Below are 56473 nucleotides of genomic sequence, written 5' to 3' on the forward strand. Positions count from 1 at the left end.
GCCGACAAACCCACCAAGAATGACCGCCTCGAACTAGCCGCCTAAACTCCCACTGGTCTCATCCGCCTTGACAAGTTCCGGATCGGCGAAGAACGCGTGCAGCTTCCCCCAGCGGCACTCGCGATTCTGCGCGCTCTGGTGCGGGCGCGCGGAGCGGTCGTCTCCCGCGAAGACCTCGCGTTGGCCGGCTACTTCGACGATCACGCGATGGAGGTGTCGCTCAGCCGCCTGCGGCAGACCCTCGGCGTGCCCGGGCTGGTCGCGACCGTGGTCAAGCGCGGTTACCGGCTCAACGTGTAGCCGCCCGGCAGACAAGTGCCGGTGCGCTCCCATTCGGCCGACGAATCGAACAAACGAGTGCGTACCGGCAGTGGCACGGATATCAGTCTTAGGTGCGGTCGGGTTCGACAGCGCCGGTTTCAACAGCACCGGTTTCAACAGCGCCGGTTTCAACGGCACCGGTTTCTGTAGCGGATGCCGCGGCATCCGTTTCAGGGTCCAGATCGGCCGCGTCTTCGGGCAGTTCTTCGAGCAGCCCGGGCGGCGGCGTGATCGTGACCACACCGTTCTTGACGTCGACGCTCGGCACGATGGCCTTGACGAACGGGATCATGACGTCGCCGGTGGGCGTCTTCACGATCAGCAGATCTTGCGCGGGCATGTGCTCGAGGCGACCGATGGTACCGATGCGCACACCGTCACGCATGACGGCGAGCCCGACCAGCTGGTGGTCGTACCAGGCGTCTTCTTCTTCCGACTGCTCGGCGATGTCCGCGTCGATCCAAAGGATCGCCTTGGCGAGCGTTTCTGCCGCGCTGCGGTCGACAACATCCTTGAAAAAACCGACCGCGTGCTGGTTGTACCAGCGCAGCTCGACGAGTTCAATCGTCTTGCCGTGCCAGGCCGAACCGGTCGGAACCTGCAGGGTGAACACGGCGCCCGGGACGAAACGTCGTCCCGGGTCATCCGTGAACAGTTCAAGCTTGATTGCTCCCTTGAGGCCATGAGCCTTGGTCAGGCGCCCCACCCGCAATTGCTGGGTGCGGTCCTTCTCGCTGTCGGACACCGTCGCGTCGTTCACTGCACTAGAAATCGGTGTCGACGACGTCGACGCGTACGCGTCGACCGTCGGCCAGAGCCGCAACGAGGGTGCGCAGAGCCTTGGCGGTGCGACCGGCACGACCAATGACCCGGCCGAGATCCTCGGGGTTCACCCGAACCTCGAGCACCTCGCCTCTGGCAGAGTTCTTTTCTGCAACGTGCACGTCGTCTGGGTGATCAACGATCCCCTTGACGAGGTGTTCGAGCGCGGGAGCAAGCAACAGTTACGCCTCTTCGGTTGCTTCGGCAGCAACCTCGGGGGCCTTGGTGACCGGCTTCTCAGCCTTGGGCTTGAGAACCGGCTTCTTCTTCTCGTCAGCGACGAAAGCGACCTTCGGTTCCTTCACCTTGACGGTGCTCTTGGCGTTCTTGTCGCCCTTGAAGATGCCCCAGTCGCCCGTGAGCTTGAGGAGTGCAGCAACCTGCTCGGTCGGCTGAGCGCCGACGCTCAGCCAGTACTGCGCACGCTCGGACTTGACCTCGATAACCGAGGGCTCCTCCGTGGGGTGGTAGATGCCGATTTCTTCGATGACACGACCGTCGCGCTTGGTGCGCGCGTCGGCAACGACAATGCGGTAATACGGTGCACGGATCTTGCCCATGCGCTTCAGACGGATTTTGACAGCCACAATTCTCCAGTGTTAATTCGTTGTTTGGCGAACCTTGGGCCGTGAGCGTGGGGGCACACTCGGCATAAGCTCTATAGGATCACGTTGCACCGAGATAGAGGGTCGGGCACAACGGATCGCGACTAATCATTCTGTCAGAGATTGCTTACATTGTGATAATCGAACCTTGACGACTTTTACCGGCCCACCCAAGGAGCCCCCGTGCCACTGGAATTCGCCCGATCCGCCCGCTCCACCGTGGGCATCGAGTGGGAGGTCGCCCTCGTCGACCGCGAGACCGGGGATCTGGTCAATATCGCCGACGAGGTGCTCGACGCCCTGCGCAGCACCGACGGCTCGGCCCACCCGACGATCACCGGGGAGCTGCTGCTCAACACGGTCGAGCTCGTTTCGGGCGTGCACAACACCGTCAGAAATGCGGTGGCAGATGTCGCCGGCCAGCTCGGTGAGGTGCGCCGGGTACTTTCGGGACGCGAGGTGGACGTGATCTGCAGCGGATCGCATCCGTTTGCGCAATGGTTCGACCAGACCATCACCGACAAAGCCCGATATCACAAGCTCATCGACCGCACCCAGTGGTGGGGCCGCAACATGATGATCTGGGGAATCCACGTGCACGTCGGCATCGAGGACAAGGCCAAGGTCATTCCGATCATGAACGGTCTACTCACCTACGTGCCGCACCTGCAGGCGCTGAGCGCGTCGAGCCCGTTCTGGGCCGGCGTCGACACCGGGTATGCGAGCAACCGCTCACTCATGTTCCAGCAGCTGCCGACCGCCGGACTACCCTGGGACCTAACTGACTGGGAGGCGTGGGAGCGCTACGTCGACGACATGGCGGTGACGGGAATCATCGAGGACGTCACCGAGGTGCGCTGGGATATTCGCCCCTCGCCGCGCTGGGGCACGATCGAGATTCGAGTCTGCGACGGCGTCTCGACCACCGTAGAGCTCGGCGCGATCGCCGCGTTCATCCAGTGCCTGGTCGAGTGGATGTCCACCCGCCTCGACGCGGGCGAAGTCGTTCCGCGCATGCAGTCGTGGTTCGTGCGCGAAAACAAATGGCGGGCCGCCCGCTACGGGCTCGACGCTGAGATCATCCTCGATGCTCTCGGCACCGAGTGTCTGGTAACGGATGATGTGCGTCGCCTGATTGAGACCCTTTCCCCCGTCGCCGAGCGGCTCGGCTGCCTGCCCGAGCTACTCGGACTGCACCGCATCATCGACGAGGGCGGCAGCTATCAGCGCCAGCTCGCGGTCGCCGCCGCTCAGGGTGGCAGCCTGCCGACGGTGGTTGCGGCGCTCAGCCACGAGCTGGCCGAGGGGCTCGGAAATTAGCATGGCACAGCGTTAACGAGCCGTTCCTGGCCCCGGCGGTCCGAGTGCGGAGAAGACCTGCTCATCGTGCGGTCGACAACTCCAGTCGCGCGCGAAGTGAGCGCGCGACTGGAGTTGGTGAAGTCCTGCTCGGACGCGTGCCGAAACCGCGCAGTCACCGCGACCGACCTCCGGCTGGAAGAATCGATCAGCACGTTGCTCGCTGCCCGGGTGCAGACCATCACGATCTGTTTGTCCGAAGCGGCGACGGCGGTCGGGGACGAGAAATAGCGCGATCTCATGGAACCGGCCAGACGAGCCGCAGGCAGGGTATCTGCTCAAATGCAGGTCAGGCGTTCTTGCTGTCACGCCAGGTGAGCCAGTCGGCGGCCTTGCCGAGGTCGTAGTCGGGGCCGGAGATTCCGACGGTGAAGAGGCGGGTGCCTAGGTCGTAGAGCGCGTCCGCGTCATCCACCGTGCGTCCGCGCAGTTCGGTGGAGATCTCGATCTCGGTCATATCGCGGCCGACCTCGTCACACCAGGCGCTGAGCACGCCGAGCTTGTGCTCGAGCACCTCGGGGTTGGAAAACGAGTGCCAGATGTTGGCGTGCTGGGCGACGATGCGCAGGGTCTTCTTTTCGCCGCTGCCACCGATGAGCACGGGAATGTCGCGGGTGGGCGGCGGGTTGAGCCTGGCCCAGCGAGCTTCAATGCGGTTGAGGCTGGCATCGAGCGCATTCAGGCGGGTACCGGGAGTGCCGAACTCGTAGCCGTACTCCTGGTAGTCCCGCTCGAACCAGCCGGCGCCGGTGCCGAAGATGAAGCGTCCACCGCTGATGTGGTCGATCGTGCGCGCCATGTCGGCCTGCAGGTCGGCGTTGCGGTAGCTGTTGCAGTTGACCAGGGCACCGAATTCGATCGTCGTCGTCTGCTCGGCCCAGGCGGCGAGGATGGTCCACGACTCGAAGTGCAGGCCGTCGAGCTCACCGCTCAGCGGAAAGAAGTGGTCCCAGTTGAAGGCGATGTCGAAGCCTCGGGCCTCGACCTCGGTGAGGGTACCGCGAATTTTGGAGTACTCGGCGTGCTGCGGAGCGATCTGAACGCCGATGCGCACGTTGTGGTCCGTCGTCGAAGTCATGCGACCAGCCTAGGACTACACCCGGTTGGGACCCCAACGCCAAAATTCAGCGGGGGTTCCCAGCCGGCCGGTTTCGACGTCGCGCCGCTCTGCTCCCTCTTTGTGCGACCGGGCCCGGGGCTTCCCCGGCCTACCGCACACTGTTCACCGAGCGGATGCTACCGCCCGAGCATTTTCTGCAGCGCGGCCATTTCTTCTTCGGTGGGGCCGCCGGCCTTGCCTTTGCCAGGCTGGGCGCCGGAGCCGAGGCCGAAACCGGAGCCGGCGGCATCCGCTTTCACAGACTCACCGGCGGGCTTGACGCCCGAGGCAATCGCGGCGTTCTCGGCGGCACGCTTGGCTGGATTACCCGACTTGGAGCCCTTCTTCTTGGCCACCTGCTTGGGCTTGCCGCCGTAGCCGGCACCGGGAATCGGACCCATGCCTGGGATGTTTGGCACGCCGCCCTTGGCGACGGTCTTCATCATCTTGGCGGCCTGTTCGAAGCGCTGCACGAGCTGGTTCACCTCGGTGACGGTCATGCCCGAACCCTTGGCGATGCGCATGCGGCGCGATCCGTTGAGCAGTTTCGGGGTGGTGCGCTCAAGTTTGGTCATCGACTGGATGATGGCCTCGGTGCGCACGATCTCGCGCTCGTCGAAGTTCTCCAGCTGTGCCTTCATGGCGCCGGCGCCGGGCAGCATACTCATCATCTTCTTGATCGAACCCATGTTGCGCAGCTGCTGCATCTGGCCGAGGAAGTCGTCGAGCGTGAAGGAGTCGGTCGCGAACTTCTCGGCGACCTTGCGGGCCTCGTCTTCGTCGAACGCACCCTGCGCCTGCTCGATCAGGGTGAGGATGTCACCGAGGTCAAGGATGCGGCCGGCCATGCGGTCGGGGTGGAAGGGCTCGAAGTCGTCGAGCCCCTCACCAGTGGAGGCGAACATGATCGGGCGTCCCGTCAGCGAAGCGACCGAGAGGGCGGCGCCACCGCGGGCATCGCCGTCGAGCTTGGTCAGCACGACGCCGGTGAAGTCGACGCCGTCCTGAAAGGCCTTGGCCGTGGCGACGGCGTCCTGGCCGATCATGGCGTCGATAACGAAGAGCACCTCGTCGGGGTCGATCGCCTTACGAATGTTGGCGGCCTGCTTCATGAGCTCCGCATCGACGCCGAGGCGTCCGGCGGTGTCGACGATGACGACGTCGTGCACCTTCTGCAGGGCATACTTCACGCCGTCGCGGGCGACCTTGACCGGGTCGCCAACTCCGTTGCCGGGTTCGGGCGCATAGACGGCGACACCGGCCTGTTTGGCAACCACCTCGAGCTGGGTGACGGCGTTGGGGCGCTGTAGGTCGGCGGCAACAAGCAGCGGGGTGTGGCCGTCTTTGGCGAGCCACTTGGCGAGCTTGCCGGCGAGGGTGGTCTTACCGGCACCCTGCAGGCCCGCGAGCATGATGATGGTCGGCGGCTTCTTGGCGAATTCCAGCCTGCGCTGCTCGCCTCCGAGAATCGTGATGAGCTCGTCATTGACGATCTGCACGACCTGCTGCGCCGGGTTCAGCGCCTTACTGACCTCGTCGCCGAGGGCGCGCTGACGCACCTTGCCGGTGAAATCCTTGACGACCTCAAGAGCGACGTCGGCGTCGAGCAAGGCGCGACGAATCTCACGAACGGTGCCATCGACATCCGCTGCGCTGAGCTTGCCTTTGGTGCGGAGGTTTTTGAACGTCTCGGCAAGACGATCTGAGAGGTTTCCAAAAGTTGCCATGATGCGTTTAGTTTAACCGGTGGCCGCTGCTACTTCGAAACGGATGCTGAGGCGCGGTTGTGTCGAATTCGGGCAAGCGTTAGTTCTGCGCCGCCACGCTCGGTGCGATCAGCCGCTCGACCGCACAAACGACGTTCGCTCGACGAGCAGCGATTGCCGCCACGTCCGGAACGCCGCCGTGCGTGAGCACTGCCCCGGGCTCGTGTACCCAGGCCGAGGCAATGCCAAAAATGAGTGTCATGAGCTGAGCCGGTTGCCAGCAAGCATCGACCCGACCGGCAGTCTGCGCCAAGCGGATGCGCCGCACCTGTTCGTCCCGATAGCCGAGCATGACTTCGAGGGCCGGCAGCCAGGAGCCATCGGTTTCGAGGCGGGCCCAGTCGATCATGCGCAGGTGGTCGTGGTGCCGAATACCGTGATCGAACAGGGCTCCGGCAAAGGCGGGCACGTCGTTGTCGGTGAGCACGGCGTCGCTCGCGAACTCGCGCAGGTTAAGTTCCAGCACGTCGAGAAAGAGCTGCTGCTTGTCGGAGTAGTAGGCGTAGAGCCGCTCTTTGCTCGCCGAAGCACTCCGGGCGATCCGGTCGATGCGCGCCCCGGCCAGGCCGAAAGCGGCAAATTCCGTGCGTGCCGCCTCGAGAATGCGGGTCTGGGGGTCTGCTCCGTCGCGTGCCATACCCCGACTATAGCCAAAAATTCATATAAAACGAACTAGTTCGTTCGGTTTTGCCGATAAGATTGCAGGCATGTCGACCCCACCCCGCAGCACAGTCACGCCCGGTACCGTTCCGCCCGAATCAGCACACACGACCGAACCCAGTACCGCGTCGCCCACGTCGGCGACAGCGGCATCCGCTTCGCTGACGGGCACGCCCAACCCGCGCCGCTGGTGGCTGCTCGCCATCGTCGCGCTTGCGCAGCTCACCGTCGTGCTCGACGGCACCATCGTGAACATCGCACTCCCCCAGGCACAGCTCGCGCTCGGCATGAGCGATGGCGACCGCACCTGGGTCGTCACCCTCTACTCGCTCGTGTTCGGAGCGCTGCTGCTGCTCGGCGGACGCATCGCCGATTTCTGGGGCCGCAAGCGTTCCTTCATCGTGGGGATGGCCGGGTTCGCCATCGCCTCAGCCCTCGGCGGCGCCGCCCAGAGCACCTGGGAGTTGCTCGCCGCCCGCGGCTTGCAGGGACTGTTCGCAGCACTCCTCGCCCCGGCATCCCTCGCCTTGCTCACGGTGAACTTTCCCGGCGGCAAAGACCGGATCAAGGCCTTCGCCGTCTATGGCGCGATCGCCGGAGGCGGCGCGGCCGTCGGACTCATTCTCGGCGGCGTGCTCACCGAGTATGCGAGCTGGCGCTGGTGCCTCTACGTGAACGTGCCGATCGCCATCGTCGCGATTGCGGCCGCGATCCCGGTCGTTCGTGAGAGCAAAGCACACGGCAACACCCGATATGACGTGCCAGGGGCTATTCTCGTGGCGTTCGGTCTGGGATCCCTGGTCTTCGGCTTTGCGCAAGCCGAGAATGGCTGGGGAAGCTGGCCCGTGCTGGTCTGCCTCCCGTTCGGACTGGTGCTGCTGGCACTGTTCGTAGTTGTGGAAAACCGGTCCAATCATCCGCTGCTGCCGCTGCGCATTATGGCCAACAAGGTGCGCGGTGGAGCCTTTCTCACGGCGTTGCTTTCGGGGGCCGCATTGCTCGGCGGGCTGCTGTTTCTCACCCTGTACTTTCAGATTGTGCTCGGATACACCCCGATTCAGTCCGGTCTGGCTTCGCTGCCAATGACCGTGACGATCATGATCGGGGCTGGCATGCTGTCGAAGTTTCTGGCCAGCACCGGCGTGCGCCTTCCGATGATCGTCGGACCGATTGTCGGCGCGGTCGGGCTGCTCTGGATGACTCAGATCACGGTGGGCGGTAATTATGTACTCGAGGTATTGCCCGGACTGATTCTGCTCGGCATTGGGCTCTCGATGATCTTCGTGCCCCTGCAAAACGTGGCGCTCTCGGGAATCGCAGAACACGATGCCGGGGCGGCGAGCGCGGCGGTGACGGCGATGCAGCAGATCGGCGGATCGCTTGGAACTGCCCTGTTCACCGCGCTCTACACCGCTGCGGTGAGCTCATACCTGATCGGCAAGGTGCCCTCGCAGGCCGTGCAGTTCGGTGCTCTCGTGAGCGGATACCAGTCCACCTTCCTGTGGGCGGCGATCATTATGTTCGCGGCGGCGCCCATCGCCTTCTTCCTGGTGCGCCTGCGCAAGGAAGACCTGCTTGGCTCGAGCGCAGCGGCGCACCTCGGGTAGCCTGCGCACTCCGGGCCCAACCGAGGAAACCGGGCCCATGCCCGGTCGAATTACCTGTCCAGGGCTACCAGAACGGTGTCGCCGTGCACGTCGATCGTGACGACGAGCAGGCCGTCGGTGTCGTCGGGGCTGATGGCGTATTCGAGCACCGCGAAGTGCGCTTCGCTGCCGTTGTGATGCGGGTGAAAACCGATGCGCTGCAAGCGCAACGAACGCAGAAAGTCGATCTGCTGGTCGCCGGAATCCCAGATGATGGCATTCTCGATCGCCTCCTGGTCCATCTCCTCGAGCTGCTCCGCGATGTATTGGATGGTCACCGAGACCTCGGCCGACAGGTCGGCGACGAGGGACTCACGCACCTGAGAATCCAGGTCTTCCATCGACCCGATCATGGCCGCAGCGATATCAAGGGCCTCGGCGGTCACCGAATCTTCGTCGGGCGAGCTCAGGTCGATCTCGACGCTCTGGTCGCCGAGTTCGACGGATTCCGACCAGTAGACCTCTCCTTCGTCTTCGTCGCCGAGAATTCCGAAGAAATCGTGTTCGATGCTCATAGTGCTCCTCTAAAATTTGTCATCAGCCGACGAGTTTTTGCGCGAACACGTGCGGGGTGAAACCGGTGAGGTCATTGATACCCTCGCCCTGGCCGACCAGCTTGATCGGAATGCCGGTTTTTTCCTGCACGGCGAGCACGAAACCGCCGCGTGCTGAGCCGTCGAGTTTGGTCAGCACGAGGCCGGTCACACCGGCATGCTCGATGAAGGCTTCAGCCTGGGCAAGCCCGTTCTGGCCGGTCGTCGCATCGAGTACGAGCAGCACCTCGGCGATCGGTCCCTGCTTTTCGACGACCCGGCGAATCTTGGTGAGTTCGTCCATCAGCCCGCCCTTGGTCTGCAGCCGCCCGGCGGTGTCGATGAGCACAATCTCGATGCCCTCGTTCTTCGCCTTCTCGACGGTCTGAAAGGCGACGGATGCCGGATCCTGGCCGGTCATCTGCGGCTTCACGATCTGCGCCCCGGCTCGTTCGGCCCAGGTTGCCAACTGTTCGACGGCCCCGGCCCGAAAAGTGTCGGCCGCACCGATCACGACGCTCCGGCCGTAGGTGTGCAAAAACTTCGCGAACTTACCGATCGTCGTGGTCTTGCCGACGCCATTGACGCCGACAACGAGCACAACTGCCGGCCGTTCGGAGAGAGTCAGGGTGGAGTCGAGAACGGCGAGGCGCTCTTCGATGCCTTCGCGCAGCATCCGCTGTAAATCGGCCGGGTCGGTCGTGTTGTATTTGGCGACCTTGGCGCGCAGGTCTGCGATGACCGACTCGGTGACGTTCGGGCCGAAATCGGCCTGCAGCAGGGCGTCCTCGAGGTCGTCCCAGGTCTGCGCGTCGATGGTCTTCTTCGTGAACATTCCGCGCAGTGCGCCGGAGAGGGACCAGGGAGTGCGTTCAGCCATGTCCCTAGCCTAAGGGGGTGGCACGGCCTTGCGCGCGATGAGAAGCGAGCGTGTGCTGTGCCAGGCAAGCGGATGCCGGCGGCACCTTGCGCAGGCCTGCGCCGGCCGGTGCTTGCGCCGAGCACCCGCAACCTGTGTGACGCCGCGTGACAGTGTGTGACCGTGCGTGACCCCTCCCCGCAATATTGCGCGCGCAGCGCAGTAGCGTAAACGTCGTTGCCCTGCTGATTTCGGGGCGGCGCCGCAAACCGAGGGAGCCGATGTGCCGAACGAAACCGAGACGGTGCAGACCGTTACAACCGGGGCCGAGACCGCGCCGGCAACGATCAAGCTGCCAGCGGTCCGCCCACCGCGTCCTTCTACCCGTCCCAACGGTCAGTGGAAGATTGACGGAACCGAACCGCTCAACGGCAACGAGGTGTGGAAGCAGGTCGACAACGGCCTCGCAGTGCGTGGCCGCATCGAGCAGATCTATTCCAAGCAGGGCTTCGACTCCATTGACGGCACCGACCTGCACGGACGTTTTCGCTGGTGGGGCCTGTATACCCAGCGCAAGCCCGGCATCGACGGCGGCAAGACCGCAACCCTCGAGCCGGAAGAGCTTGAAGACCGCTACTTCATGCTGCGCGTGCGCATCGACGGCGGCCAGCTCACTACCGAACAAGCCCGCGTGATCGGTGAGGTCTCCCGTGACTTCGGTCGTGACACCGCCGACATCACCGATCGGCAGAACGTACAGCTGCACTGGATCCAGATCGAGGACATGCCCGAAATCTGGCGCCGCCTCGAAGCGGTCGGCCTTGAAACCACCCAGGCCTGCGGCGACGTGCCGCGCGTGTTCCTCGGCTCCCCCGTAGCCGGCATTGCCGCCGACGAATTGATCGACCCGACCGAGGCTATCCAGGAGATCGCACGCAAGTATCTCGGCACCGACGAATTCGCCAACCTGCCGCGCAAATTCAAGACCGCCATCACCGGCCACCCCAGCCAGGACGTCGTGCACGAGATCAATGACATCGGCCTCGTCGCCGTCGAGCATCCCGAGTTGGGCATCGGTTACGACCTGTGGGTCGGTGGCGCCCTGAGCACCACCCCCCGCCTAGCCGAACGCCTCGGAGCCTTCGTCGCAGCAGACCGGGTGTCCGAGGTCTGGCGCGGCGTCGCCTCCATCTTTCGGGACTACGGCTACCGCCGCCTGCGCGGCAAGGCACGCCTTAAATTTCTGCTCGCCGAATGGGGCACCGAGAAATTCCGTCGCATTCTCGAAGACGAATACCTCGGCTACACCCTGCCCGACGGCCCCGCTGCACCACGCCCGAAGACGCAGGGCGACCACATCGGCGTGCACAGACAGAAGGACGGCCGCTTCTACATCGGCGTGGCCCCGTTCGTCGGCCGTATCTCCGGCCAGACTCTCATCCGCCTCGCCGACCTGCTCGAAGCCCACGGCTCGAGGCGACTGCGAACGACCCCGCACCAGAAGATCGTGGTGCTCGACGTGGCCGAGGAGCACGTGGAACCACTCATCGCGGCCCTCGACGAGCTCGGGCTAGCGGCCCGGCCGAGCTTGTTCCGCCGTTCCACCGTGGCGTGCACCGGCATTGAATTCTGCAAGCTCGCCATCGTCGAAACGAAGCAGACGGCAACGGATGCCATCCTCGAACTCGAAAAACGCCTCGCCGACATCGATGCCCCGCACCCGATCACCCTGCACGTGAACGGATGCCCCAACTCCTGCGCCCGTATCCAGACCGCGGACATCGGGCTCAAGGGCCAGCTGCTGCCCGACGGCAACGGTGGCTCCACCCCCGGCTTCCAGGTACACCTCGGCGGCGGCCTCACCTCGCCCGATCGCGACGAAGCGGGCCTCGGCCGCACTGTGCGCGGCCTCAAGGTCACCGCCGACAACCTCGCCGACTATGTCGAGAGCCTCGTGCGACGCTTTCTGGCGGCCCGCACTAACGATGAAACCTTTGCCCAGTGGGCGCACCGCGCCGACGAGGAGGACCTCAAATGAGCGCCATCAATCTGAACGCGCGCACTCTTAAAAGCGGTGCCGGGGCATCCGCTGCACCTGATCTGCCGCCGCGCCGGCCTGCTGCCGAGCTGCGCGCCCTCGCCGAGCAAGGCTCAGCCGAACTGGCGGCAGCGGCCAACGGCCGTGAGGCCACCGCCGCGGAGGTCGTCGCGTGGGTCGCCCGCAACTTCGGTGCCGCCAGTGTCGCTGTCGCCTGCTCCATGGCCGACGCGGTGCTGCCCGAGATCGTTTCGCAGCAGCTACCCGGCGTCGACGTGCTCTTTCTGGATACCGGCTACCACTTCGCCGAAACCTATGAGACCCGCGACGCGGTAGCCGCCGCCCTGCCGGTGACGGTCGTGGACGTGCTGCCGCTCAGCACTGTGCCGGAACAAGACACCCTGCACGGCGCCGAGCTGTTCAATCGCGATGCCACCGCCTGCTGCGCGATGCGCAAGGTCGAGCCGTTGCAGCGTTCCCTTGGCGGTTATGAACTGTGGTTCACCGGCGTGCGCCGCGACGAAGCACCCACCCGCGCCAACACGCCGCTGGTGACCTGGGACGAACGCAACGGCCTGGTCAAGGTGAACCCGGTCGCCGCCTGGAGCTACAACGAACTGATGGACTATGCCGTCGAACACCATGTTCCGGTGAACGTGTTGCTTTCCCAGGGCTACCCCTCCATCGGCTGTGCCCCCTGCACCCAGCCCGTTGCGGCGGGCGCTGATCCCCGTTCCGGCCGTTGGGCCACCCTCGAGAAGACAGAATGCGGGCTCCACCTATGACTGCCACGCCTGCACACCGCCTCTCCGAACTCGACGTGCTCGAGAGCGAAGCAATCCACATCATTCGTGAGGTCGTCGCCGAGTTCGAACGCCCCGTGCTGATGTTCAGTGGCGGCAAGGACTCCGTCGTCGTGCTGCACCTCGCCGCGAAGGCGTTCTGGCCGGGCAAGATTCCGTTCTCGCTGCTGCACGTCGACACCGGCCACAACTTTCCGGAGGTACTCGAGTTTCGCGACAGAACCGTCGCCGCGCACGGTGTGCGCCTCACCGTCGCCAAGGTCGAAGATTACGTGGCCGACGGCCGTCTCGCTGAACGCGCTGACGGTACCCGCAACCCACTGCAGACCCTGCCGCTGCTCGACGCGATCGCGGCAGGCCGGCACGATGCTGTCTTCGGCGGCGCCCGCCGCGACGAGGACAAGGCCCGCGCCAAGGAGCGCATTCTCTCGCTGCGCGATGAATTCGGCCAGTGGGACCCGCGCAACCAGCGCCCCGAACTGTGGAACCTCTACAACGGCCGCCACACCGTCGGCCAGCACGTGCGCGCCTTCCCGATCAGCAACTGGACCGAACTCAACGTCTGGCGTTACATCGAACGCGAAAACATCGAGCTGCCCACGCTGTACTACGCCCACCAGCGTGAGGTGTACCGCCGCGACAACATGTGGCGCACGGTCAGCTCGGTCAGCCTGCCCCGCGCCGACGAAACCGTCGAAACACGCACAGTGCGCTACCGCACGGTGGGCGATATGAGCTGCACCGGCGCGGTCGACTCGACCGCGGCATCCGTTGCCGACGTTGTGCGCGAAGTCGGCGTTTCCACTATCACCGAGCGCGGCGCCACCCGCGCCGACGACCGCATCTCTGAGGCCGCTATGGAAGATCGCAAGAAAGAAGGCTACTTCTGATGCGCGCGCCCCTCGCTGCGGTCGGCGTCGCCTTGGCCGCGACACTGCTGCTGAGCGGATGCTCCAGCGCGGCCTCCGCCACCGGGCCAGCCCTGGAACTGCGCCTCGGCTACTTCGACAACCTCACCCATGCCCCGGCTCTGGTCGGCATCGAGCAGGGTTTCTTCGCCGACGCCCTCGGCGAGACGACCCTGACTGCCCAGGCTTTTGGGGCCGGTCCGGCCGCGATCGAAGCGCTCAGCGCCGGTGCGATCGATGCCGCTTATGTCGGTCCGAGCCCGGCCATGAACACCTTTGTGCAGAGCGCCGGGCAGAGCGCGGTGATTGTGGCCGGTGCCACCATCGGCGGTGCCGCCCTGGTCGTGCGCGACGGCATCGACTCCCCCGCCGATCTCGGCGGCACGACTCTCGCCTCGCCGCAGCTGGGTAACACCCAGGATGTCGCCCTGCGGTCCTGGCTCGAGGATGAGGGTTACGAGACCAGCACGACCGGTGGCGGCGACGTGACGGTCACCCCGACCGACAACGCCCGCGCGCTCACCCTGCTGCAAAGCGGGCAGATCGACGGCGCGTGGCTGCCCGAACCGTGGGTATCTCGTCTGGTGCTCGAAGCGGATGCGCACGTGCTCGTCGAAGAATCAGACCTGTGGCCGAATGGCGAATTTCCCACGACCGTGCTGCTCGTCGGCGCCGATTTCAACCGTGACCACCCGGAAACGGTGCGGGCGCTGCTGCAGGGACACACGGCATCCGTTGCCTGGCTGAACGGGCACCAGAACGAGGCGGCCGCCGTGATCAACGACAAGCTGACCGCCGACACCGGCAAGCCCCTCGCCGACGCGGTCATCGACCGCGCTTTGGGCGGCCTGCACTTCACCAATGACCCCCTGGCCGGCACTTTTGAGGTCTCGCTGCAGAAAGCGGTCGCCGCCGGCATCGCCAAAGACGGCGACCTCACTGGCCTATTTGACCTGACCCAGCTCAACGGCGTTCTCGCCGCAGCGGGAGGCGCGCCTGTTTCGGCCGCCGGACTCGGAACGGAGTAATCACATGACCCTCATCATTGAGCCCCAGGATCTCGGCACCGAAGCAGCCGTCGCTGCCCCCGAGGGAACCCTGTTCCGCTTCGCGACGGCCGGTTCGGTCGACGACGGCAAGTCCACCCTCGTTGGCCGGCTGCTGCACGACTCGAAGGCCATCCTCGCCGACCAGCTCGAAGCGGTCACCCGCACCTCCACCGAGCGCGGCTTCGGCGGTGAGAGCGGCGGGATCGACTTCGCCCTGCTGACCGACGGACTGCGCGCCGAACGCGAACAGGGCATCACCATTGATGTGGCCTACCGCTACTTCGCGACGCCCGCCCGCTCGTTCATTCTCGCCGACTGCCCCGGCCACGTGCAGTACACCCGCAACATGGTCACCGGCGCCACCACAGCGGATGCCGTCATCATGCTCATCGACGCCCGCAAGGGTGTGCTCGAGCAGACGCGTCGGCACCTCAGCGTCGTGGCCCTGTTGCGCGTGCCGCACGTGATCGTCGCGGTCAACAAGATCGACCTCCTCGATTACAACGAGGCCTCCTACCGTGAAGTGGAGACGAGCGTTCGCTTGGTCACCGCCGAACTCGGCCTCGGTTCTGACTCGCGTGCGGAGGTTCACGTCATTCCCGTGTCAGCTCTGGTCGGCGACAACGTCGTCGATCGCTCCGAGCGCACCCCCTGGTATGCCGGTCCGAGCCTGCTCGAACTGCTCGAAACCCTTACGGTGATCGACGACCTCGACGAAAGCGGGCGCGCCACCGAGGCGTTCCGCCTGCCGGTTCAGCTCGTGCTGCGCCCGCAGGGCGCGGTCGTCGTCACCCCCGAGCGCGCCGACTCCTACCGCGACTACCGGGCCTACGCCGGACAGGTCGCAAGCGGCAGCATCAAGGTCGGCGACACCGTGAGCGTCGAGCCCGGCGGCGGCACCAGCACCGTCACCGGAATCGACTTCGCTGGGATTGCCCTCAACGAGGCCTTCGCGCCGCAGTCCATCGCCCTGCGCCTGGCCGACAACCTCGACATTGCACGCGGCGCCGTCATCGCTGCCGCCGGCACCCTGCCGCCGGTCACCCGCACCCTTCAAGCCGATCTGTTCTGGCTCGACCCCCGCCCGCTCGCCCCGGGGGCTCGCGTGCTCCTGAAGTTCGGCACGACCATCGTGCAGGCCCTGATCAGCGAGGTCACCGGCCGCCTCGACCTCACGACCCTCGGCGTTGAACCCGCCACCAGCCTGGCCGTGAACGATATCGGGCAGGCCAGCATCCGCTTGTCGCGCGATCTGCCGGTGGAACCCTACGCGCAGAACCGTCGCTCCGGGGCGTTCCTCGTGATTCACCCGCAGGATGGCGCAACCCTGGCCGCCGGTATCGTCACCACGCCGGGCGAGCCCACCCGCGCCGGCGACGGCTCCGGTGCCGGGTCGGAAGTGTCACCGTGATCTCCCCGACCCGCGTGTCTGTCGCCCCGACCCCGACTTTGACTTCGCTCGGACCGGTCGCGATCACGATCGACGGCCTCGGCAAGCGCTACGGCACCGGTCCGCTCGTGCTCGACGACATCAACCTGTCGATCGAAGCCGGTCAGTTCGTCTGCCTGCTCGGGGCGAGTGGATGCGGCAAATCCACGCTACTGAACATTATTGCCGGCCTGGAGAAACCCACCGAGGGTGCCGTCACCGTGGCGAGTGGCAAGGCCGCCGTCATGTTCCAGGACGCTGCGCTGTTTCCGTGGCTGACCGCGGGTCGTAACGTGGAGCTGGCCCTGAAACTGCGCGGGGTGCTGCGCAAGGACCGTCGTGGCGATGCCCTCGAACTTCTCGACCTGGTCAACCTCGCCGATGCCGCCGACAAACGCCCGCACGAACTCTCCGGGGGCATGCGGCAGCGCGTCGCCCTGGCCCGTTCGCTCGCGCAGGACCGCAAGGTGCTGCTGATGGACGAACCTTTCGCCGCGCTCGACGCCATCACCCGCGACCTGCTGCACGAGGAACTCGAGCGGGTTTGGCGCCAGACCGGCCGCACGATCGTGTTCGTCACCCACAATGTGCGCGAGGCCGCCCGGCTGGGGCAGCGCATTCTGCTGATGTCATCCCGTCCCGGCCGCATCGTCAACGAGTGGACCATCAGCGACACCGGCTCGCGCCGGATCGAATCCCTCGAGGTCGCCCGCCTGGGCGACGAGATCACCGACCAGCTGCGAGAGGAGATCCGACGCAATGCCGCTTGACGCTCGAATTGACACCAATCGTGGCTCAACGACCAACGACGCGAGCCACGACGAACTGCGCCGCCTCGAAGTCGGTTTGGATTCGCTGCAGGCCGTTCCCGAAACACCCCGCGGCGCCTTTCGCCGCACCCTCGACGGTGTCCTCCCTCCGATTCTGCTACTCATCGCGCTGGTCGCGGCCTGGCAGGTCTACATTCTCATCGTCAAACCCCGACCCGACCTCACTCCATGCCCGTTAGACGTATTCGATTCCCTCGTGAGTGCCTGGTCGAGCGACCGCCTGCAACTTGCGGTAGCGACGAGCCTCGAGCGCGGCGGTCTCGGCTTTCTCATCGCCATTGCCATCGGTACCCCGATCGGGCTGCTGCTCGCGGAGTGCCGCCCGGTGCGGCGAGCCCTCGGCCCGCTGCTCTCCGGCTTGCAGGTGCTCCCGTCAGTCGCCTGGGTTCCCGCCGCGATCATGTGGTTCGGCCTCACCGACGCCACGGTGTATTTCGTCATCCTGATGGGCGCTGTCCCCTCGATCGTCAACGGGCTCGTCTCGGGCGTTGACCAGATTCCGCCGCAGCTGCGCCGCGTCGGCACGGTACTCGGCGCTTCGCGCCTGCAGATGGCGACCCTTGTAGTGTTACCCGCCGCGCTGCCCGGCTATTTCTCCGGCCTCAAGCAGGGGTGGGCCTTCGCCTGGCGATCGCTCATGGCCGCAGAGATCATCACCATGGGCGGCACGATCGGCTTCGGTCTCGGTTCGATGCTGCACCAGAGCCGCGAACTCGCCGACCTGTCCGGGGTGCTGGCCACGATCCTGGTGATTCTCTTCGTCGGAATCCTGGTGGAACTGGTGATCTTCGCCCCGATCGAGCGTCGACTGCTGCGCCGTCGTGGACTGATGGCCGCCGGCCTGCGCTGACCCGCGAGCATCCACTCTTCTTCTGTTTCATTCTGAAAGCTTGCGCCGTTGAAAGGCACACTATGATCCCTGCTTCTTCTGCCCTGCGCGTTGCCATCATCGGCGCCGGTCCGGCCGGTATTTACGCCGGCAATATTCTCAGCCGGCTCGTGCGGGAGGCCGGCCACGAGGTGGCCATCGACCTCTTCGACGCGCTGCCCGCGCCGTACGGACTCATTCGCTACGGCGTCGCCCCCGACCACCCGCGCATCAAGGGCATCGTCAAGTCGCTGCAGGAAATGCTGGACGCAGGCACCATTCGCTTCATCGGGAACGTCAGCTACGGCACCGACCTGACCCTGGCCGACCTGCGGGAGCACTATCACGCGATCATCTTCGCCACCGGCGCCATTTTGGACGCACCGCTCGTCATTCCCGGAATAGACCTGCCCGGTTCATTCGGCGCCGCCGACTTCGTCTCCTGGTACGACGGCCACCCCGACGTGCCGTTGGAGTGGCCGCTCGACGCGACCGACGTGGCCGTGATCGGCAACGGAAACGTGGCCCTTGACGTGGCCCGCATCCTCGCCAAGCACGCGGACGACCTGCTGACCACCGACATTCCTGCGTCGGTGCACGCCGGGCTGGCCGGGTCGCCGGTCACCGACGTACACGTGTTCGGCCGGCGCGGGCCATCACAGGTAAAGTTCACCCCGATCGAGCTGCGCGAGCTCAATGACATTCCCGACGTCGACCTCGTGGTCTACGCCGAGGATTTCACCCCCGATTCGCACAGCGAACAGCTCGTCGCGAGCAACAACCAGGTCAAGATCATGACCCGCACGCTAAACGGATGGCTCACCCAGGCTCCACAGGGCGCCTCGCGTCGCCTGCACCTGCATTTTCTGCACGCACCGGTCGAAGTGTATGGCGATGGACGGGTGGAAGGCATCCGTTTTGAACGCACCGAACACACTGGAGACGGCGGAGTGCGCGGCACTGGGCAGATCGTCGACTACCCGGTGCAGGCCGTGTATCGCGCGGTCGGCTACCGGGGAAGTGCGCTGCTGGAGATACCGTTCGATGCCGTGCGCGGCATCATTCCGAACGACGGCGGGCGGGTGCTCGATGCGGCCGGCGAGCCTCTGGCCGGCCTGTATGCCACCGGCTGGATCAAGCGCGGTCCGGTCGGCCTGATCGGCCACACCAAGGGCGATGCTCTGGAGACAGCGACCCGGCTCCTGGCGGATCTGCCGGGGCTGGTGGCCGCCGAAACTACTCATCAATCCTCAGAGAGGATTCTGGAATTGCTCACGGGCCGCGGCGTGGAATTCACGACCTGGACCGGCTGGCGCACCCTGGACGCGCACGAGCAGCTGCTCGGCACCCAGGATTTGGTCACTCCCGGGCGGGAGCGCGTCAAGGTGGTCTCTCGGGCTGAACAGGTCGCGATCTCTCGCACGGAAGCGTTGGTGGCCCTGTGACGTATGTGATCGCTCTTCCGTGCGTCGATGTGAAAGATCGTGCCTGCATCGACGAATGTCCGGTGGACTGCATTTATGAGGGCGAACGCTCCCTCTATATTCACCCGGACGAGTGCGTCGACTGCNACCATCTACTACGAAGACGACCTGCCCGAACAATGGGCCGACTATTACAAGGCCAATGTCGAATTCTTCGACGACCTCGGCTCCCCGGGCGGCGCAGCCAAGGTCGGCGTGCTCGCCAGAGACCACCCCGTCATCTCCGCACTGCCGCCGCAGGGGTAGCGACGCGACTGCTAAGGTCTAGCCCATGGATACGGCTCGGAATTGAGGCCTGCACTGTGGGTGGCCCTGCTCATTGCAGCCGCACTTCTCATCGCGCTCGTGCTTCTGTATGCCGCGGGCCTGCTCGGCAACGAAGCGGTGGCGAACGCCGCCACAGCATTCGCTTAGGTCGGAACCGCTTCCAAGGTGATGACGGCGAGAAAGCCCCGTCCGAGCACCTCAGGGACTGGATCGTCGCCGCGCACGGTATCGAGGGGACCCAGTTTGGCTTCCTCGCCGCCGGCGGTCACGACGGCATTTCCCTTCAGAAGGAGGGCGAACTGGTCGTTGAACACCGGCTGGGTGCGTTTTTTCGACAGCTCGACAATCGACAGAAAGCCCTTGACCACTCCCTGTCGCGCCATCACGTTCAAGTCTTTGGTGTCGCCGACGGGCAAGGCGCAGCTGGTCACGCTGTCACCGGAGAACCGGAATGGCCGGTATTGTTCCATGGCGTGCTCTGTGCCATCGACGGTCACGACCATGAGCTCGCCCTCGATCACCGTGAGGATGCGGTCGACTCCTGGAAAGGTCGAGAAGTCGCCAGCCGCGGTCACATTGGCGATGCTGATGCGCCAGTCGAAGTCCACCGCGCCGGCAGGAAAAGATGCCACCTCGCGGGTAGTGCCGCCGCCATTGCGCCAGGGTACGGGCCGAAGAGCGTCATATCGAATGATGTGCATGATTTCAGGCTTAGGTTAGCAGACGGCCATGGGGTTCGACGTTGATCGCAAGTACGGCGGTGAACGCGGGTGGACACGCCACCAGGTCTCGGTGCTCGAAGCCAACGAAGTTTTGGCTGATGTTAACGTGCAACGGTTCGACTCGGATCCCAAAAGCACCTCTGGTCAAGGCACTCCGATGTCGACCCTGTTACGCGGCTGGATGCTTGATGGACTCGCCGCCAACCGTGAGAAGTCCATCGCAACAGCCCTTGATCGCGTCACACCCGACGTCCAGCGGCTGCGTGAATTGGTCGCCTGACCGAGGCGGTTGCCTGGCCTCATTCGCAATCTGCGTATGATCCTGTCGTCAGCGGCATCGGCGGGCGCCTGCATCCGCGACTTCGTCCGCGATCGGTTGGCGCTTCGGTAACCGCCGTAGCGCCCACCAGTAACGGGCGCGGTCGCGGGTTAGCTCGCGGTAGCGCCCTCTCGTTGGTCAGCACGAGTCCCCACGCGCTGGCCGAGGACGGCGCTGACCCCGTCTTGCCGCATGCTGACGCCGTAGAGGGCATCCGCTATTTCCATGGTGCGTTTCTGGTGGGTGATGACGATGAGCTGGCTGGTTTCGCGCAAGTCTTCGAAGATGGTCAGCAGCCGGCCGAGGTTGGCGTCGTCGAGGGCCGCTTCCACCTCGTCCATGATGTAAAACGGGCTGGGGCGGGCCTTGAAGATGGCGATCAGCAGCGCGACCGCGGCGAGGGAACGTTCACCGCCCGAGAGTAGTGACAACCGTTCGATCTTCTTGCCGGCTGGTTTGACCGACACCTCGATGCCGGTCGTCAGCGGGTCGTCAGGGTCGGTGAGCCAAATACTGCCGCTGCCGCCGGGAAACAGCACCGGGAACACCTCGGCGAAGGCCGCCTGAGTGTCGTCGAAGGCGTCGGAGAAGATGGCCTGCATCTTCTCGTCGATGTCGGCGATGATGGTGAGCAGGTCGCTGCGAGTTTCGGTGAGGTCGGTGAGCTGTTCGGTGAGAAATCGGTGCCGCTGTTCGAGCGCGGTGAATTCTTCGAGCGCGAGCGGGTTGACCCGGCCCAACTGCCCGAGCTTGCGTTCGGCGGCCGCAAACCGTTTCTGCTGTTCAGCCCGATTAAAGCGGATCCCGCCGGCCGCGCTGTCGCGGTCGCTCGTGCTGCGGTCGTCGCTGTTGCACTCACCGGTAGCGCATTCACTGGCCCCACTGGCTTGCGCGGTGCTGTCGGACGCGAATTCATCAAGGACGATCATGCCGTCGGGCGGGATCAGCTGGTCGGGCCCATACTCGGCCACGAGCACGTCTTCGGTCAGGCCCAGTTCGCTGCCGGCCCGTTCGAGCAGGGTCGAGAGGTGCAGCTTCTTCTCGTAGATCTCGAGTTCGAGACCGTGCACGTTTTCGGTGATCGCGGCCAGCCGCTCACGCAGGGTGTTCTCGTCGCGGCGGAGCTGCTGCAGTTCGGTGTTCTGGCTGGTGCGTTCGGCCTCGGTGCTGGCTAAGCGCAGCCGGGCCTCGGCGACTGAACGGTCGGCCGCGGCGAGCACGGCCGGGAGCGCCTCGGCGACGCGGGAAGCAGCGTCCACTTGGCGCCGGCGAATGACGGCGCGCTGGGCTGCGGCCTCAGCTGCCGCATGCTCGGCCGCGAGCTGCCCGCGCAGGGCGACGACGTGTGCCTCGCCGGCACACACCCGTTCGCGGACCGTTTCGACCTGGAGGCGGGCCTCCACCTCAAGATCCCGGGCGATCTCCAGCTCACGGTAGAGCGCGTCGCGCACGGTCGCATCGAGGATGGGTCGCGGCCGAGACTGGGCGCTCAGCAGCGTGGCGGACGACTGAGCGACGACGGCTTCGACCTCGACGACGGCGATGGTCGCGAGCTGCCGGGCGGCGCTGACCCGGGCGAGGTCGGCGGTCGCGGCATCGGCCTGCACGGTGAGGCGTCCGCGGCGTTCCGTCTGAGTGGCGAGCTGGGTTTCGAGGGCACGCACGGCCGCCCGCGCGCTGACTGAATGTTCTCTGTGCGCCTGCAGCAGCGTGCGCTCTTCAGCGAGGTCGAAGCGTACCCGCTCGATCAGTGCTGTGACCGTGGTCAGCTTCTCGGCGGCGGTGTCGCGTTCGGCGACGAGTTCGAGTTTGCTCTGCCGGGCGCCCGAGCCGCCGCGCACGACCCACGGGCTCAGCACCTCACCGGCGAGCGTGATGATCGTCATGGTGGCGGGCAGTTGGGCGGCGCGGGCCAGTGCGAGACTGTCGGCGATCACGGTCTGGGCGAGCAGCGCGTGCACTCCGGTCGGCCCGTCGACGACCGACGTCGCCCAACGGATGCCCGCGCTCAGGTCAACGCTGGAGTCAACGCTGGAGTCAACGCCAGGAGCCAGGGTGTCGTCACCGTCTGCGATGAGGAGGTCGACCCGGCCAAGATCGCGGGTGTGGGCATGACCGATGGCGTCCAGGGCTACCTCACGGTTGTCGGCCAGCACCGCGTCGGCGAGAGACCCGAGCGCGGCGGCGATCGCCGCCTCAAACCCGGGGCGCACGCGCACTTGGTCGGCCACCAGGCCCCGGATACCGGCGAGCGTCGCGCTGAGGAGCGCGGAGGAGCCGTCTTTCTGGTCGAGTGCGAGGGAAAATGCACCCTGTCGTGCCGCCTGGGCGTCGCGTTCTCGCTCGTGCTGGTGCAGCTCATCGCGCAGTCGCTCTAGCTCTGCCTCGACGCGGTGCACTGCGGCCTGCGCCAGTTCGAGTGCCTCGGATAGGTCGTTGGAATCTGGTTCTTCGGCGGCCGCGGTCACGGCCGTTTCAAGCTCGGCGAGCTGGCTTTGTGCCTTCTCGCTGCGATCGGTTGCCGCGTCGAGGGCGTTCTGCTGCCGCAGTTGTTCGCCACGCACAGCGGCCAGCCGCGACCGGGCCGTCTCGGACTGGCCGGTCAGCTGGGAAATTTCGAGATCATGTCGGGTGACGAGCGCGGCCTGAGCGGCGATGTCCTTGTCGACGGCATCCAGCTGCGATCGTACTGCCGCGCTCTGCTTGCGGGCGGTGCCCCAGGCAGTCTCGGCCGTTCCGATGCTGGCGCGCAGTTGTTCGACCTCGGCAGCAGCATCCGTCAGCATGACGGGCGTGACGCTGGAGGCGGGACCGGACGGCTCAGTCTGAGAACCGAGCAGGGCCAGTCGCTGGTTGGCGAGGGTGAACAGGCCGCGCAGGCGTTCCTGCACTGATTCCAGGCCGTGACTGGTACGGCGGGCCAGATCGACGGCGTCGCCGACCTGAGCTAGTTCGAGCCGCTGCACCCGACCCTGCTTCTGCGACAACTGTTCCTGCAGCACGACCCGTTCGGTGTGCCGTTCGCTTTCGGTGTGATTGTGGGCGTCGAGCGCGGTGCGCAGCAGCACGACGTCGTCAGCGAGCAGGCGGGCGCGGGCGTCTCGCACGACGGCGGCGATGGTCTGCGCTTCACGGGCGATTTCGGCTTGACGGCCGAGCGGTTTGAGCTGGCGGCGAATCTCTCCGGCGAGGTCGCTCAGCCGGGTGAGATTGGTTTGCATGGCGTCGAGCTTGCGCAGCGTCTTCTCTTTGCGACGTCGGTGTTTGAGAATGCCGGCGGCCTCTTCGATGAAACCGCGGCGTTCTTCCGGGCTCGCACGCAGCACGGCGTCGAGCTGTCCCTGCCCCACGATGACGTGCATCTCGCGGCCGAGGCCGGAATCGCTGAGGAGTTCCTGCACGTCGAGCAGCCTGCAGGTACGCCCGTTGATGGCGTAGTCGCTCGCACCGTTGCGAAAGAGGGTGCGCGAGATGGTGACCTCGGAGTACTCGATTGGCAGGGCGCCGTCGGAGTTGTCAATGGTGAGGATAACCTCAGCCCGACCGAGCGGCCCGCGCGTCGAGGTGCCGGCGAAGATGACGTCTTCCATCTTGCCGCCGCGCAGGGTTTTTACGCCTTGCTCGCCCATCACCCAGGCGAGCGCGTCGACCACGTTGGACTTGCCTGACCCGTTCGGGCCGACCACACAGGTGACGCCGGGCTCGAAGGCGAACGTCGTCGGCTGCGCGAACGATTTGAACCCCTTGAGGGTGAGGCTCTTCAGATACAACGGGCACCCTTTCGGTCGGTCGGCCGGCCGCGAATCCTGGTTTCGGGGCTGATCCAACGGTACCCTGCGCCACCGACAGCGGCCGGGACATCCGCTTTTTGAGAAGGGTGGCGTGCAGAACTGGGGAGATTACCGCTATTTCGGCGGCCTCAGCGCTCATTTCGGGGCGGCAGGCCAAATTGTCCGCGGTTCTGTACGGGGCCGGGCGCACGGACTACTGTGGCGCAGCACGAGCGCCTTCTCGATCAACGAACTCGTCAGTCCCGCTACACCGCCCGCGCCCAGCTGGTTCGACTTTGTGGCGGTCTCCGCGCTGCGGAACCGCGTCGAGGCAGAGGGGTGGTGTGCCCAAGGCGGGGGCCGAGTAGGCCGACCGTGGACTCCGGGACGCTGCACGCGTTACCGAAAGCTGCTCGCGTACCGAGCGTACCGAGCGGGCTGGCGGGGCAGCAGCTTCAGCTAGCGCGAGCCGCGCGGCGCTGCGTGATTGGCAGGCGCAGGCGCTGGCAGCGGGGGCAGAAGTGCGAGCCGCGGTTCATGAACTGCTCGCGCACGATCAGGGTGCCGCAGCGAGAGCACGGCCTGCCCTGCCGACCGTAGGCCTCGAGGCTATGCGCAAAGTAGCCGGACTGCCCGTTCACGTTGACGTACTGGGCGTCGAAGCTGGTGCCGCCCTCGGCGAGGGCGCGGTGCAAAATGGTGCGTACTGCCGCGAGCAACGTCCTGGCCTTCGCCGGCGACAGCGACGCTGCTGGCTGCTCGTAGTGCATCCGCGCGGCAAAGAGCGCCTCGTCCGCGTAAATATTACCGATGCCGCTGATCAGATTCTGGTCGAGCAGCGCCCGCTTGATGCCGGTGTTCTTGCGCGCGAGGGCGGCGAAGAAAGAGCTCGAAGCAAACGACGGGTCGATCGGGTCGCGAGCAATATGCGCTACCTGCGAGGGAATGCGGTCCTGCCAGGCCGCATCCGCATGTAGCTGACCCGAATATCCCCCCGGCAGTCCGTCACGGGTCGGCCCCATTGCGTCGACGGCCATGCTGCCGAAGATGCGTTGGTCGACGAAATTGACCCAAAGCTCGCCGTGGGTCGGATGCTCCAGCGTTAAACGGATGCGCAACATGCGATCCAAGGCGGCGCCCGGTGTGCGCAGCAACACCTGGCCGCTCATCCCGAGGTGAATGACCAGGGCGCGATCGCTGTCGAGGGGCAGCCAGAGGAATTTGCCGCGACGCACTGCGGCGAGAACTCGCCGCCCCGTGAGCTGTTCGGCGAACGACCCAGCCGCCGGAACGTGGCGGCGCAGGGAACGCTCGTCGAAGATTTCTACCCCGGTTACCAGAGCGTTGGTCACGGCCGGCTGCAAACCGGCGCGCACGACTTCAACCTCGGGGAGTTCGGGCATAAAAGTTACAGCGCGTTGAGCCGGTCGATGGCCTCGCGGGCCGCGGCCATCTCGGCGAACTTCTTGCTCGGGCCGACGCCTTCGGCGGTTACGGCCGACCCGATGACGACCGTCGCGACGAACACCTTGGAGTGATCGGGGCCGGTGCCTTCGAGTGTATAAACCGGAACGCCGACGCCCAGGCTCGCGGCGAGTTCCTGCAGGCTCGTTTTCGGATCCATCGACACCCCGAAGTGGCCAGGTTCAGCCAACAGTGGCTCGATCAGACGCAGCACGAATGCGGTGGCAACTTCGCCACCGGCATCCAAAAACGTGGCGCCGATGAGCGCCTCGACGGTGTCGGCCAGAATGGATGCCTTGTCGCGGCCGCCGGTGAGGATCTCGCCCCGACCGAGCAGAATATAGTCACCCAGGCCGAGGCCACGAGCAATCTGCGCGAGAGCTGCCGTCGATACCAAACTGGCCCGACGCTTGGCGAGGTGACCCTCGTCGAGGTTCGGATAGGTGCGGTAGAGCATGACTGTGACGGCTTGCCCCAGAATTGAGTCGCCGAGAAATTCCAGGCGCTCGTTGGTGGGAATGCCGCCGTTTTCGTACGCAAAAGACCGGTGGGTCAGAGCAAGCTCCAGAATCACCGGTTCAATCTGCACACCGAGGGTCGCCAACAGGGGCGACCGCTCGGTATTAACGCTTTTCATCGACCGAGTTCCGGTCTAATGAGAGAAGACGACTTAAACGTCGGCGACTTTACGGCCCTTGTATTCCATGAACAACGGGGTGCCGGTGGAGTCGGTGACAACCTTGGCGCGGTGCGGCAGGCTGTAGACAACCTTGCCACCCTCCATGGTCTTGACGAGGGTGGGAGGCGTGGCCTTCCACTGCGCGCGACGCGAGTGGGTGTTGGAACGCGACATCTTGCGCTTCGGTACTGCCATGACTACTTCTCTTCTCTGTCTGAAACATGGATGTCCGCATCCATGTCTTTGTCTGTGGAAGCCGTAAACCCCGCAAGCGCTGACCACCGGGGATCGTAGCTCTCGTCGGAAACGAGTTCGGGCAGTTCGGCAAGCGGCTGCCCGGTCTCACTGTCAAGACCAGGGCAATCACGCCGACATACCGGCTGGAACGGAAGTGATAACACTACCGCGTCCCGGATCAAAGATTCCAAATCGACGTGGTCGTCCAAAATCTCAAACTCGAAGGCTTCCTCCTGAGGATAACCGAAAAGCTCGGCAAAATGAACTCGGACCGGTAGGTCGATGTCTTTCAAGCATCGGCCGCACTCTCCGAGTGCCCGCGCATAAACCTCGACGCTCACCAGAATTCCCTCGTGCATCGCCTCGAGGCGTAGCTCGGTCGACAGGGTCGACCCGGCTTTCACCGCCACGAGGCCGGCACCGAGATCGTCGGGCACGTCGATGTCGAGGTGGCGTTCGTGCATGGTGCCCGGGCGGTTAATGAGGTCACGCACGTCGACCGTGTACGGCGTCTTCTTGAACTTAGTCACGGTCGTAAATTGTACGCTTTCTGCGTGGGTACTCCGTTCAGGGGGCGATCGGGGCGGCTCGACGTTCCCCGCGCAGCACCGCTCCGAGCACGATGAACAGCGATCGCGGTGCAAACGTGGCTCGCAAACGGATGCCGACACTCCCGCCGTGCAGCCCGCACACCACCAGGACCAGATCGTCGGCGAGGGTCTTCGATCGGCCCGGCGACCGGTCGAACCGGGACCGTTCCACCGCCCGCAGCACCCGTTCGAGCGCTGCTGCCAACGCCGGGTCGAGGGGGAAGATCCGCTCCAGGCGCACGGCGAACGCGCGCGGAGTCTCGGTGACGGGCACCGGCACCCCAAGATCGAGACTGGTGTGCTGCAATTCGATCCACGCCAGGCCGGCGCCGGCATCTCCGGAACGGATGCGGCGCACCCGCCAACGCCGCAGCATCCGTCTCGCAGCAGCCGGAACCAGAAGCAGGAGCAGACCCAGTGCGCTGAATCCGACGATGTCGAGCCGGTTACCGGCGTCGGCGGTTTGTGCCGACGCGCCGCGTTCCAAGGCGGAATCGTCGGCGAGCCGATCGGGGCTCAAGCCTGGAACGTTCGTGGAGCCGGGCGCACCGGGCGCGGTCGACGGGGTGCCGGCATCCTCGGCCTGGTCGTAGTTGGGCACGATACCGCGGCCGGGCGTCGGCTCGAATTTCACCCAGCCGATGCCGACGAAGTACAGTTCCGGCCAGGCGTGCAGGTCATGCGAATCAACGTCGTAGCGCTCGAGGCCTTCCTCAGCTTCCTCCTGCGACTTGACGCCGGGCAGATAGCCGAGGGAGACTCGCGAGGGAATGCCAAGGCTGCGGGCCATCGCGGCCATGGTGGCGGCGAAGTGCACGCAATAGCCGCGCTTGGCTTCCAGAAACTGCCCGATCACGTCGACGCCGCCCCCGTCGTAGCCGTCCTCGACGGGGGCATCGGTGTCGTAGGCGAAGACGCTGCTGCGCAGGTATTTTTGCATGGCCACCGCCGCGTCATAGTTCGACGTGGTTCCGGCCGTGACCCGCCGGGCCGTCTCCTCGATGATGGGCGGCGGTCCTACCGGCAGTTGTAGGTTGCCCTGCACGCTCGCCGGAAAGTTCGTGCTCGAACTGCGCAGCTGCACGGCCGTTGGCTTGAGTTCCAACGCCGACACCGTGTACTCCTGCCCGAGAGTGTTCGAGGAACGGCTGGCAATCGCCCGGGTGTGGCTGTCCCAGTACCATCGACCGCTCAGCCCTTCGATGCTCGTGGCGCGGGCCGGTGCTGGCAGCCAGTGGCTGTTGACGCCGTCGATGACGACCGAGGTCGACGCTTCCACGGTCTCCACGTTGGCGTCGAGCCCGAATGGTCGCTGAATGCGGTCGACGGTGTTTTGCATGTCGGCTTTGTCAATGCGCGCTGTCCAATTCAATCCGATCACCTCGTCGAGGGTCAGCAGAGTGAAATAGGGCTGCTCGGTGCCGGTCGAGGTGTAGTGGAAAGCTGGACCTGCCTTGGGCCGACGCAGATCCTGCCCCAGGTTGATCATCGGGCTGACCCCACTGCCGAACAGTAAACCACCGGACCGGGAGGCGACCAGTCCCCCGACCGTGAAGGCCGGGGCGACCGCGCTCAGAATCAGAGCACCCACGATGGTCAGGGATCCCACCACTATGGAGCCACTCATCGGTCCGGGCCCGCGTGGCCGATCCGGCCGGTCGGCGCGGGGCGCGTGCGGTCCGGCCGGTGAATGCCGGGCTTCCTGCACGCGGCCAACGTACACGTCCACCCGCAGCAGCAGCAGAAAGGCGACGGCGGCCGCTACGAGTGCACCGAGTTCGGCACCGTCCTCGATAATGAAGCCCGGAATCAGCAGTGGCACGAGCGCCACGACCGCGCCGACGGCGGGCCAGCGCAGGGTCACGGTGAGCAGGTCCATGAGAATAGCGATCAGTCCGGTTCCGCCGGCGAGCAGAAAGAGAATGCCGACGGTCACCTCCGCCGGCGTGCTCTGCTGGGCGATCGACTCCCCGCCGGCGGCAATCAACCCGCTGAACGTGTCCACGGTTTCCAGTGTCGGAATGAGCCAGAACAGGCCAGATTTGCCACCAAACAGCAGCGTCAGTGCGCCCAGCAACACCGCAGTGTTTGCAAACGGAACGATGGCCGGTGGCAGGCCGAGACGGCGGAATACGGCGGAACCCAGGAGCACGGCGCTGGCGACCATTGCACAGACCCACCACCAGGCGCTGCCCCGCAGCAGGGGGCCCAGTGCCGCGCAGCACACGAGCACCAGTAGTAGCTGGGTCAGGGCCAGTGGCCAGCGAGCGGCATCCCGGCCGCCCCGCGGGGCGCGCCGTCTGGGCTGGTCCGGGGTGACTCCGCGCAAAGCCGCCGGCTTCGTCGCCAGGCTAGTCATGAACGGGGCCTCGCTCTCGATTCACGTCGTTCCACACGGTTTCGAGGTCACCGGCGGTCGCGACTTCCAGGCAGCGCCACCCGGCTTCCCGCAGCCGTTCGCGGGCCGAAGCGACAACGGTACGTTGCACGAACGCAATGGCGGGATCGCAGTGACGGGCCAGCGCAACGAGGTCATCGACATCCGCTCCAGAGAGGCTGACCAACAGTGCAAAGGTCGGCAGCGACAGCTCTGCGCCGCGTAGAGCCGCACGCAACGGCACTCGGCGTGACGCTGCCAGGCGTGCGCTGCGACTCGGCCACGGTACCGGAACGACGCTCGCGAGGCCCTCTAACAGGGCCCGATCGCCGCCAGGGGCACGATAACTGGCCGGCACGTCGCCGTGCAGCCCACCAAGCGTCTGTTCGTCGCCCGGCACCAGCTGGCTCGCGCCGAGTTCGATGACTTCGAGCCGGTAGCCGGCGTCTATCAGGTGCACCCCAACTGATGCCGCCAGCTCGACCTGGAGTTCGAATGCGGCCACGAGATGCGGCGGCACCCGACCGGGACCCATGCCGGCTGCACCGGCCAGGGTGGTATCGAGCACAATGCGAGCCTCCGGATTGCTGCGCTGTTCCTCCTGCCGCACCATGATTTCGCCGTGCCTCGCTGTGGCCGGCCAGTTCACTCGGCGCAGAGCGTCTCCGGGCCGGTACTCGCGAGCGATGAGTTCGTCGGAGGTTTGGATGGCCTGGCGCAGCAGTTCCCGGATCGAGCCGTCATTGCTGGTCGGGGCGAGTCCCCCATCGGGAAGGAGCATGACCCGAGGTGTCACGATCAGGTCATGCGGCTCACCGACCAGGCGCAGGCCGCGCGCGAAGCCGAACGGGTCGTGGCGGAACACTCGGAGAGGTCCCACCGCGTAGACACCGCGCTGACGCGGCAAGACAGCGTATTCCAGTCGTACGCTGTCACCGGGCGCGCCTCGCCGACCCACCAGCGGCAGGATGGCGCCGGGCGGCGTATCGATACCGGACGATGCGGTATCGGCCCAGCTGGCGCCGCTCAACGGCCACGCCGAGAGATTGCGCAGGTGCAGGGACACGACGCTCTCGCCGCCGGCTGACAAGATCGGCGGCCGGAAGGTGCGGGTCGCTTCCACCCGCGCCGGTCGCAAGGACACATATCCGACCGCGATGAGGGGGGCCACGATGAGCATGCTGGCCACGAACAGCAGATCCCGGTTGTTCACGACGACCGCGTTGGCGAAGAGCAGGGCTCCGACCATCAGACAGACACTGCCGCGCCTGGTGAGCCGAGAGGTCAATCCTGCGGTGCGCCGCTGCAGCCAAGCCGACCGCTCCGAACCACCCGCCCCGCGCGCGGCCATGAGCTACGGCTGTCCGGTGGAACCGACCGGTCTGGCCGGAATCACGCGCACCGCCGGCAGCGTCGGCCCTGAACGCCCCGATGCCGGCGCGGCCGGTTCTGGTGCAGCGTTTGCCGGTGCAGCGTTTGCCGGTGCAGCGGATGCCGCCGCTCCGACCGGAACGGGAGTGTCGGCCAGGATTCGGCGCACGATGTCGTCGATGACGGGGCCGCTGTCCTGGTGGTGGTGGCCCAGGGCGCGGCTGGTTGGAACCAGCCGGTGACCGAGCACCGCCACGGCCAGGGAGTCGATGTCGTCGGGTAGCACGTAGTCTCGTCCGTTCAGGGCTGCCTGTGCCTTGGCCGCCCGAATGAGCTGCAGGGTCGCCCGCGGGCTGGCCCCGAGGCGCAGGTCCCGGTCATCGCGTGTGGCCCGCACCAGATTGACGGCATATTCTTTCACAGCGCCGGAGGCGAATATTGCTCGGGCGGTGAGCATCATCTCGCGCAGAATCTGCCCCGAAACGACGGCGGAGATCAGCGCAAGCGGGCTGTTGGTATCCCGAGAGTCGAGCATGGCGAGCTCGGATTCCGAGTCGGGATACCCCATGGAGATGCGGGCCATGAACCGGTCCCGCTGTGCTTCCGGGAGGGTATAGGTGCCCTCCATCTCGATCGGGTTCTGGGTGGCGATCACCGTGAAAGGCAGTGCGAGCGGGTACGTGACGCCGTCGACGGTGACCTGGCGTTCCTCCATCGACTCGAGCAGCGCCGACTGGGTCTTTGGGCTCGCCCGGTTGATTTCATCCCCGATGACGATGTTGGCGAACACCGGCCCTGGCTTGAATTCAAAGCGACGCTCGGCCTGGTTAAACACCGAGACGCCGGTCACGTCGGAGGGCAGCAGGTCGGGTGTGAATTGGATTCGCCCGACCGTGCAGTCCACGGAACGTGCCAGCGCCTTGGCGAGCATGGTCTTGCCCACACCGGGGACGTCCTCGATCAACAGGTGTCCCTCGGCCAGGAGCACGGTCAGGGCAATCTTCACGGCCTCGTGTTTGCCGTCGATGACCGTCTCGACGTTGCGCATGATCGCGCGCCCAGCGGCCTGAAGCTCGCTGAGGTCATCGGTCGACTCGGTGTTGAACGGCGCGGTCTGGAACGGCGCAGTGTCGGCCGGCGCAACCGACGCTAGTTCCACAGAAGAGCGAGCCGGCTGGCGGTTCATACCCGCGACCGCTCCAGGTACTGCGCCACTGCCCGGGGCACATACGGCGAGACGTCGCCGCCGAGACCGGCCACCTGACGCACCAGCGAGCTGGAGACGTGGGCGTTGGCCGGATCCGGCAAGAGGAAGACCGTCTCCACGGCGGCCAGGTTGCGATTGACAATCGCCATGGGCGTCTCATAGGCCACATCTACCTGAGAGCGGATGCCTTTCACCAGCACGCTGGCACCGACATCCATGCAGTAGTCCACGAGCAATCCCACGCTCCAGCTGGCGACCACGATGTTGGTGGGCATTCCGGCTTCTTTAATGGCCTGTTCCAACAGCGACACGCGCTGACTAATCGGCAATAGGGCCGATTTGTCGGGGTTGTGCACCACAAGCACGTGGAGCTCATCGAACAGGCCGGCCGCGCGATTAATCACGTCCAAGTGGCCCAGTGTGACGGGGTCAAATGATCCAGGGACAACGGCGATCCTGCGCATGCTCACACCCTACTGCCCGAGACTGACGGTGCGCTGCCTGGTCGTACGCTTCTGGTGGGCATATTCAGCCTTTCACGAGCCAGGTGCGCTCAGATTCGTTCAGTCGACGGGCAATCGCATCACGCAGGGCCGGGTTGATGCGGATGCCCGGATCGCCCGAAACGAGGTGGAAGGCGGCTTGTCGCGCCTCGGCAATCAGGTCGCCGTCCTCGGCCACCCGCAGAAAACGCAGTGACGTTCCCTCTCCCGATTGCATATCGCCGAGCACGTTGCCTTCCCGACGAAGCGCCAGGTCGAGTTCGGCGAGCCGAAACCCGTCGAGGGTCGCGGCAACATCACCGATGCGCTGACGGGAGGGCGACCCGGTGCGGGAGTTGGTGACCAACAGGCACAGCCCGGGTACGCCGCCACGTCCGACCCGACCGCGCAGCTGGTGCAGTTGGGAGACGCCGAAGCGTTCAGCGTCGAGCACGACCATGGCCGAAGCGTTGGGCACGTCAACGCCCACCTCGATGACGGTCGTCGCGACGAGAACGTCGATCTCACCGGCGGCGAAGGATTGCATGATGCGATCCTTCTCCTCGCTCGTCATGCGCCCGTGCAGGGCTTCGATGCGATACCCGGCCAGGGGTGCGAATCCACGCAGCCTCTCGTGTACGGTCTCAACGTTGGCAAGCGGCGTCTTCTTGTCGTCCTCAGACACGGGTGCCAGATCGGCGTCTTCTTCAACCTCGGCGGGTGAAATTGCCGGGCAGACCACGAAGCCCTGCCGCCCACGAGCGAGCTCCTCGGCCAGCTTGGTCCAGATGCGCTGGAACCAATCTGGGTGCTCGGCCAGCGGCACGACGATGCTCGTGATGCCCTGGCGCCCGGCCGGCAAAATGCGGATGGTGCTCACGTCGAGGTCGCCGAACACCGTCATGGCAATGGTGCGGGGAATCGGCGTGGCCGTCATGACGAGAACGTGCGGTGGCTCGGCGCCTTTCAGCCGCAGTGTTTCCCGCTGCTCGACGCCGAATCGGTGCTGTTCGTCGATCACGATCAGCCCAAGGTCGAAAAACGTCACGGTGTCGCTGAGCAGCGCGTGGGTGCCGATCACGATACGGGACTGGCCAGACACTGCGCGCAACAGGGCCTTGCGCTTCTGCGCGACCGGAAGTTTTCCGGTGAGCAGGGTCGGCATGAGTTCGGCCGCAAGATCGGGGCCGAGCAGAGTCGTGATCGACCGTAGGTGTTGCCCGGCCAGCACCTCGGTCGGTGCCAACAGGGCCGTCTGGCCGCCACTGTCGGCCACAGCGAGCATTGCCCGAAGCGCGACCACGGTCTTGCCCGAACCGACCTCGCCCTGCAGCAGGCGGTTCATCGGGCCGGACTGGGACATGTCGCCTGCGATCTCGACCGCGCAAATCTCTTGGTCGACCGTGAGTACGAAGGGCAGCGCGGCGTCAAACCGTTCGAGGTACCCGCCGGGCGTTGGCACCCGCGGGCGGGTGCGACGCTCCCTGGCCAAGCTGTGCCGCTGCATCAGGGCGCACTGCAGCACCCAGGCCTCGGTGAACCGCAGGGTGTTCTGGGCGGCCATCCACTCTGCCGGACTGTCGGGGCTATGAATCCAGCGGATGGCCTCGGTGTGCGTCAGCAGGCCGTGTTCGGCCCGCAGATCGTCGGGAACGGGGTCGGGCAGCGTGTCCATGCGCCGCAGCACGAGGTCGATCATGGTCTGCAGACTCCAGCTGGTCTCCGCTGCCGTTGCCGCGTAGATCGGAATGAGCGGCTTGTGTCGGAGTCGAACGGACGGGTCGTCGCGGGCCTCTTCTTCTTCACTTTCAAAGGTTTTATAAGCCGGGTTCGCCAGTTGACTCTGACCTTGGTACATCCGAACCTTGCCAGAGAAGCTGCCGCGCAACCCGGGGCGCAATTGCTCGAGGCGCCACTGTTGGCTGCTCTTGCCGAAAAACGTGAGGGTGAACTGGCCACCGCCATCAGAGATCACGACCTCGACGATCGTGCCGGGCCGTGATGACATGCGTTTTTCATGCACCGAAATAATGTCGGCAATGACGGTGACGTTGGCTCCGGGCGTAACCTGATTCAGGGGCCGGAGTACCTCGCGGTCTGCGTACTCGCGCGGGTAGTGGCTGAGCAGGTCACCGACGGTCTCCATGGCGAACGCCTTGCGCAGCGCGGTTGCCTTGACCGGGCCGAGCGCGATCTTGAGAGCGGAGTCGAGGGTGAGCGGTTTGAGCTCGGGCGCAGGCAGAGCGGCACCATCGAATTCGGGGCCAGCAGGGGCAGCGCTCGAACCGGTCATAGTTCCATCGTAAACCGACCCTCTGACATCGCGTCGTGCAGTCCTGCTGCGAGCCGGCTGCGGCTAGGCTCGGGAGGGTTATGACGCGAATTATTTCCGGGTTTGCCGGCTCTTTGACCCTGGCCGTTCCCAAGTCTGGCACGCGGCCTACCAGTGATCGCGTACGGGAAGCTATTTTCTCGGCCCTCGACTCGCGGGACGCCGTGTACGGCATGCGTGTGCTGGATTTGTATGCTGGGTCGGGCGCCTTGGGCCTCGAGGCGGCCAGTCGCGGAGCGCGAGTAGTGACACTGGTCGAGAACAGCTATGGCGCCGCGGCCATGTGCCGCAAGAACGGCGAGGCCGTACAGCGGTCTGCGCCGAAGGGCACCGAACTGAAGATTGCGGTCTCCTCGCAGGCGGTCCAGTCATTCTTAGCCGCTACAAAAGAGGGCTTCGACATCGTGTTCATTGACCCGCCGTATGACCTCAGTGAGGTTGAGCTGGGCCACAATTTAGGCGCGCTCGCCCCGCTGTTGGCCGACGACGCGCTCGTGGTGCTCGAGCGCAGCTCACGCTCGCCGGAGCCGGAGTGGGGCGAGGGACTCGAGCTTGAACGCCGCAAGGACTACGGCGACACGACCGTCTGGTACGCCTTCCCCGCTGAGCGGGGCTAGCCGGCGGAACCGTCCCAGCCGCGATACGGGTCCCAGCCACCCTGGTCGTGCGGCGCCCCGTCAACGGTGATCGAGCCGGCCGGGAGTGAAACGGATGCCGCGGCGACGTGACCGAGGCGGCGAAAGCCTAGCGGCAGAGCGGTATCGGGCGCAAAGGTGGCCAGCAAGCCGTGGTCTTCGCCGCCGCCGAGCGCGACCTCGATGCGATCGCCGAGGCAGGCGGAATCGAAGTCGATAGCGACACCGCTGGCCCGGGCGATGCGTCCGGCGTCGATGGCGAGGCCGTCGGAGACGTCGAGCATGGCGGTGGCGCCGGCGACGGCAGCGATCGGACCGCTCGCAATGGGCGGCATAGGAGTCAGCTGGGCGGCGACTTCGGCCGGGTGCGTGAGCTTGAGCGCATTGGCGCGATCGTAGTTGGGTACTCCATCGTCGTCGACGCCAAGGCGAAACAGCAGCTCGAGACCAATGCCGGCGTCACCCAGGCGCCCGGAGAGCGCCACGGTGTCGCCGGGGCGCGCGCCCGAGCGCACGACGGGCCCGCGGCCTTCGAGGTCGCCGAACGCCGTCACAGCGAGGGTCAGCGCATCGGATGCCGACAGGTCGCCGCCGACCACCCCGCAGCCGGGGGCGAGCGCTTCGCAGCAGTCGCGCAACCCGTCAGCAATGCCCTCGAGCACCGACACCGGTGTCGATGGCGGAGCCGCGATTGCCACGACCAGGGCGGTCGGGCGGGCACCCATGGCGGCAACATCGGAGAGATTGGTCGCTGCGGCTTTCCAACCGAGGTCGTGCGGTGTCGACCAGGCCAGGCGAAAGTCGGGACCTTGAATCATCATGTCGGTGGTGACGACGAATCGTGCATCGGGTGCCGAGATGACCGCCGCGTCGTCGCCGGGGCCGAGCAGTTGGGCTGCCGCGGTCGGCAGCCGGGGAAAGATTCGTGCGAGCACGGCGCCTTCGCTGAGGTCGGCGAGCGTTTCCGAAGCGGATGCCGTCGGTTCGGGCCCACGCGACGGGTTTACTATTGCAGATTCAGCCGACTCCGGCACGGCGATTGTGGGCGATTGCGATGCTGAAACTGGCGATGCCGAGGCCAGTTTGGATGGCATCGCAGGGGCTGGACGCGGGGCATCCGCAGAAGTCGTCATGTAAGAAACGGTAGCCTGAATACGATGTCTCACCCATTCCTGCTCCTGCGCTCAGCTTCTCTTCGTTCCGTCGCCGTCTTCAGCGTGCTCGCGAGCTCGCTGCTGTTGGCCGGTTGCGCCACTGCCGTGCCGCTAACCCCCGCACCGGACGCCACCAACGTGGCCTGTGCCGATGTCATCGTGCACTTGCCATCCAGTGTCGCCGATGAGGCAGCACGCGAAACGAACGCGCAGGCGACCGGCGCCTGGGGTGACCCGGCCGCGGTGCTGCTGCATTGTGGCGTTACGGTGCCGGAACCGACGACGCTGCCGTGCCTGAACATCAACGGCATCGACTGGATCGAAGACGACTCTGACGCCCCGACCTACCGGTACACGACGTATGGTCGTGATCCGGCCATTGAAATCGTGATCGACTCTGAACGGGTGAGCGGGTCGACGGCACTCATCGATGTGTCAAGCGCGGTCGGGTACGTTCCGGCGACCGGTGCGTGTGTCGGTGCCGAAGACGTGGCTCTGCCCACCGACGGGGCTACGAGCGTCCCGTAGGGGGCTCAGGGCGAGTTGCGCAAACCGGCCCGCCCTGGTGGATGGCCAACTTAAGTGCACGGCGGCTGAATACGACGGCTGGATGGTGCCGTCCCTTCGCGCTAGGCGAGTCAGCAGCCGTGGCGGGCGTGGGCTATGGCCACAGCGATGAGTTCATCGATCAGGTCGGGGTAGGTGTAGCCGCTGGCCAGCCAGCAGCTCGGAAACATCGAGATGCTGGTGAAACCGGGCATGGTGTTGATCTCGTTGATCACCCAGCCGGTCGCGGTGAGAAAGAAGTCCACGCGGGCCAGTCCGGCACCGCCGATCGCCTCGAAGGCGCGAATGGCCAGCCGCTGTACCTCGGCCAGTTCATCGGGTGCCAGCGGCGCCGGGCAGATCAGGTCGACACCGGGCGCGTCAAGATACTTCGCGGCGAAATCGTAGAAGTCCCGACCGGTCACGACAACCTCACCGGCCACGGAGGCTCGGGTCGGCTCCCCCGGACGTCCCTGCAACACCGCAATCTCGAGCTCCCGGCCGATCAGCCCGGATTCAATCAGCACCTTATTGTCTTCAGCGAGCCCGACCACCATCGCCTCGGCCAGCTGCTTCGGCGTCGACACCCGGCTGACGCCGACGCTCGATCCGGCCCGTACCGGCTTGACGAAGGCAGGCAGACCAAGCTGTTCCAGGGCCGCGTAAGCCATACCGGGAGCCTGCGCCCAGTCATCCGCCGTGATGGTGCGCCACGGCGCAACGGGCAGTGCGGCCTGTTGAAAGACGGTCTTGGCAAAGTGTTTGTCCATCCCCAAAGCAGAGGCGAGAACCCCAGACCCGACGTAGGGCAAGCCGAGCAGATCGAGCATGCCCTGGATGGTGCCGTCCTCGCCGAACGGTCCATGCAAAATCGGGAATATAAGGTCGACCGGACCAAGCGTTCGCTCACCGGACGCGTCGACAACGGTTAATTCCCGGCTAGTCGAACTTTGCGGCCAGCGCACCCGGGTGCCGTTATCCGCAACGACCGGCAATGTCGAGGCGTTGAGGACGAACTTGGCCGGGTCGTTTTCTTCGAGCACAAAGGCGCCGTCCCGGGTGATTCCGACCGGGATGACGGTGTACGCTTCAGGGTCGAGGGCTGCCAGCACCCCGCTCGCCGTGGCGCAGCTGATCGAATGTTCGCTGGAACGCCCTCCAAAGAGAAGCACCACCGTGAGCTTGTCCATCGTCAAGTGTCCTTTCGCCCTGCGGTTCGCCGGAGTCAGTTGTGAGGTGCGGCGCAATGTCGCGGGGATTGAGCGTGCCGTCGAGCACTTGGCGTACCTGTTCGACGATGGGCATCTCGACGCCCTTAGCGCGTGCGAGCTCGAGAATCGGCTTGACCGAGGCGAGACCTTCGGTGGTCTGCTGCATCTGCTTGACGACGTCGTTGATGCTGTAACCCTGGCCGAGAAGCCGGCCGGCGGTATTGTTGCGCGACAGCGGCGACTGGCAGGTGGCAATGAGGTCACCGAGGCCGGCCAGCCCGGCCAGCGTCTCGGCCTGGGCACCGTAGGCGACCGCGAAGTCGGTCATTTCGACCAGACCACGCGTGATGATCGACGCCTTGGTGTTCTCGCCGTAGCCGACGCCGTCGACGATGCCGATGGCGACGGCAATAAGGTTCTTCAGCACGCCGCCGAACTCGGTGCCGATGACGTCGGTGTTGACGTAAGAACGAAAGTAGCGGTTGGTCGCCAGTTTGGCCACGGCCTGCGCCGTTTCCAGGCTCGCGGAAGAGACGACGGCGCCGGTGGGCTGTTCCTTGGCGATTTCCAGCGCGAGGTTGGGACCGCTGATCGCGGCGATGCGATCGGGCTCGATGCGCAGTACCTCTTCGATCACGCTGCTCATGCGCATGCCGGTCGAGCGTTCGACGCCCTTCATGAGCGAGATGATGATCGCGTTCTCGGCCAGATACGGTTCCACCTGCTTGAGGTTTTCGCGCAGCGATTGGCTGGGTACCGAGACGAACACCATTTCGGCTCCGGCCAGCGCCAGGTCGAGACGACTCGTGGCGCGCAGGCCGACGGGCAGGTTCACGCCGGGCAGGTAGTCGCTGTTGCGGCGGGCTTCGGAGATTTCCCGGGCCAACTCGTGGCGGCGCGCCCACAGAACGACGTCGGCACCGCCATCCGTCAGAATTTTGGCGAAGGTTGTTCCCCAACTGCCCGCGCCGAGCACAGCCACCCGGGTGCCTGGTTGACTCTTCAGCAGCTGGGGGGTTCTAGGCTTCAAAACGACCGGTCTCTTTCTGGTTGTGCTCCGACGGATTCCACCGTTTGACCGGGGCTTTCTCGCCGCGCAGGTCTTCCAGCAGCGCCGTGATGGCGAGCATCACGATGGCGGTCGCCTCGTTGAGCGTCGCCGTGTCGAGGCTGCGCCCCCGAAACTGCCCGAGGTCGATCGGGTCGCCGATCTTCACTGTGATGGTCTTGCGCGGAAACAGGTGGACCTTCTTGGAATATCGTTCCATCAGGTGTTGGGTACCCCAGTGTGCGGCCGGGACGATCGGAATTCCCTGCTCCAGTGCGATGCGCACGGCACCGGTCTTGCCGCGCATCGGCCACAGGTCGGGGTCGCGGGTGAGCGACCCTTCCGGGTACACCACGACGATCTGGCCCTTATCGACCAGACGCTGGGCGGCCTTGACCGGTTCGCTGCCGCGCACCGATCCGCCGCGCTGCACCGGAATCTGCCCCGATTTGGTCAGCACCCAGCCGATGACCGGGATCTTGAAAACGGATGCTTTCGTCAGAAACCGAGGCAGCCGCCCCAATTTCCAGGCCACGACCCCCATAACCACGGGGTCGATCTCGCTGTAGTGGTTCGGCGAGAACACGAAGGCGCCGCTGCGCGGAAACTTGTGAGCATCGATGATCTCGTAGCGTGCGGCGAGGTTCATCACCGGCAGAATCAGCCCAGCGAGAATCCAGAACGCCGAAGGGCGACTCTTCTCTGAGCGAATCTTGGTGGCCGACTCGGGCGCTTTTGGCACGTCGTTGTTTTCAGGCACGCGCCTATTATCCTTCGAGATCGAAGTCCGCCCCCAAAAGTCGCAGCTTGCCGATAAAGTTCTCGTATCCGCGGCTGATGATACCCACGTTGCTGACCGTGGAGGTGCCTTCAGCCGAAAGCGCCGCGATCAGGTGACTAAAACCGCCGCGTAGGTCGGGCACGACGATGTCGGCGCCGTGCAGCTTCGTCGGGCCGGTGATGACGGCCGAGTGATTGAAATTGCGCTGACCAAACCGGCACGTGTGCCCACCGAGGCATTCCTTGTGAATTTGAATGGTCGCGCCCATCTCGACGAGCGCATCGACGAAGCCAAACCGCTGCTCGTACACAGTTTCGTGCACGATCGACGTTCCGTGTGCCTTGGTCAGCGCAATGACGAGCGGTTGCTGCCAGTCCGTCATGAAACCGGGATGAACGCCCGTTTCGATAATTACGGGCTTCAAATCGCCGCCGGGGTGATAAAAGCGGATGCCGTCGTCACAGATATCGAAAGCTCCGCCGACCTTGCGGAACACGTTGAGGAAGGTGATCATTTCGGGCTGGCGAGCACCACCGACGAAAATGTCGCCGTCGGTTGCGAGGGCCGCGGCGGCCCAACTGGCGGCCTCGTTGCGGTCGAACAGCGCGCGGTGGTTGTAGCCGAGCAGGCGTTCGACGCCCTCGATGCGAATGACCCGGTCGGTGTCGACCGTGATGATGGCGCCCATCTTCTGCAGAATGTTGATGAGATCCATGATCTCGGGCTCGATCGCCGCGCCCTTGAGCTCGGTGAGGCCGTCAGCTCGCACCGCCGTGAGCAGCACCTGTTCGGTGGCTCCGACGCTCGGGTAGGGCAGTTCGAGCTTGGCGCCCTTGAGTCCGTTCGGCGCCGACATGCGGATGCCGTTGGGCTGCTTTTCGACGACGGCACCGAACTTACGCAGCACCTCGAGGTGAAAGTCGATCGGTCGGTCGCCGATGCGGCAGCCGCCGAGATCGGGGATGAATGCTTCACCGAGGCGATGCAGCAGCGGTCCACAGAACAAGATCGGAATGCGCGAGGAACCGGCGTGGGCATCAATCGCGGCGAAGTGCGCGCTCTCCACGTCAACCGGGTCGAGGATCAGTGTTCCGGGTTCGTCGCCCTCGGTGACCTTGACGCCGTGCACCTCCAGCAGCCCGCGAACAATCCGAACATCGCTGATGTTCGGAACGTCCTTGAGCACGCTCGGGGTCTCACCGAGCAGGGAGGCGACCATGGCCTTGGTGACGAGGTTCTTCGCCCCCTTCACCTCGATGCGGCCGACCAGGGGAATTCCCCCACGAATGGTGATTTTATCGGCGGTCAGGCCGACGGATGCTCCGTGGTTCGCAGCGCTCCCCCGCCCACTCGCATCGTCGTGGTTTCGAGCGTCGTTCAACTTCTTCGCCTCGTCGGTTTCGCTAAGATCTGTTTCGCGCAGAGTGCTCACAAGTTACCTGTCCTGGTACAAATTAGTGCAAATGCAAATTACATCAAATTGATGCTGGAAGATTCGGGGGAAAGGGCGGGAAGGGTGCGGGGCAACCAGGATTCGCGTTTGGTTTCAAATTCACTGATTCGCGCTTCGTCACGCAGGGTCAGCCCGATGTCATCCAGACCTTCGAGCAGCCGCCATCTAGTGTAATCATCGATTTCAAAATTCACCGTCAGATCGCCGACACGCACGGTTTTACTCACCAGATCCACGGTCAACTCAACGCCCGGCTCGCACTCGACCAGGTTCCACAGGGTTTCAGCATCCGCTTCGCTGATCTGGCCGGCGAGCAAGCCCTGCTTGCCCGAGTTGCCTCGAAAGATGTCACCGAAGCGCGGGCTGAGCACCACGTCAAAGCCATAATCGCGCAGCGCCCAGACCGCGTGCTCCCGCGAGGAACCGATGCCGAAATCGGCGCCGGCAATGAGTACCCGACCGCCCTGGTATTCCTTCTTATTGATCACGAATTCGGGATCGAGGCGCCAGGCTGCGAACAGGGCGTCTTCGAAACCGGTGCGTGTGACGCGCTTGAGGTGCACGGCCGGGATGATCTGGTCGGTGTCCACGTTGGATCGGCGCAGCGGCACCGCGATGCCGGTGAAGGTGGTGAATTTCTGCATGTTACTGGTCTCCATCCTGAACGAGGTCCCACGGGCTTGAGAGCGTGCCACGAATGGCCGTGGCGGCCGCAACGAGCGGCGACACCAGGTGGGTGCGCCCGCCCTTGCCCTGTCGTCCTTCAAAGTTGCGGTTGCTGGTCGACGCGCAGCGTTCACCCGGTTCGAGTTGGTCGGGGTTCATTCCGAGGCACATCGAGCAGCCGGCGAAACGCCACTCGGCACCGAAATCGAGGAAGATCTGGTCAAGCCCCTCGGCTTCGGCCTCGATGCGCACCCGGGCCGAGCCGGGAACGACCATCATGCGCAGTCCCTCGGCCTTGGTCTTGCCCTTGATGATCTCGGCGGCGGCCCGCAGGTCCTCGATTCGACTGTTGGTGCACGAGCCGAGGAAGACGGTGTCGACCCGAATCTGCTTCATCGGCGTTCCAGCCGTCAAGTCCATGTATTCCAGGGCCCGCTCGGCCGCCGAACGCTCGTTCGCGTCGATGATTTCGGCGGGGTTCGGCACGGACTCGCTCAGCGACACGCCCTGGCCGGGGTTGGTACCCCAGGTCACGAACGGTTCGAGCTCGTTTGCGTCGATGATGACCTCGGCATCGAAGCTGGCCCCCTCATCGGTGGCCAGGGTCTGCCAGTAGGCGACGGCCGCGTCCCAGTCGGCGCCGCGCGGTGCGTGGGCGCGACCCTTGAGGTAGTCGTAGGTAACCTGATCTGGCGCGACCATTCCGGCGCGGGCGCCGGCCTCGATCGACATGTTGCAAATGGTCATGCGCCCCTCCATGGAGAGGGCGTGAATGGCCTCGCCGCGGTATTCGAGCACATAGCCGGCTCCGCCGCCGGTGCCGATCCTGGCGATCACGGCGAGAATGACGTCCTTCGCCGTCACGCCTTCGCGCAGCGCACCGTTGACCGTGATCGCCATGGTCTTGAACGGGTTCAGCGGCAGCGTCTGGGTCGCCATGACGTGCTCGACCTCGCTCGTGCCGATGCCGAGCGCCATCGCCCCGAAGGCCCCGTGGGTGGAGGTGTGCGAATCGCCGCAGACCACGGTGATGCCCGGCTGGGTTAGGCCGAGCTGCGGGCCGACGACGTGCACGATGCCCTGCTCGATGTCACCGAGTGAGTGCAGCCGCACCCCGTATTCGGCGCAGTTGCGGCGCAGGGTTTCGATTTGGGTGCGGCTGGTCGGGTCGACGATGGGCTTGTCGATGGCGAGGGTCGGCGTGTTGTGGTCTTCGGTCGCGATGGTCAGATCGGGCCGACGCAGCGGCCGGTTGGCCAGGCGCAGTCCGTCGAAGGCCTGCGGGCTGGTCACCTCGTGCAGCAGATGCAGGTCAATGTAGATCAGGTCAGGGGTACCGTCTTCACCCTTGGTGACGAGGTGCTTGTCCCAGACCTTCTCGGCGAGCGTGCGCAGGGCGGTGTCGGAGATTCTCGTCGAAGTGGGTATTACATTGGTCATTTTGAGCGTCTTCCTCACGAATCGATGGCAGCCACGCCGAACTTGCGCGACGAGAAAGGCCTCAGTACAGGGACTCGTCGCGGCAGATAAGAAGTCGGTTCAGCACCACGGATTCAGGGTAACACCTCCCCCAGCGGCCCGGCTCGCGAACGCTCAGCCGACCGTCGACTTCACGTAGACGACGCTCACATTGTCACGTCCACCGTGTTCGATCGCAGCATCGACGAGAATGTCGGCCGTGCTGCGCCCGTCAGCAGCCAAGTGGATGTCCACAGCCAGCAACCGCGCAATCGTCACGTCGTCGAGTTCCTTGGTCAGCCCGTCGGAGCAGATCAGGAACGACTGCTCCCCCGCAGCGGGCAGCAGCCAGACGTCTGCGTCGACGAATTCGTCGGCGCCGATCGCCCGGGTGATGACATTGCGTTCCGGGTGCTTCTCGGCATCCGCTCGAGAAATCAGGCCAGCATCGACCATCTCCTGCACGGCGGAGTGGTCGATCGACAATTGGGCCAAAACGCCATCGGACCAGATGTAGACCCGGGAATCACCGACGTTGAACGCCATCCAGTGATAACCAACCTCGTCACCGGCATCGACCAGCGCAATCCCGGCCAAGGTCGTTCCCGACACCGCGGTGCCGGAGTCGCCGTCAGCGCTTAGATCACGTACGGCATCGTTCGACGAGTGGATGGCATCCAGAATGCGCTCGGGAGTGGACGGCAGGTCGCGGGCGATGTGCTCGTCGAACACGCGCAGCACGGTCTGACTGGCGACGTCACCCCGGGCGTGTCCGCCCATGCCGTCGGCCACCAGAAAGACCGGAGACTGCGCGAGAATGCTGTCCTCATTGACCTTGCGCACGTTGCCCACATCGCTGCGCACACTGAACACGAGACGAGCGGTGCTGTTGGAAAATTCGATGGTGCTCTGCTGATTCAGAGTCATGAATCCCCCGTTCGCCGCCACCTGGCCTCGTTCAATCATTCCCCAGCGTTGACCGAAATCTCTTCGGCGAGCGTGTGCCCACGCTTGCGAGCATCGTGACGGGCCTTGATCAGGCTCGCAACCGTTGCCACGGCCATGCTACCGATGATCACGCCGAGCGAAGTCCAGGTGTCGATCTCGGGTGCCCACAATATGGGGTCGCCGCCGTTGATGAAGAACACCTCGTTGGTGTGCATTGCGTGCAGCACGAGCTTCACGCCAATGAAGCCGAGGATGACGGCGATACCGTACTTCAGGTACTCGAGGCGTTCGAGCAGTCCGCCGAGCAAAAAGTACAGCTGCCGCAGGCCCATCAGGGCAAAGAGGTTGGCCGTGAAGACGATGAAGGGGCTTTGGGTGATGCCAAAGATCGCCGGAATAGAGTCGAGCGCGAAGATGAGGTCGGTTGTACCGATCGCAATAAACACGATCAGCATCGGGGTGAAGACCTTCTTGCCGTCGATCAGCGTGCGCACCTTGGAACCATCGAATTCCGAGGACATGCGAATGCGGCGACGGAGCAAACGAATGACACCGTTTTCTTTCTCTTCGGTTTCATCTTCAGACGAGAACGCCTGCTTCAACGCGGTGTAGAACAAGAACGCGCCGAAGATGTAGAAGATCCAGGCATAACTTTCGATCAGCTGGGCGCCGAGCAGAATGAAGATTCCACGCAGCACGAGGGCGATAATAATGCCCACCATCAGCACTTCCTGCTGGTATTTCCTCGGCACCGAGAATCGGGCCATGATGATGACGAACACGAACAGGTTGTCGATGGACAGGCTGTACTCCGTCAGCCAGCCAGCCAGAAATTGGCCAGCGTGTTCGGCGTCGCCGAGAACCAGCATCAGGAGCGCGAAGATCAGCGCGAGTCCCACGTAAAAAGCGACCCACAGGCCGGCCTCTCGCATGCTCGGAACGTGCGGGCGCTTGTAGACGATGAGCAGGTCGGCGACCAAAATCAGGGTCAGAACGACGAGGGATCCAGCTTCGAACCAGAGAGGGAGAGCGAGTTCCACGGGGGCCTTTCAAGATATGACGGGAGTCGGTGTTACAGAACCCGAAAGTCTCTCCCGCACCGAAAGCATCCGCTGGGAGCCCATCGATACCACCGCGACCGGGGCCCCGCCAGTGCGGCCCGTATTGACGATCGCGACATAAGGCCCGATCGGGCCCAGAGGGATACTCCCCTTCGCTTGCAAAATTCTAACAGTGCGTTGGTCGCGCTCAGCACTCGACCACCGTCGCCGCAGTGCCACCTATAGTTTAATCTTATGACTATGGACTGGGTTCGATGACGGCCCCAGGCACCCCGCAGGAGTACCTCGATTGGTCCGAGAACGGCGTGCCGGCCTCCGCGCTCTGGCGGTCGGCCAATAAAGCCCCGGCCCCGAAACGCGTCGTGCCGGTTGATGACAGCATCACCGCAGATGTCGCCTACCGGCTGGCCTCGCAAGGCGTCGCACTGCTCTGGACCGGCGACTTTCGGAACGCCCGCCAGATTCTGACCGCTCTGGAACACCGCACCAAGCCCCGGCCTGACAAGACCGAGCGCACGACCGCCGAACTGTTCTACCGCTATCGGCAGAACCGGTCGCATCGGGCCCGCATTCTTGGTCTGCTGCTGGTTCCGCTGGAGATCGGAAACGTCATCGGCTTGCGGCGAGCTCCCGACGTGCGCGCCGCCACGGTCGATGCTTATGGAAGCATCGCGGAGGCATCCGTTGTCTCCTTGCACGAGGTGCTCGGCACGATCGGTGCCCACCAGTGGCGCACCAAGGGCATTCCCGTCACCGCGCTGAACGCCTCGATCTACCCGCACTACGGCACCTTCTTTCCGGTGCGCAGCGAGTACGTCGACCTGGTTGCTACGGCCCCGCTGGCCGCACCGCAGGTGGCCTTCGACATCGGCACAGGCACCGGCGTGCTCGCCGCAGTGCTCGCGACGCGGGGTGTGCAGCGGGTGGTCGCGACCGATTTTGAGCCGCAAGCTGTCGCATCCGCTCGAGAAACGATGTCACAACTCGGGCTCAACGATCGGGTCGAGGTGCAGCTGACCGACCTGTTTCCCGAAGGGCGAGCCGATCTGATCGTCTGCAACCCACCCTGGATTCCGGCAACCGCCCATTCCCTCCTCGATGCGGCCGTCTATGACCCCGGGTCACGCATGCTCAAGGGTTTCCTGGCCGGGGTGATCGACCACCTGGAGCCGAATGGTGAGGTTTGGCTCGTACTCTCGGACTTTGCCGAGCTGGTCGGGCTGCGCTCCCGCGACGATCTCATGTCCGTGATCGATTCGGCTGGTTTGCGGGTCATCGCAGCGCTCGACGCGCTCGCCGTGCACTCGCGGGCACGCGACACGAGTGACGCCCTGCATGCGGTGCGCGCGAACGAAGTCACGTCACTCTGGCGCCTTTGTGCGAACTCAGACCGCGCCGCTCACGGCTTAAACTGAAAAACCCAGCCCCTTCAGCAGAAGGGAGCCGGGCAACTGTGACCCCAGCGGGATTCGAACCCGCGTTACCGCCGTGAGAGGGCGATGTCCTAGGCCGCTAAACGATGGGGCCGTTTTTGCAACTCACCGAGTATGCCACACGGAACAGCGCAGTTCCAAACTGAGCGCTCGCGGCGCGTCGCGACGACGGTAAACAGCATTCAAGAAAGCGGATGCTGTTGCGCCACGGCTCGAATCGCGCTTAGCTCGGGGCATGAAACTGACCAAGCTGGAGCATGCCGCCCTGATCGTCGAACTCTCGGGCAGCAAGCTGTACATTGATCCCGGCTCTTTCACCACGGCGCTTACTGATACGGCGGGCGCCGTCGCCGTGGTCATCACCCACGAACACGCCGATCACTGGACCCCAGAACAGCTGCACCGGATCGTCGAAATAAACTCTGACCTGCGTATCTTTGCTCCGGCCGGCGCAGCGCGGGCCATCGCCGCCTTCGACGCCGACCTCGACGTGACCACGGTGCAGGCCGACGACACCGCCATCGTCGAGCCGTTTTACTTGCGCTTCTTCGGCGCAACACACGCGGTCATTCACGAGTCGATCCCGGTCATCGACAACGTCGGGGTGCTGGTTAACGATGAGCTGTACTACGCCGGCGATGCCTTCACGATTCCCGAGGGTGTCGCGGTCGGCACGCTTGCGGTTCCGGCCGCAGCACCGTGGATGAAAATCAGTGAGGCGATGGATTACATTTTCGCCATCAAACCCAGGCGCAGCTTTTCCACCCACGAAATGTTGCTTTCCCGCGCTGGAAAAGACTTGTCCAACGTGCGATTCCAGAATGTCACGGAGCTCGGTGGCGGGGAGTTCTTTGCCCTGGAGCCGGGCGACAGCATCGATCTTTAGGCACGACCGGGCCTGGGCATCCGCTCGCAACGACCCACCCTCAGCTAGTCTGCAATTGCTGCGTCGTAGAGTGCAGTTACTGCAGATTAGGCCCGCGTGGGTCGCACAGAACTGAGGAAAGCACGATGAAGTCCGAATGGGTCATTGACGCGCGAGGCCTGGAGAAATCCTATGGGTCTGGGGCGAGCCGTTTCGATGCCTTGAAGGGGGTGTCTGTTCAGATCATCGCCGGCGAGTCCGTGGCCATTGTCGGCAAGAGCGGCTCGGGCAAATCGACCCTGATGCACCTGCTGGCACTGCTCGACGAGCCCGACCAGGGAACACTGCGGGTCACCGGCACAGATGCCAAGTCACTCTCGAAGCGCGCGGTCAATGAACTCCGCAATAAGGAGTTCGGCTTCGTCTTTCAGCAGTTCTTTCTCACCCCGAACGTCAGCGTGCTCGACAACGTCATCCTGCCGCTCAAGATCGCCGGCATGGGCGGCAAAGAACGACGGCGCCGCGGCATGGATGTTCTCAAACAGCTCGAGCTGACCGACAAGGCCGACAACAAGGCGACCACTCTCTCCGGCGGGCAAAAGCAGCGCGTGGTCATCGGCCGCGCTCTGGTCAATGTGCCGCGGGTGATTTTCGCCGACGAACCGACCGGAAACCTCGACACCGCCACAGGAGCAGTCGTTGAAGACATCCTCTTTGAGCTCAATCGCAGCCAGGGCATAACGCTCGTCATCGTCACCCACGACGAGGACCTCGCCGCTCGCTGTGACCGCCAAATCTATATTCGCGACGGACTCGTCGTGTCGCACACCGCCCCAACGACCGGCCCTGACGCCCAGCCCCTGAACTCCGCCGGAGGCGCAGCATGAGAACCAAAGATCTCATCGCCACCGCGATCTCCAACACCTTTCGCAGCAAGCTCCGCACGACGCTGACCGTTCTGGCGATCTTCGTTGGCGCGTTCACCCTCACCCTGACCAACGCGGTCGGCGCCGGCGTCAGCCAATACGTCGACGCCCAGGTCGGCGCCCTCGGCTCCCCCGATGTCTTTATCATCACCCAGGCCAGCGAAGCGACCGAAGCCGGCGACGGTCCGGTCGAATACGACGCCGAGAGTTCCGCAACGGTCTCCAGCCAACAAGGGCCTCCCGGCACCACGACCAAGGCGCTGACAAATGCTGACCTCATGACGATCGCTGAAACCGCCGGCATCGAGTCGGTCGACCCGATCCGTTCGGTGCAACCCGACTACATCGAATACCAATCTGGGACACCATACGAGTTCAGCATCAACGCCACCTCGGCAGTCACCACAGCTGACCTTACGGCGGGCGCCCAGCTCGATGGCAGCGCCAACGACGCGCAAGTTGTACTGCCGGACACCTTCGTCACTCCGCTCGGCTTTGCCTCGGCCGATGAGGCCGTCGGAGCATCCGTTTCGATCGGGATCACCGATATTCTTGGCCAGAAGCACACGGTCGACGCGACGATCGTCGGCGTCTCGCTCGACAGTCTGCTTGCTGCGGGTGCCGGTGCCAACGATGCGTTGATCGCCGAGTTGGCCGACGCGCAGTCCGGCGGCATCGAAACCGCCGTCACGAGCTACGGCGTGGCTGTCGCCCACTTTGATGCCGCTATGTCTGACGCCGAAGTGACCGTCCTCAAGGCTGATCTCGCCGCTGACGGCTACACCGCCAGCACGATCGCGGACCAGCTCGGCGCCGTGCAGACGGTGATCAACGGCATCGTCGGTGTGCTCAACGCCTTCGCCGTGATCGCCTTGATCGCAGCGGCATTCGGTATCATCAATACCCTGCTGATGAGCGTGCAGGAACGAACCAGAGAGATCGGCCTGATGAAGGCCATGGGTATGAGCGGCAGCAAGGTCTATACCCTGTTCAGTCTCGAAGCCATTTTTATCGGGTTTCTCGGCAGCGCGATCGGGGCCGGAGTGGCCATCGGCCTTGGCTCGGCGTTGAGTGCCGTGCTCTCACAGGGTTTCCTCTCCGGGCTGCCGGGACTGAATATTCTGTTGTTCGAACCGATGTCAGTGACTTTCGTCATTCTGCTGGTCATGGTGATCGCTTTTCTCTCTGGAACCCTTCCAGCCCAGCGAGCCGCCAAGCAGAACCCGATCGAGTCGCTGCGCTACGAATAGCGCTCATAGTGGAGATAAAGCGGATGACGCGTGAGCAACCCGAGTCTGTAGCTTTCCTATTGGTCAGACTCCAACGGCAACTGTTTTAATGGGGCTGCCCGCAACTTGGCCAGGTGCAGCGGGCGCATTGCGTGTCAGTGGCTCTGCCTCAACCGACGCGGCATTATCCGCAGCTCGCTGCAAGAGCCACGTGATCGTGTCCTAAAGCTCTTGATAGTGCATCGGCTTGGTGATGTATGCGCCACATCCGGCCTGACGCACTCGGTCCTGATCATGAGTCATGGCCAGCGCGGTCAGCGCAATGACCGGAATTTCAGCAGTAAGGGGGTCATTATTTTGCTGGGCAGTAGCGACGAACCCGTCCATCCCTGGCAACTGGATATCTATCAGAATCAGATCCGGCACTTCCACCCGAGCGATCAACAATCCGCTTTCGGCATCAGCGGCCCACGGCGTCGTATGGCCGGCATGTCGCACGAGCAGGGTGTCAAGCTTCATATTGACGGGGTTGTCTTCAACGATCAGAATTCTGGCCACGTCGTCATGTGCCCGCCGACTTGCCCCGAGAGCTGCTCGAGCGCAGAGCGCGCTTGACCTCGGCGATGAAGGACGTTCGGTCGAAGTTCTCCGTGCCCAGCACCCGCACTGGCTGACTCGGGTCGCTATCCACCACCGCTGATTCCTGCTTAGTGAGCGGTTTACCGGTCACAATCAACACGGGGATCTGTTCGGTCGTCGCGTCGCTTTGCAGCGCCAACACGACCTGATAACCGCTGAATCCTTCCATCATGAGGTTAAGAAGAACCAGGTCCGGATGCAACCTCTGCGCCATCTCGATGGCCGCCTCCTTGGTGAAAGCGCGCTCAACTGCATATTCCGGTTCGGTCAAAAATCGTGCGATCACGTCAACGGTTTCGGGATCATCGTCAGCAACCAGAACGCGTCGGGTGCGCAAGGATTCAGGGCTGAGGCCCAGCGCGTCCAACGACTGTTGCAGCGCGGCCCGACTGATCGGCTTTTCCAGTACAGCGGCCGCACCGTGGGTCAAGGCCAGGCTCACATCGGCTGCTCCGGCGATAATCACGATCGGCACCGCGGCGAGATCAGAGATCTCATGCAGGCGCATCAGAAAACCCCAACCGTCAATTCCCGGCAAACGGATATCCAGGGTGATGATACTCAGATTCTGGTGCGGAGCAATTTTTAACCCCTCTTCGCCGCTGTTAGCGACAATGACCCGAAATCCTTCGGCCTCCAACAGGAGCCGCAGCACTTCAGCGCCCTTGATGTCGTCCTCAATGATGAGGGCAACGTGTTTCTTCTCCGATCCATCGTGTGCGGGCAGACCCTGCAGACTCTCGGTCGCCCCCGGCGACGTTCCCGTCGATTCTTTCACGGCAGCGGCCTCACGGTCACGCTTGTCCGACAGCAAGGAGACACCCACGGCACCCTTGTCTTCCCGATTTGAAACATCACCTCCTGCCGCGTCTGCGGATCCACCGTCGAGGACAAGCGGCTCAGGCTTCGCCGCACTGTCCGCACTGTCCGCGCTGTCGGAGCCGTGGTAAGGATGAGGTTTGGGCGCGTCGTCTATCGACCTGGGTACTGTGCCCGTACTTTTCGCGGCGCGCAGCTCGGCGCCACCCCGCGACATTTTTGCCTCCGTGCCCGACCAAGCTGGGGCGATGTCGTCGGTCGCTCCGATTGGAATCCAGATGACAAAACTGGCACCCTCACCCATCTCACTTGCCACGGCCACGGTGCCACCCTGAAGCTCCACCATTTGTTTGACTGTGGCGAGACCGAGTCCGGTGCCTTCGAACTTTCGCGCCAAGGTGCTATCGATCTGACTGAAGGCAAGAAAAAGTTTTGATATGTTCTCGGCGGAAATACCCATTCCGGTGTCGTCGACGCGAATCTCCAAAAAGTGTTCGATGTCGCTCTTAGGCAGCGGAAAATCATGCACCGGCCGGGTACCGGCGATCGTCCCAATGGCGCTACGGGCTACTCGGCTTGCTTTAAGTGTGATCGTCCCGTTGTCGGGTGTGAACTTGACAGCGTTCGACAGCAGGTTGTACACGATTTGTTTGGTTTTCCGTCGGTCGAGCAACGGTTTTCCCAGGTTATCCGCTCCCTCAAACGCGAGGTGAAGGCCATGAGCCGAAGCATCACTTCGCACGATCAATAGGCTTTGGTCCAGTAGTGCACGCACATTAACCGGTTCCAACTCGATGTCCATCATTCCAGCCTCAACTTTGGATAAATCGAGGATGTCATTGATGAGGGACAAGAGGTGGTGCCCGCTGGCATAGATGTCCCCAACGTACTCACGCTGGGAGGCGGTCATCTCCCCCATGAGACCGTCCTTGAGCGCTTCAGAGAACCCGATGATGGCATTCAGCGGGGTGCGCAATTCGTGTGACATCGTTGCGAGGAACTTCGTCTTCATGCGGCTGGCTTGTTCCAGATCAATGTTCGTTTTACGAAGCGCTCCCTCCAGGCGCTTGCGCTCGGTGACATCACGGGCCGAGGCGAAAACGCCCTGCACCACTCGATCTCGATCGTAGAAAGTCGCGGCGTTGTAGGACACGTCGGTCTCATCTCCGTCGATGGACCGCACTGTGAGTTCGTAGTCGCACACCTTGCCTTCCGCCAGAGCACGTTTGATCGCCGTGTCAGCCCGGGCTGGGTCGGTGAAGAAGTTGCGGCAGGGGGCGCCAATGAGCTCGTCCCTGGTGCGCCCGGTTAGTTCGATCATCTGCTGGTTCACGTCAGAGATGATCCCCCTGGTATCGGTCATCATGAGCGCATCGATGTTGGATTCAATGAGAGACCGTGTATAAAACTGTTGGTCGCGCAGTCGTTGGTCGAGTACAGATTGGGCGATCGATGCCTGGTTGCGCGCCGTGTTGTCGGCGCTGATCAACAAGTAGCCGATAATCTTTTTGTCGGCGTCACGTAATGCCGTGACCGAAATTGTGGCTGGAAAGCGGCTGCCATCCTTGCGAATCGTAGTCAATTCATAGATGTCTTCGATTCCCCGGCTGGCTTTATAAACCAGGGCTTCAAAACCAGGCTCAATTTTCGTCCCGAGCTCGGCACTCAGCTCGGTTGCTCTGGCAATGATTTCTTCTGGATCGTGCAAGTCTCCCGGTACAACCTTGTTCACGATTTCTTGCTCTGTATAGCCGAGCAGGCGTTGCGCGCCCACATTGAAAATCTGAATGACACCGTCGGCGTCAGTAGCAATGCTGGAAAAATTGACGCTGTTGAAGATCGCGTCTTGCAGACTTATGGTCTGCTCCAACAGATTCTTTTCCAACGCCTCTTGGCGCTCGCTCGAACCACCCCGATCAGCAACGCTCTTCTCTGTTGTCGCTGGGGCTGTGTCAGATATCGCAGTCCGGGAATGACTTTTGCGGCTATGGGATGTCATGGTCATCACGCCTTCCGAGATCTACCGATACGAGGTGGAGTTTAAGTAGAAATTCAGCGCTTCGCGGTCGAGACGAATAGGCTCGCAGTCGGCAACTTTGCCTCGCTGGCCTACCGTGCGTCGACTTGGAAATATGCTCACTTATATCTATAGCATGAAAAAGAAAATGACCCCTTCTTGGGGCGGAGATCGCTGCACGGCGCTGCAGGAGGTTCGGCGCACCAAAGCAACATCCAGTATCTCTGTGGAGTTTCTCGACACCGTGCAGGTCAGTGGTTCTGATCATGCTGCAGTGAGTTCGGGAAGGGGAATCACCCCCGTGAGGATGCTGGCGTCGATGGTTGCGAGGGCGTTGTTGAATGCATCCAGTTGGCGCACGGAGCCCGCTGATCAGTAGCGGCGGGTTGAGGCTTCCGCTCGTCGTGTTGCTCGCCGTGGACAGCGCCGCCGAGGCGGAGCAGAGCTGCAGGGTTGGGGAATACGCCGACGATGAGGTTTGGCGTTTGATCTTTTTGTTGAGGCGCTCGATGGGGTTGGTTGGCCGGATCTGCCGCCAGTGTTCGGGCGGGAACCCGCAGAACGTGAGCAGGTCGCTGCGGGCGTCGTGGAGCATTTGGGCTGCTTTGGGGTGGGAGCGTTCGAGCATGCGGGTCACCTCGTCGAACTGCGCCTGAACGTGCTTGGCGTCGGGAGGGGCGAAGATGGTGCGGATGGCCTTCTTCAAACCGGAGTGCGAGTCGGAGATGACGAGGTTGACACCGTCGAGGCCGCGGATTTTCAACGACCGGAGGAAGCTGGTTTAGAACACCTCGGTCTCGCTGTCACCTCCGGAGAAGCCGAGGACCTCGCGGCGTCTATCGGCGGCACGCCGATGGCGACGATCGTAGCTTGGGAGATGACGCGGTGGTTGACGCGGGCCTCGCAATCCGTGGTGTCGAGAAACACGCAGGGGTACCCGGTCACGTAGGGGTCCCGGTCACGTAGGGGTCCCGGTCACGAAACGCAGCGACTTCCCCGTCTAATCCTTGCAATTTCGGGATACTTCGGACTTGGAGATGCCGGTGTCGGCGCCGATGAGGGCGGCCGCCTCGGCATCGATGAGTTCTTAGTGAAGGGTTTCGGTCGCGACGCGAATACGGTTGGGGACATGGGTGAGCTTGAGTTCTGCGAGGAGCTCAAGCAGGGCAGACTGGTCTAGAGCCATCTCTAATGGTTAGTAGCTGGCCTGGGGCTTGCTGGCAAGCTGGTATCGGCCTTTCCCAACGTGACTCAAGAGCCATCTGTCCCGCGAAAGCGGTGGCTTTCACACGACCTGTCCGCTGGGCTAGGTCGGTGCCGGCCTGACCCGTTTCGATGGCTTCATAGAAGGTTGTCCACCCACGCTCCGGCGGGGGTGTGACTCATTAGAGATCTGCCTCGCGACAATTCTCCCAGGCCCGGATAACGAACCATTTACCGGAAGAAGACACTTCGTGAGCACCGTGGCTGACACATACAAATACGTCATCGGCGTGGATACCCACGCCAAAACGCACACCTACGCAGTCGTTGCTGCCGCTACTGGCGCAGTCATTGACACCGCTTCGTTTCCCACCACCGACGCTGGCACCGCCCGCGCGATCGCATGGATTGAGCGACGCTCGGATGGGCAGCAGCTTGCCGCTGTCGAGGGCACCGGCTCCTACGGAGCAACCGTGACTCGCGCTCTCACCACCGCGGGGATCCGCGTCTGCGAGGTCAAACCACCCAAACGGCAGGCCCGGGATGGTCACCGTAAAACCGACCAAATCGATGCCGTGGCTGCCGCCCGCACCGCGCTTGGCACCGATGCGACCGCGCTGATTCTGCGGCGCGCCGACGGGCTTCGCAGCGCCCTTCGAGTTCTGCTCGTCGCGAGACACAGTATCGATTCCCAACGCACCAGCGACCGCAACGCGCTCAACGCGCTCCTGCGGATAATCAACCTGGGCCTCGACGTCCGCGCACCCCTGACCAATACTCAAGTCGACATCATCGCCACATGGCGCGATCGCTCCAGCGATGACACTGCCGCTGCCGTCGCCCGATCTAAAGCCCGCAGGCTCGCCTCCGCGATCCACCAGCGCACTCGCGAGTTGGAAACGAATCACGCGGCCCTGTCAAAGCACGTCGACGAACTCGCTCCAGGCATTCAGGACATCCCCGGTGTCGGACCATTCACGGCCGCTATCATCCTGACCGCTTATTCCCACCAAGGCAGAGTGCGCTCGGAAGCCGCCTTCGCGGCGTTGGCTGGCGGTAGCCCAATTCCGGCATCATCGGGAAATACGACCCGGCATCGCCTCAACCGCCACGGCGACCGTCAACTGAACCGAGCGCTCCACATTATTGCCCGCTGCCGCATGATCACCGACCCCACGACGAAAAGCTACGTTGACAGAAGAACCGCCGAAGGCAAAACCCGGCGAGAGATCCACCGCTGCCTCAAACGATTCATCGCCCGCAGCATCTATCGCTCACTGGCGACCCTTACTGCTTGACTTCAACCATAGAAGGGTCGTGTGATGTGTCTTTCTGTGAGGAACTTTGATCGGTACTCACTGACATCACACGATGATTTCTTGCGTTGTTGATCCAACGCCCCGAGGCCCTACGTGCCAGGGTTGGGTGAGGCCAGTAGCTAACAGCAAGTCCGCCGTGTGACGTAGGGCGAGAATCAGGAATCAT

General features: G+C 64.1%; 51 protein-coding genes, 1 tRNA gene and 2 pseudogenes. 22 read left to right on the forward strand and 32 right to left on the reverse strand.

Translation table 11 applies throughout. The features are described from left to right. The first annotated feature begins 96 nt into the window (after positions 1 to 96). Positions 97 to 300, forward strand: a complete 204-nt coding sequence (locus CXY71_RS06890; RefSeq protein ID WP_199184239.1) for a winged helix-turn-helix domain-containing protein — start codon at positions 97 to 99, stop codon at positions 298 to 300. A gap of 88 nt (positions 301 to 388) precedes the next feature. On the opposite strand, the gene rimM is transcribed toward CXY71_RS06890, so the two are convergent. The 3 genes from rimM to rpsP are packed head-to-tail and all read right to left on the reverse strand — an operon-like array spanning position 389 to position 1730. Beyond that, entirely contained in the window at positions 389 to 1081 is a 693-nt protein-coding gene (gene rimM, locus CXY71_RS06895) for a ribosome maturation factor RimM (RefSeq protein WP_233198357.1), read from the reverse strand. 4 nt (positions 1082 to 1085) lie between these two features. After that, complete coding sequence (locus tag CXY71_RS06900; protein WP_092108900.1) at positions 1086 to 1322, reverse strand: RNA-binding protein; 237 nt, start codon at positions 1320 to 1322, stop codon at positions 1086 to 1088. A 3-nt stretch (positions 1323 to 1325) separates the two neighbouring features. Then, positions 1326 to 1730 (reverse strand): 30S ribosomal protein S16, encoded by a 405-nt coding sequence (gene rpsP, locus CXY71_RS06905; RefSeq protein WP_104134920.1) that lies wholly within the window; start codon positions 1728 to 1730, stop codon positions 1326 to 1328. 201 nt (positions 1731 to 1931) lie between these two features. Between rpsP and CXY71_RS06910 the strand changes: the two genes are divergently transcribed. Together CXY71_RS06910 and CXY71_RS21035 are read left to right on the forward strand one after the other, a co-directional pair. Further along, positions 1932 to 3068: a glutamate--cysteine ligase gene (locus tag CXY71_RS06910; RefSeq protein WP_104134921.1), complete on the forward strand. Its 1137-nt coding sequence runs from the start codon at positions 1932 to 1934 to the stop codon at positions 3066 to 3068. A 96-nt stretch (positions 3069 to 3164) separates the two neighbouring features. Beyond that, the gene (locus CXY71_RS21035; RefSeq protein ID WP_158254131.1) at positions 3165 to 3338 is read left to right on the forward strand and encodes a hypothetical protein; all 174 of its coding nucleotides are present in this window, start codon (positions 3165 to 3167) and stop codon (positions 3336 to 3338) included. 58 nt (positions 3339 to 3396) lie between these two features. Here CXY71_RS21035 and CXY71_RS06915 read toward each other — a convergent pair whose 3' ends face one another. The 3 genes from CXY71_RS06915 to CXY71_RS06925 form a co-directional block, all read right to left on the reverse strand. Next, the gene (locus tag CXY71_RS06915; protein ID WP_104134922.1) at positions 3397 to 4185 is read right to left on the reverse strand and encodes an LLM class F420-dependent oxidoreductase; all 789 of its coding nucleotides are present in this window, start codon (positions 4183 to 4185) and stop codon (positions 3397 to 3399) included. Between the two features lie 158 nt (positions 4186 to 4343). Next, positions 4344 to 5933 carry a signal recognition particle protein gene (gene ffh / locus CXY71_RS06920; RefSeq protein WP_104134923.1) on the reverse strand — a complete coding sequence of 530 codons (1590 nt, stop codon included), beginning with the start codon at positions 5931 to 5933 and terminating at the stop codon, positions 4344 to 4346. Between the two features lie 79 nt (positions 5934 to 6012). Next, positions 6013 to 6609, reverse strand: coding sequence for a TetR family transcriptional regulator (locus tag CXY71_RS06925; RefSeq protein ID WP_104134924.1), 597 nt, complete (start codon positions 6607 to 6609; stop codon positions 6013 to 6015). Between the two features lie 70 nt (positions 6610 to 6679). On the opposite strand from CXY71_RS06925, the gene CXY71_RS06930 reads away from it, so the two are divergent. Then, positions 6680 to 8239: an MFS transporter gene (locus CXY71_RS06930; protein ID WP_104134925.1), complete on the forward strand. Its 1560-nt coding sequence runs from the start codon at positions 6680 to 6682 to the stop codon at positions 8237 to 8239. Between the two features lie 50 nt (positions 8240 to 8289). Here the strand turns inward: CXY71_RS06930 and CXY71_RS06935 are convergent, their stop codons facing one another. Together CXY71_RS06935 and ftsY are read right to left on the reverse strand one after the other, a co-directional pair. Then, entirely contained in the window at positions 8290 to 8793 is a 504-nt protein-coding gene (locus tag CXY71_RS06935; RefSeq protein ID WP_104134926.1) for a DUF2004 domain-containing protein, read from the reverse strand. Positions 8794 to 8815: 22 nt separating this feature from the next. Continuing rightward, positions 8816 to 9691, reverse strand: coding sequence for a signal recognition particle-docking protein FtsY (ftsY, locus tag CXY71_RS06940; RefSeq protein ID WP_104134927.1), 876 nt, complete (start codon positions 9689 to 9691; stop codon positions 8816 to 8818). A 325-nt stretch (positions 9692 to 10016) separates the two neighbouring features. Here ftsY and CXY71_RS06945 point away from each other — a divergent pair, with 325 nt between their 5' ends. From CXY71_RS06945 to CXY71_RS22355, 10 genes and pseudogenes are all read left to right on the forward strand, one after another. Then, positions 10017 to 11708 (forward strand): nitrite/sulfite reductase, encoded by a 1692-nt coding sequence (locus CXY71_RS06945; RefSeq protein WP_158253010.1) that lies wholly within the window; start codon positions 10017 to 10019, stop codon positions 11706 to 11708. Further along, positions 11705 to 12493 carry a phosphoadenylyl-sulfate reductase gene (locus tag CXY71_RS06950; protein WP_104134928.1) on the forward strand — a complete coding sequence of 263 codons (789 nt, stop codon included), beginning with the start codon at positions 11705 to 11707 and terminating at the stop codon, positions 12491 to 12493. The genes CXY71_RS06945 and CXY71_RS06950 overlap by 4 nt, the downstream gene beginning before the upstream one ends. Next, a complete protein-coding gene (gene cysD, locus CXY71_RS06955) occupies positions 12490 to 13401 on the forward strand; it encodes a sulfate adenylyltransferase subunit CysD (protein WP_233198355.1) in 912 nt (303 codons plus the stop codon). Before CXY71_RS06950 ends, cysD begins: the two co-directional genes overlap by 4 nt. Continuing rightward, the gene (locus CXY71_RS06960) at positions 13401 to 14447 is read left to right on the forward strand and encodes an ABC transporter substrate-binding protein (protein ID WP_104134930.1); all 1047 of its coding nucleotides are present in this window, start codon (positions 13401 to 13403) and stop codon (positions 14445 to 14447) included. The genes cysD and CXY71_RS06960 overlap by 1 nt, the downstream gene beginning before the upstream one ends. A gap of 4 nt (positions 14448 to 14451) precedes the next feature. Continuing rightward, positions 14452 to 15879: a sulfate adenylyltransferase subunit 1 gene (locus CXY71_RS06965; protein ID WP_104134931.1), complete on the forward strand. Its 1428-nt coding sequence runs from the start codon at positions 14452 to 14454 to the stop codon at positions 15877 to 15879. Continuing rightward, on the forward strand, positions 15879 to 16667 hold the full coding sequence (locus CXY71_RS06970; RefSeq protein ID WP_233198368.1) for an ABC transporter ATP-binding protein: 789 nt from the start codon (positions 15879 to 15881) through the stop codon (positions 16665 to 16667). The genes CXY71_RS06965 and CXY71_RS06970 overlap by 1 nt, the downstream gene beginning before the upstream one ends. After that, positions 16657 to 17577 carry an ABC transporter permease gene (locus CXY71_RS06975; protein ID WP_104134932.1) on the forward strand — a complete coding sequence of 307 codons (921 nt, stop codon included), beginning with the start codon at positions 16657 to 16659 and terminating at the stop codon, positions 17575 to 17577. Before CXY71_RS06970 ends, CXY71_RS06975 begins: the two co-directional genes overlap by 11 nt. A 62-nt stretch (positions 17578 to 17639) precedes the next feature. Continuing rightward, positions 17640 to 19040, forward strand: a complete 1401-nt coding sequence (locus CXY71_RS06980; RefSeq protein ID WP_104134933.1) for an FAD-dependent oxidoreductase — start codon at positions 17640 to 17642, stop codon at positions 19038 to 19040. Beyond that, positions 19037 to 19325 (forward strand): annotated as a pseudogene (gene fdxA / locus CXY71_RS06985) (ferredoxin). The gene CXY71_RS06980 and the pseudogene fdxA overlap by 4 nt, the downstream one beginning before the upstream one ends. A gap of 42 nt (positions 19326 to 19367) precedes the next feature. Beyond that, a complete protein-coding gene (locus CXY71_RS22355) occupies positions 19368 to 19493 on the forward strand; it encodes a hypothetical protein (protein WP_255411387.1) in 126 nt (41 codons plus the stop codon). On the opposite strand, the gene CXY71_RS06990 is transcribed toward CXY71_RS22355, so the two are convergent. Further along, a complete protein-coding gene (locus tag CXY71_RS06990; protein WP_104134934.1) occupies positions 19490 to 20047 on the reverse strand; it encodes a HutD family protein in 558 nt (185 codons plus the stop codon). The two genes, CXY71_RS22355 and CXY71_RS06990, sit on opposite strands and share 4 nt — an antisense overlap. Before the next feature lie 28 nt (positions 20048 to 20075). Between CXY71_RS06990 and CXY71_RS06995 the strand changes: the two genes are divergently transcribed. Further along, positions 20076 to 20348 (forward strand): hypothetical protein, encoded by a 273-nt coding sequence (locus CXY71_RS06995; protein ID WP_104134935.1) that lies wholly within the window; start codon positions 20076 to 20078, stop codon positions 20346 to 20348. A gap of 149 nt (positions 20349 to 20497) precedes the next feature. Here CXY71_RS06995 and smc read toward each other — a convergent pair whose 3' ends face one another. The 10 genes from smc to CXY71_RS07045 all read right to left on the reverse strand — a co-directional run bounded on the left by smc (position 20498) and on the right by CXY71_RS07045 (position 34857). Beyond that, the gene (gene smc, locus CXY71_RS07000) at positions 20498 to 24157 is read right to left on the reverse strand and encodes a chromosome segregation protein SMC (RefSeq protein ID WP_104134936.1); all 3660 of its coding nucleotides are present in this window, start codon (positions 24155 to 24157) and stop codon (positions 20498 to 20500) included. A gap of 455 nt (positions 24158 to 24612) precedes the next feature. After that, the gene (mutM, locus tag CXY71_RS07005) at positions 24613 to 25560 is read right to left on the reverse strand and encodes a bifunctional DNA-formamidopyrimidine glycosylase/DNA-(apurinic or apyrimidinic site) lyase (protein WP_104134937.1); all 948 of its coding nucleotides are present in this window, start codon (positions 25558 to 25560) and stop codon (positions 24613 to 24615) included. 5 nt (positions 25561 to 25565) lie between these two features. Then, positions 25566 to 26258 carry a ribonuclease III gene (gene rnc / locus CXY71_RS07010; protein ID WP_104134938.1) on the reverse strand — a complete coding sequence of 231 codons (693 nt, stop codon included), beginning with the start codon at positions 26256 to 26258 and terminating at the stop codon, positions 25566 to 25568. A gap of 33 nt (positions 26259 to 26291) precedes the next feature. Further along, positions 26292 to 26495, reverse strand: a complete 204-nt coding sequence (rpmF, locus tag CXY71_RS07015) for a 50S ribosomal protein L32 (RefSeq protein WP_104134939.1) — start codon at positions 26493 to 26495, stop codon at positions 26292 to 26294. A 2-nt stretch (positions 26496 to 26497) separates the two neighbouring features. Beyond that, positions 26498 to 27031 carry a DUF177 domain-containing protein gene (locus tag CXY71_RS07020; RefSeq protein WP_233198354.1) on the reverse strand — a complete coding sequence of 178 codons (534 nt, stop codon included), beginning with the start codon at positions 27029 to 27031 and terminating at the stop codon, positions 26498 to 26500. A gap of 73 nt (positions 27032 to 27104) precedes the next feature. Further along, positions 27105 to 29486: a DUF3488 and transglutaminase-like domain-containing protein gene (locus CXY71_RS07025; RefSeq protein ID WP_104134940.1), complete on the reverse strand. Its 2382-nt coding sequence runs from the start codon at positions 29484 to 29486 to the stop codon at positions 27105 to 27107. Next, entirely contained in the window at positions 29479 to 30753 is a 1275-nt protein-coding gene (locus tag CXY71_RS07030) for a DUF58 domain-containing protein (RefSeq protein ID WP_233204533.1), read from the reverse strand. The genes CXY71_RS07025 and CXY71_RS07030 overlap by 8 nt, the downstream gene beginning before the upstream one ends. A gap of 105 nt (positions 30754 to 30858) precedes the next feature. After that, on the reverse strand, positions 30859 to 31923 hold the full coding sequence (locus CXY71_RS07035; RefSeq protein ID WP_104134962.1) for a MoxR family ATPase: 1065 nt from the start codon (positions 31921 to 31923) through the stop codon (positions 30859 to 30861). 134 nt (positions 31924 to 32057) lie between these two features. Beyond that, positions 32058 to 32546 (reverse strand): pantetheine-phosphate adenylyltransferase, encoded by a 489-nt coding sequence (coaD, locus tag CXY71_RS07040; protein WP_104134942.1) that lies wholly within the window; start codon positions 32544 to 32546, stop codon positions 32058 to 32060. A gap of 64 nt (positions 32547 to 32610) precedes the next feature. Beyond that, the gene (locus tag CXY71_RS07045) at positions 32611 to 34857 is read right to left on the reverse strand and encodes an ATP-dependent DNA helicase RecG (RefSeq protein WP_104134943.1); all 2247 of its coding nucleotides are present in this window, start codon (positions 34855 to 34857) and stop codon (positions 32611 to 32613) included. 80 nt (positions 34858 to 34937) lie between these two features. Between CXY71_RS07045 and rsmD the strand changes: the two genes are divergently transcribed. Then, the gene (gene rsmD, locus CXY71_RS07050) at positions 34938 to 35513 is read left to right on the forward strand and encodes a 16S rRNA (guanine(966)-N(2))-methyltransferase RsmD (protein WP_104134944.1); all 576 of its coding nucleotides are present in this window, start codon (positions 34938 to 34940) and stop codon (positions 35511 to 35513) included. Here rsmD and thiL read toward each other — a convergent pair. Further along, positions 35510 to 36664 (reverse strand): thiamine-phosphate kinase, encoded by a 1155-nt coding sequence (gene thiL / locus CXY71_RS07055; protein WP_233204534.1) that lies wholly within the window; start codon positions 36662 to 36664, stop codon positions 35510 to 35512. The two genes, rsmD and thiL, sit on opposite strands and share 4 nt — an antisense overlap. A 24-nt stretch (positions 36665 to 36688) precedes the next feature. Between thiL and CXY71_RS07060 the strand changes: the two genes are divergently transcribed. Next, positions 36689 to 37213, forward strand: coding sequence for a DUF3515 family protein (locus tag CXY71_RS07060; RefSeq protein WP_233198352.1), 525 nt, complete (start codon positions 36689 to 36691; stop codon positions 37211 to 37213). A gap of 110 nt (positions 37214 to 37323) precedes the next feature. Here CXY71_RS07060 and CXY71_RS07065 read toward each other — a convergent pair whose 3' ends face one another. The 8 genes from CXY71_RS07065 to CXY71_RS07100 all read right to left on the reverse strand — a co-directional run bounded on the left by CXY71_RS07065 (position 37324) and on the right by CXY71_RS07100 (position 45836). Next, positions 37324 to 38421 carry a D-alanine--D-alanine ligase family protein gene (locus tag CXY71_RS07065; RefSeq protein ID WP_104134946.1) on the reverse strand — a complete coding sequence of 366 codons (1098 nt, stop codon included), beginning with the start codon at positions 38419 to 38421 and terminating at the stop codon, positions 37324 to 37326. Next, the gene (locus tag CXY71_RS07070) at positions 38321 to 39472 is read right to left on the reverse strand and encodes an NAD(P)H-dependent glycerol-3-phosphate dehydrogenase (protein ID WP_233198351.1); all 1152 of its coding nucleotides are present in this window, start codon (positions 39470 to 39472) and stop codon (positions 38321 to 38323) included. Before CXY71_RS07070 ends, CXY71_RS07065 begins: the two co-directional genes overlap by 101 nt. Further along, positions 39462 to 40250 (reverse strand): lysophospholipid acyltransferase family protein, encoded by a 789-nt coding sequence (locus CXY71_RS07075; RefSeq protein WP_368665868.1) that lies wholly within the window; start codon positions 40248 to 40250, stop codon positions 39462 to 39464. The genes CXY71_RS07070 and CXY71_RS07075 overlap by 11 nt, the downstream gene beginning before the upstream one ends. Positions 40251 to 40257: 7 nt before the next feature. Continuing rightward, the gene (gene murA / locus CXY71_RS07080) at positions 40258 to 41580 is read right to left on the reverse strand and encodes a UDP-N-acetylglucosamine 1-carboxyvinyltransferase (protein ID WP_233198366.1); all 1323 of its coding nucleotides are present in this window, start codon (positions 41578 to 41580) and stop codon (positions 40258 to 40260) included. Positions 41581 to 41741: 161 nt separating this feature from the next. Beyond that, entirely contained in the window at positions 41742 to 42368 is a 627-nt protein-coding gene (gene leuD / locus CXY71_RS07085; protein ID WP_104134947.1) for a 3-isopropylmalate dehydratase small subunit, read from the reverse strand. Between the two features lies 1 nt (position 42369). Further along, complete coding sequence (leuC, locus tag CXY71_RS07090) at positions 42370 to 43830, reverse strand: 3-isopropylmalate dehydratase large subunit (RefSeq protein ID WP_104134948.1); 1461 nt, start codon at positions 43828 to 43830, stop codon at positions 42370 to 42372. A gap of 153 nt (positions 43831 to 43983) precedes the next feature. After that, positions 43984 to 44775 (reverse strand): PP2C family serine/threonine-protein phosphatase, encoded by a 792-nt coding sequence (locus tag CXY71_RS07095; protein WP_104134967.1) that lies wholly within the window; start codon positions 44773 to 44775, stop codon positions 43984 to 43986. 35 nt (positions 44776 to 44810) lie between these two features. Continuing rightward, on the reverse strand, positions 44811 to 45836 hold the full coding sequence (locus CXY71_RS07100; RefSeq protein WP_104134949.1) for a TerC family protein: 1026 nt from the start codon (positions 45834 to 45836) through the stop codon (positions 44811 to 44813). A gap of 275 nt (positions 45837 to 46111) precedes the next feature. Between CXY71_RS07100 and CXY71_RS07105 the strand changes: the two genes are divergently transcribed. Continuing rightward, positions 46112 to 47272 carry a class I SAM-dependent methyltransferase gene (locus CXY71_RS07105; protein ID WP_104134950.1) on the forward strand — a complete coding sequence of 387 codons (1161 nt, stop codon included), beginning with the start codon at positions 46112 to 46114 and terminating at the stop codon, positions 47270 to 47272. A 39-nt stretch (positions 47273 to 47311) separates the two neighbouring features. Here the strand turns inward: CXY71_RS07105 and CXY71_RS07110 are convergent. Next, positions 47312 to 47384, reverse strand: a tRNA-Glu gene (locus CXY71_RS07110). Between the two features lie 141 nt (positions 47385 to 47525). Between CXY71_RS07110 and CXY71_RS07115 the strand changes: the two genes are divergently transcribed. The 3 genes from CXY71_RS07115 (at position 47526) to CXY71_RS07125 (ending at position 50331) form a co-directional block, all read left to right on the forward strand. Next, entirely contained in the window at positions 47526 to 48176 is a 651-nt protein-coding gene (locus CXY71_RS07115) for an MBL fold metallo-hydrolase (protein ID WP_104134951.1), read from the forward strand. A 125-nt stretch (positions 48177 to 48301) separates the two neighbouring features. Beyond that, positions 48302 to 49042, forward strand: coding sequence for an ABC transporter ATP-binding protein (locus tag CXY71_RS07120; protein WP_104134952.1), 741 nt, complete (start codon positions 48302 to 48304; stop codon positions 49040 to 49042). Beyond that, complete coding sequence (locus CXY71_RS07125; RefSeq protein ID WP_104134953.1) at positions 49039 to 50331, forward strand: ABC transporter permease; 1293 nt, start codon at positions 49039 to 49041, stop codon at positions 50329 to 50331. Before CXY71_RS07120 ends, CXY71_RS07125 begins: the two co-directional genes overlap by 4 nt. Before the next feature lie 201 nt (positions 50332 to 50532). On the opposite strand, the gene CXY71_RS07130 is transcribed toward CXY71_RS07125, so the two are convergent. From CXY71_RS07130 to CXY71_RS21895, 3 genes and pseudogenes are all read right to left on the reverse strand, one after another. Beyond that, on the reverse strand, positions 50533 to 50868 hold the full coding sequence (locus CXY71_RS07130; protein WP_104134954.1) for a response regulator: 336 nt from the start codon (positions 50866 to 50868) through the stop codon (positions 50533 to 50535). A 4-nt stretch (positions 50869 to 50872) separates the two neighbouring features. Next, entirely contained in the window at positions 50873 to 53773 is a 2901-nt protein-coding gene (locus tag CXY71_RS07135) for a PAS domain S-box protein (protein WP_104134955.1), read from the reverse strand. A 387-nt stretch (positions 53774 to 54160) separates the two neighbouring features. Then, positions 54161 to 54971, reverse strand: a pseudogene (locus tag CXY71_RS21895) (transposase); the annotation flags it as partial. 268 nt (positions 54972 to 55239) lie between these two features. Between CXY71_RS21895 and CXY71_RS07145 the strand changes: the two are divergent. Further along, on the forward strand, positions 55240 to 56286 hold the full coding sequence (locus tag CXY71_RS07145; protein WP_104134957.1) for an IS110 family transposase: 1047 nt from the start codon (positions 55240 to 55242) through the stop codon (positions 56284 to 56286). Positions 56287 to 56473 lie beyond the last annotated feature (187 nt).

It is taken from the genome of Cryobacterium sp. Y62, assembly GCF_002929785.1.
Lineage (GTDB): Bacteria > Actinomycetota > Actinomycetes > Actinomycetales > Microbacteriaceae > Cryobacterium.

What these genes read in the sequence shown, in the direction of transcription:
- CXY71_RS06915 (WP_104134922.1), bottom strand. Translation starts at nt 4,185, where the DNA reads ATGACTTCGACGACGGACCACAACGTGCGCATCGGCGTTCAGATCGCT.
- ffh (WP_104134923.1), bottom strand. Translation starts at nt 5,933, where the DNA reads ATGGCAACTTTTGGAAACCTCTCAGATCGTCTTGCCGAGACGTTCAAA.
- CXY71_RS06925 (WP_104134924.1), bottom strand. Translation starts at nt 6,609, where the DNA reads ATGGCACGCGACGGAGCAGACCCCCAGACCCGCATTCTCGAGGCGGCA.
- CXY71_RS06930 (WP_104134925.1), top strand. Translation starts at nt 6,680, where the DNA reads ATGTCGACCCCACCCCGCAGCACAGTCACGCCCGGTACCGTTCCGCCC.
- CXY71_RS06935 (WP_104134926.1), bottom strand. Translation starts at nt 8,793, where the DNA reads ATGAGCATCGAACACGATTTCTTCGGAATTCTCGGCGACGAAGACGAA.
- ftsY (WP_104134927.1), bottom strand. Translation starts at nt 9,691, where the DNA reads ATGGCTGAACGCACTCCCTGGTCCCTCTCCGGCGCACTGCGCGGAATG.
- CXY71_RS06950 (WP_104134928.1), top strand. Translation starts at nt 11,705, where the DNA reads ATGAGCGCCATCAATCTGAACGCGCGCACTCTTAAAAGCGGTGCCGGG.
- cysD (WP_233198355.1), top strand. Translation starts at nt 12,490, where the DNA reads ATGACTGCCACGCCTGCACACCGCCTCTCCGAACTCGACGTGCTCGAG.
- CXY71_RS06960 (WP_104134930.1), top strand. Translation starts at nt 13,401, where the DNA reads ATGCGCGCGCCCCTCGCTGCGGTCGGCGTCGCCTTGGCCGCGACACTG.
- CXY71_RS06965 (WP_104134931.1), top strand. Translation starts at nt 14,452, where the DNA reads ATGACCCTCATCATTGAGCCCCAGGATCTCGGCACCGAAGCAGCCGTC.
- CXY71_RS06975 (WP_104134932.1), top strand. Translation starts at nt 16,657, where the DNA reads ATGCCGCTTGACGCTCGAATTGACACCAATCGTGGCTCAACGACCAAC.
- CXY71_RS06980 (WP_104134933.1), top strand. Translation starts at nt 17,640, where the DNA reads ATGATCCCTGCTTCTTCTGCCCTGCGCGTTGCCATCATCGGCGCCGGT.
- CXY71_RS06990 (WP_104134934.1), bottom strand. Translation starts at nt 20,047, where the DNA reads ATGCACATCATTCGATATGACGCTCTTCGGCCCGTACCCTGGCGCAAT.
- CXY71_RS06995 (WP_104134935.1), top strand. Translation starts at nt 20,076, where the DNA reads ATGGGGTTCGACGTTGATCGCAAGTACGGCGGTGAACGCGGGTGGACA.
- mutM (WP_104134937.1), bottom strand. Translation starts at nt 25,560, where the DNA reads ATGCCCGAACTCCCCGAGGTTGAAGTCGTGCGCGCCGGTTTGCAGCCG.
- rnc (WP_104134938.1), bottom strand. Translation starts at nt 26,258, where the DNA reads ATGAAAAGCGTTAATACCGAGCGGTCGCCCCTGTTGGCGACCCTCGGT.
- rpmF (WP_104134939.1), bottom strand. Translation starts at nt 26,495, where the DNA reads ATGGCAGTACCGAAGCGCAAGATGTCGCGTTCCAACACCCACTCGCGT.
- CXY71_RS07025 (WP_104134940.1), bottom strand. Translation starts at nt 29,486, where the DNA reads ATGACTAGCCTGGCGACGAAGCCGGCGGCTTTGCGCGGAGTCACCCCG.
- CXY71_RS07030 (WP_233204533.1), bottom strand. Translation starts at nt 30,753, where the DNA reads ATGGTCGGAGCCCTGCTCTTCGCCAACGCGGTCGTCGTGAACAACCGG.
- CXY71_RS07035 (WP_104134962.1), bottom strand. Translation starts at nt 31,923, where the DNA reads ATGCGCAACGTCGAGACGGTCATCGACGGCAAACACGAGGCCGTGAAG.
- coaD (WP_104134942.1), bottom strand. Translation starts at nt 32,546, where the DNA reads ATGCGCAGGATCGCCGTTGTCCCTGGATCATTTGACCCCGTCACACTG.
- CXY71_RS07045 (WP_104134943.1), bottom strand. Translation starts at nt 34,857, where the DNA reads ATGACCGGTTCGAGCGCTGCCCCTGCTGGCCCCGAATTCGATGGTGCC.
- rsmD (WP_104134944.1), top strand. Translation starts at nt 34,938, where the DNA reads ATGACGCGAATTATTTCCGGGTTTGCCGGCTCTTTGACCCTGGCCGTT.
- thiL (WP_233204534.1), bottom strand. Translation starts at nt 36,664, where the DNA reads ATGACGACTTCTGCGGATGCCCCGCGTCCAGCCCCTGCGATGCCATCC.
- CXY71_RS07060 (WP_233198352.1), top strand. Translation starts at nt 36,689, where the DNA reads ATGTCTCACCCATTCCTGCTCCTGCGCTCAGCTTCTCTTCGTTCCGTC.
- CXY71_RS07065 (WP_104134946.1), bottom strand. Translation starts at nt 38,421, where the DNA reads ATGGACAAGCTCACGGTGGTGCTTCTCTTTGGAGGGCGTTCCAGCGAA.
- leuD (WP_104134947.1), bottom strand. Translation starts at nt 42,368, where the DNA reads ATGCAGAAATTCACCACCTTCACCGGCATCGCGGTGCCGCTGCGCCGA.
- leuC (WP_104134948.1), bottom strand. Translation starts at nt 43,830, where the DNA reads ATGACCAATGTAATACCCACTTCGACGAGAATCTCCGACACCGCCCTG.
- CXY71_RS07095 (WP_104134967.1), bottom strand. Translation starts at nt 44,775, where the DNA reads ATGACTCTGAATCAGCAGAGCACCATCGAATTTTCCAACAGCACCGCT.
- CXY71_RS07105 (WP_104134950.1), top strand. Translation starts at nt 46,112, where the DNA reads ATGACGGCCCCAGGCACCCCGCAGGAGTACCTCGATTGGTCCGAGAAC.
- CXY71_RS07115 (WP_104134951.1), top strand. Translation starts at nt 47,526, where the DNA reads ATGAAACTGACCAAGCTGGAGCATGCCGCCCTGATCGTCGAACTCTCG.
- CXY71_RS07120 (WP_104134952.1), top strand. Translation starts at nt 48,302, where the DNA reads ATGAAGTCCGAATGGGTCATTGACGCGCGAGGCCTGGAGAAATCCTAT.
- CXY71_RS07125 (WP_104134953.1), top strand. Translation starts at nt 49,039, where the DNA reads ATGAGAACCAAAGATCTCATCGCCACCGCGATCTCCAACACCTTTCGC.
- CXY71_RS07135 (WP_104134955.1), bottom strand. Translation starts at nt 53,773, where the DNA reads ATGACCATGACATCCCATAGCCGCAAAAGTCATTCCCGGACTGCGATA.